Origin of the sequence: Microcoleus sp. Z1_A1, from assembly GCF_036700305.1 — a bacterium.
GTDB lineage: Bacteria > Cyanobacteriota > Cyanobacteriia > Cyanobacteriales > Microcoleaceae > Microcoleus.
This window is the reverse complement of record NZ_JAUBOR010000015.1, coordinates 1-57,671: the sequence shown is the minus strand read 5'-3', so window position 1 is coordinate 57,671 and position 57,671 is coordinate 1. Positions and strand designations below refer to the sequence as shown.

General features: G+C 45.1%; 44 protein-coding genes and 1 pseudogene (1 of these 45 running past the window's edge). 19 read left to right on the top strand and 26 right to left on the bottom strand.

Annotated features, from left to right (window positions below; all coding sequences use genetic code 11):
* From modB to speB, 4 genes are all read right to left on the bottom strand, one after another.
* Window positions 1-1,243 carry the 5' portion of a molybdate ABC transporter permease subunit gene (modB, locus tag QT973_RS12505; RefSeq protein ID WP_333391432.1) on the bottom strand. Its footprint begins 575 nt before the window's first position, so 1,243 of the gene's 1,818 nt are visible here — the first part of the coding sequence; it begins with the start codon at window positions 1,241-1,243; its stop codon lies off the left edge, out of view.
* A 421-nt stretch (window positions 1,244-1,664) separates the two neighbouring features.
* Window positions 1,665-2,489, bottom strand: a complete 825-nt coding sequence (gene modA / locus QT973_RS12500; RefSeq protein ID WP_333056534.1) for a molybdate ABC transporter substrate-binding protein — start codon at window positions 2,487-2,489, stop codon at window positions 1,665-1,667.
* Between the two features lie 179 nt (window positions 2,490-2,668).
* Window positions 2,669-3,226 carry a thioredoxin family protein gene (locus tag QT973_RS12495; protein WP_333056533.1) on the bottom strand — a complete coding sequence of 186 codons (558 nt, stop codon included), beginning with the start codon at window positions 3,224-3,226 and terminating at the stop codon, window positions 2,669-2,671.
* A gap of 133 nt (window positions 3,227-3,359) precedes the next feature.
* Complete coding sequence (speB, locus tag QT973_RS12490; RefSeq protein ID WP_333206464.1) at window positions 3,360-4,289, bottom strand: agmatinase; 930 nt, start codon at window positions 4,287-4,289, stop codon at window positions 3,360-3,362.
* A gap of 190 nt (window positions 4,290-4,479) precedes the next feature.
* Between speB and QT973_RS12485 the strand changes: the two genes are divergently transcribed.
* The gene (locus QT973_RS12485; RefSeq protein ID WP_333056531.1) at window positions 4,480-5,403 is read left to right on the top strand and encodes an alpha/beta fold hydrolase; all 924 of its coding nucleotides are present in this window, start codon (window positions 4,480-4,482) and stop codon (window positions 5,401-5,403) included.
* A gap of 42 nt (window positions 5,404-5,445) precedes the next feature.
* Here the strand turns inward: QT973_RS12485 and QT973_RS12480 are convergent, their stop codons facing one another.
* The 3 genes from QT973_RS12480 to QT973_RS12470 form a co-directional block, all read right to left on the bottom strand.
* Window positions 5,446-5,874 (bottom strand): DUF202 domain-containing protein, encoded by a 429-nt coding sequence (locus QT973_RS12480; protein WP_333209163.1) that lies wholly within the window; start codon window positions 5,872-5,874, stop codon window positions 5,446-5,448.
* A 220-nt stretch (window positions 5,875-6,094) separates the two neighbouring features.
* A complete protein-coding gene (locus QT973_RS12475; protein WP_333056529.1) occupies window positions 6,095-7,510 on the bottom strand; it encodes an LCP family protein in 1,416 nt (471 codons plus the stop codon).
* A 104-nt stretch (window positions 7,511-7,614) separates the two neighbouring features.
* The gene (locus QT973_RS12470) at window positions 7,615-7,989 is read right to left on the bottom strand and encodes a hypothetical protein (RefSeq protein ID WP_333269899.1); all 375 of its coding nucleotides are present in this window, start codon (window positions 7,987-7,989) and stop codon (window positions 7,615-7,617) included.
* 613 nt (window positions 7,990-8,602) lie between these two features.
* Between QT973_RS12470 and rpe the strand changes: the two genes are divergently transcribed.
* Window positions 8,603-9,304 carry a ribulose-phosphate 3-epimerase gene (gene rpe / locus QT973_RS12465; protein ID WP_006632078.1) on the top strand — a complete coding sequence of 234 codons (702 nt, stop codon included), beginning with the start codon at window positions 8,603-8,605 and terminating at the stop codon, window positions 9,302-9,304.
* A 96-nt stretch (window positions 9,305-9,400) separates the two neighbouring features.
* On the opposite strand, the gene QT973_RS12460 is transcribed toward rpe, so the two are convergent.
* The 5 genes from QT973_RS12460 to QT973_RS12440 form a co-directional block, all read right to left on the bottom strand.
* Window positions 9,401-10,183, bottom strand: coding sequence for a DsbA family protein (locus QT973_RS12460; protein WP_333209168.1), 783 nt, complete (start codon window positions 10,181-10,183; stop codon window positions 9,401-9,403).
* Window positions 10,184-10,746: 563 nt separating this feature from the next.
* A complete protein-coding gene (locus QT973_RS12455; protein WP_333237131.1) occupies window positions 10,747-11,259 on the bottom strand; it encodes a hypothetical protein in 513 nt (170 codons plus the stop codon).
* 116 nt (window positions 11,260-11,375) lie between these two features.
* Entirely contained in the window at window positions 11,376-11,819 is a 444-nt protein-coding gene (locus QT973_RS12450) for a hypothetical protein (protein WP_333056525.1), read from the bottom strand.
* 77 nt (window positions 11,820-11,896) lie between these two features.
* Window positions 11,897-12,079, bottom strand: a complete 183-nt coding sequence (locus QT973_RS12445; protein ID WP_333056523.1) for a CsbD family protein — start codon at window positions 12,077-12,079, stop codon at window positions 11,897-11,899.
* 391 nt (window positions 12,080-12,470) lie between these two features.
* Window positions 12,471-12,677, bottom strand: coding sequence for a hypothetical protein (locus tag QT973_RS12440; RefSeq protein WP_333056522.1), 207 nt, complete (start codon window positions 12,675-12,677; stop codon window positions 12,471-12,473).
* Between the two features lie 550 nt (window positions 12,678-13,227).
* On the opposite strand from QT973_RS12440, the gene urtA reads away from it, so the two are divergent.
* A complete protein-coding gene (urtA, locus tag QT973_RS12435; RefSeq protein ID WP_333056521.1) occupies window positions 13,228-16,152 on the top strand; it encodes an urea ABC transporter substrate-binding protein in 2,925 nt (974 codons plus the stop codon).
* Window positions 16,153-16,476: 324 nt separating this feature from the next.
* On the opposite strand, the gene QT973_RS12430 is transcribed toward urtA, so the two are convergent.
* A complete protein-coding gene (locus QT973_RS12430; RefSeq protein WP_333056520.1) occupies window positions 16,477-16,959 on the bottom strand; it encodes a hypothetical protein in 483 nt (160 codons plus the stop codon).
* A 178-nt stretch (window positions 16,960-17,137) separates the two neighbouring features.
* On the opposite strand from QT973_RS12430, the gene QT973_RS12425 reads away from it, so the two are divergent.
* From QT973_RS12425 to QT973_RS12405, 5 genes are all read left to right on the top strand, one after another.
* Complete coding sequence (locus QT973_RS12425; protein WP_445243084.1) at window positions 17,138-18,319, top strand: RNA-guided endonuclease InsQ/TnpB family protein; 1,182 nt, start codon at window positions 17,138-17,140, stop codon at window positions 18,317-18,319.
* Window positions 18,320-18,446: 127 nt separating this feature from the next.
* Window positions 18,447-20,459: an excinuclease ABC subunit UvrB gene (gene uvrB, locus QT973_RS12420; protein ID WP_333391429.1), complete on the top strand. Its 2,013-nt coding sequence runs from the start codon at window positions 18,447-18,449 to the stop codon at window positions 20,457-20,459.
* Between the two features lie 16 nt (window positions 20,460-20,475).
* Entirely contained in the window at window positions 20,476-20,679 is a 204-nt protein-coding gene (locus QT973_RS12415; protein WP_333209175.1) for a DUF433 domain-containing protein, read from the top strand.
* Window positions 20,676-21,020: a DUF6883 domain-containing protein gene (locus QT973_RS12410; RefSeq protein WP_333209177.1), complete on the top strand. Its 345-nt coding sequence runs from the start codon at window positions 20,676-20,678 to the stop codon at window positions 21,018-21,020. Before QT973_RS12415 ends, QT973_RS12410 begins: the two co-directional genes overlap by 4 nt.
* Window positions 21,017-21,415: a DUF2281 domain-containing protein gene (locus tag QT973_RS12405; RefSeq protein ID WP_333391427.1), complete on the top strand. Its 399-nt coding sequence runs from the start codon at window positions 21,017-21,019 to the stop codon at window positions 21,413-21,415. Before QT973_RS12410 ends, QT973_RS12405 begins: the two co-directional genes overlap by 4 nt.
* Before the next feature lie 141 nt (window positions 21,416-21,556).
* Here the strand turns inward: QT973_RS12405 and QT973_RS27040 are convergent, their stop codons facing one another.
* The 4 genes from QT973_RS27040 to QT973_RS12390 all read right to left on the bottom strand — a co-directional run bounded on the left by QT973_RS27040 (window position 21,557) and on the right by QT973_RS12390 (window position 24,748).
* Window positions 21,557-21,832, bottom strand: a complete 276-nt coding sequence (locus QT973_RS27040; RefSeq protein ID WP_445305693.1) for an HNH endonuclease — start codon at window positions 21,830-21,832, stop codon at window positions 21,557-21,559.
* 18 nt (window positions 21,833-21,850) lie between these two features.
* Window positions 21,851-23,155 carry a DUF262 domain-containing protein gene (locus QT973_RS12400; protein ID WP_333391425.1) on the bottom strand — a complete coding sequence of 435 codons (1,305 nt, stop codon included), beginning with the start codon at window positions 23,153-23,155 and terminating at the stop codon, window positions 21,851-21,853.
* Between the two features lie 161 nt (window positions 23,156-23,316).
* Complete coding sequence (locus QT973_RS12395) at window positions 23,317-23,529, bottom strand: hypothetical protein (protein ID WP_333391424.1); 213 nt, start codon at window positions 23,527-23,529, stop codon at window positions 23,317-23,319.
* Window positions 23,530-23,710: 181 nt separating this feature from the next.
* Window positions 23,711-24,748 (bottom strand): NADP(H)-dependent aldo-keto reductase, encoded by a 1,038-nt coding sequence (locus QT973_RS12390; protein ID WP_333391422.1) that lies wholly within the window; start codon window positions 24,746-24,748, stop codon window positions 23,711-23,713.
* A 187-nt stretch (window positions 24,749-24,935) separates the two neighbouring features.
* Here QT973_RS12390 and QT973_RS12385 point away from each other — a divergent pair, with 187 nt between their 5' ends.
* From QT973_RS12385 to QT973_RS12365, 5 genes are all read left to right on the top strand, one after another.
* Complete coding sequence (locus QT973_RS12385; RefSeq protein ID WP_333391421.1) at window positions 24,936-26,075, top strand: DegT/DnrJ/EryC1/StrS family aminotransferase; 1,140 nt, start codon at window positions 24,936-24,938, stop codon at window positions 26,073-26,075.
* A 289-nt stretch (window positions 26,076-26,364) separates the two neighbouring features.
* Window positions 26,365-27,240, top strand: a complete 876-nt coding sequence (crtB, locus tag QT973_RS12380; protein ID WP_333056500.1) for a cyanoexosortase B — start codon at window positions 26,365-26,367, stop codon at window positions 27,238-27,240.
* Window positions 27,240-27,956, top strand: a complete 717-nt coding sequence (locus tag QT973_RS12375; RefSeq protein ID WP_333391419.1) for a cyanoexosortase B system-associated protein — start codon at window positions 27,240-27,242, stop codon at window positions 27,954-27,956. Before crtB ends, QT973_RS12375 begins: the two co-directional genes overlap by 1 nt.
* A gap of 131 nt (window positions 27,957-28,087) precedes the next feature.
* The gene (locus QT973_RS12370; protein ID WP_333233570.1) at window positions 28,088-29,665 is read left to right on the top strand and encodes a polysaccharide biosynthesis/export family protein; all 1,578 of its coding nucleotides are present in this window, start codon (window positions 28,088-28,090) and stop codon (window positions 29,663-29,665) included.
* Window positions 29,666-29,852: 187 nt separating this feature from the next.
* On the top strand, window positions 29,853-32,135 hold the full coding sequence (locus tag QT973_RS12365) for an AAA family ATPase (RefSeq protein ID WP_333209192.1): 2,283 nt from the start codon (window positions 29,853-29,855) through the stop codon (window positions 32,133-32,135).
* A gap of 613 nt (window positions 32,136-32,748) precedes the next feature.
* Here the strand turns inward: QT973_RS12365 and QT973_RS12360 are convergent.
* Entirely contained in the window at window positions 32,749-33,039 is a 291-nt protein-coding gene (locus QT973_RS12360; protein WP_333056496.1) for a hypothetical protein, read from the bottom strand.
* A 433-nt stretch (window positions 33,040-33,472) separates the two neighbouring features.
* Here QT973_RS12360 and lpdA point away from each other — a divergent pair, with 433 nt between their 5' ends.
* The gene (gene lpdA / locus QT973_RS12355) at window positions 33,473-34,909 is read left to right on the top strand and encodes a dihydrolipoyl dehydrogenase (RefSeq protein WP_333056495.1); all 1,437 of its coding nucleotides are present in this window, start codon (window positions 33,473-33,475) and stop codon (window positions 34,907-34,909) included.
* 575 nt (window positions 34,910-35,484) lie between these two features.
* Here lpdA and QT973_RS12350 read toward each other — a convergent pair.
* The 5 genes from QT973_RS12350 to QT973_RS12330 form a co-directional block, all read right to left on the bottom strand.
* Window positions 35,485-37,386, bottom strand: a complete 1,902-nt coding sequence (locus QT973_RS12350; RefSeq protein WP_333056494.1) for a tetratricopeptide repeat protein — start codon at window positions 37,384-37,386, stop codon at window positions 35,485-35,487.
* Window positions 37,379-41,572, bottom strand: coding sequence for a tetratricopeptide repeat protein (locus QT973_RS12345; protein ID WP_333391416.1), 4,194 nt, complete (start codon window positions 41,570-41,572; stop codon window positions 37,379-37,381). The genes QT973_RS12350 and QT973_RS12345 overlap by 8 nt, the downstream gene beginning before the upstream one ends.
* A gap of 24 nt (window positions 41,573-41,596) precedes the next feature.
* Complete coding sequence (locus tag QT973_RS12340; protein WP_333391414.1) at window positions 41,597-44,428, bottom strand: tetratricopeptide repeat protein; 2,832 nt, start codon at window positions 44,426-44,428, stop codon at window positions 41,597-41,599.
* A 278-nt stretch (window positions 44,429-44,706) separates the two neighbouring features.
* On the bottom strand, window positions 44,707-45,570 hold the full coding sequence (locus QT973_RS12335; protein WP_333056491.1) for a calcium-binding protein: 864 nt from the start codon (window positions 45,568-45,570) through the stop codon (window positions 44,707-44,709).
* A gap of 1,373 nt (window positions 45,571-46,943) precedes the next feature.
* Window positions 46,944-47,129, bottom strand: coding sequence for a hypothetical protein (locus QT973_RS12330; RefSeq protein WP_333056490.1), 186 nt, complete (start codon window positions 47,127-47,129; stop codon window positions 46,944-46,946).
* Window positions 47,130-48,951: 1,822 nt separating this feature from the next.
* Between QT973_RS12330 and QT973_RS12325 the strand changes: the two genes are divergently transcribed.
* Both QT973_RS12325 and QT973_RS12320 read left to right on the top strand, forming a co-directional pair.
* Window positions 48,952-49,149 carry a hypothetical protein gene (locus QT973_RS12325; RefSeq protein ID WP_333056488.1) on the top strand — a complete coding sequence of 66 codons (198 nt, stop codon included), beginning with the start codon at window positions 48,952-48,954 and terminating at the stop codon, window positions 49,147-49,149.
* 838 nt (window positions 49,150-49,987) lie between these two features.
* The gene (locus QT973_RS12320) at window positions 49,988-50,188 is read left to right on the top strand and encodes a hypothetical protein (RefSeq protein WP_333056545.1); all 201 of its coding nucleotides are present in this window, start codon (window positions 49,988-49,990) and stop codon (window positions 50,186-50,188) included.
* A gap of 148 nt (window positions 50,189-50,336) precedes the next feature.
* On the opposite strand, the gene QT973_RS12315 is transcribed toward QT973_RS12320, so the two are convergent.
* Window positions 50,337-51,086, bottom strand: a complete 750-nt coding sequence (locus QT973_RS12315; RefSeq protein WP_333056487.1) for a pentapeptide repeat-containing protein — start codon at window positions 51,084-51,086, stop codon at window positions 50,337-50,339.
* 54 nt (window positions 51,087-51,140) lie between these two features.
* Between QT973_RS12315 and QT973_RS12310 the strand changes: the two genes are divergently transcribed.
* The gene (locus QT973_RS12310) at window positions 51,141-51,653 is read left to right on the top strand and encodes a phosphoribosyltransferase family protein (protein WP_333056486.1); all 513 of its coding nucleotides are present in this window, start codon (window positions 51,141-51,143) and stop codon (window positions 51,651-51,653) included.
* Window positions 51,654-52,011: 358 nt separating this feature from the next.
* Here the strand turns inward: QT973_RS12310 and dxr are convergent, their stop codons facing one another.
* Complete coding sequence (gene dxr / locus QT973_RS12305; RefSeq protein WP_333209211.1) at window positions 52,012-53,202, bottom strand: 1-deoxy-D-xylulose-5-phosphate reductoisomerase; 1,191 nt, start codon at window positions 53,200-53,202, stop codon at window positions 52,012-52,014.
* A 268-nt stretch (window positions 53,203-53,470) separates the two neighbouring features.
* On the opposite strand from dxr, the gene QT973_RS12300 reads away from it, so the two are divergent.
* Both QT973_RS12300 and QT973_RS12295 read left to right on the top strand, forming a co-directional pair.
* Window positions 53,471-55,054, top strand: coding sequence for a DUF2079 domain-containing protein (locus tag QT973_RS12300; RefSeq protein WP_333391412.1), 1,584 nt, complete (start codon window positions 53,471-53,473; stop codon window positions 55,052-55,054).
* A gap of 8 nt (window positions 55,055-55,062) precedes the next feature.
* Entirely contained in the window at window positions 55,063-56,520 is a 1,458-nt protein-coding gene (locus tag QT973_RS12295) for a DUF2079 domain-containing protein (protein ID WP_333209213.1), read from the top strand.
* A gap of 144 nt (window positions 56,521-56,664) precedes the next feature.
* Here QT973_RS12295 and cas6 read toward each other — a convergent pair.
* Window positions 56,665-57,453: pseudogene (cas6, locus tag QT973_RS12290) on the bottom strand (CRISPR system precrRNA processing endoribonuclease RAMP protein Cas6).
* Window positions 57,454-57,671: the final 218 nt, after the last annotated feature.

The following is a 57,671-nucleotide window of genomic DNA, read 5'->3' as shown; positions in this document are numbered from 1 at the left end:
TATCCAAAGCAGAAAACGGTTCGTCTAACAGTAGCAATTCTGGAGAAGGGGCGATCGCCCTAGCCAAAGCCACCCGCTGCTGTTGGCCCCCCGAAAGTTCGTGCGGGTAGCGATTTTCCATTCCCGACATTTGCACCGAAATTAGTTGTTCTTTTACCCGAAGTTCTTGCTCGCTTTCAGATAAATGCTGCAAACCAAACGCAATATTTTGAGCAACAGTCAGGTGAGGAAATAAAGCATAGTTTTGAAACAAAAAACCGATGCGGCGGTCTTTAGAAGCTACATTAATGCCCTGTGCGGAGTCAAATAAAACCCTGCCATTGACTGCAATTTTACCGCTCATTGGAGTTTCCAAACCAGCGATGCAGCGCAGAGTCATGCTTTTTCCCGAACCCGACGCGCCCAAAATTCCCAGCACTTCCGGGCCGATATCGAAGCCGACATCCAAGGCAAAGCTGGAGAGAGGTTTAAAAATGTTTAAAAAAAGTCCGTTTTTAGGTTGTTGTTGGGATTTTGTGGTAAAAACAGACGCGAATTTAGGAATATTTGATTGCAATCTATAACTCGAATTCGGTTTGGGCGATATCTTTTGTAAATCAGTCCAAAAGTTAACAGCAGTTAGCACGCTCAAAGAAATACTCAGAATAATCAAAACCCAAATAGCAGCTTGCCTCATATCCCCAGCTTCCACAGCAAAATAAATTGCCATCGGGATAGTTTGAGTTTGTCCGGGAATATTCCCCGCTAACATCAACGTCGCGCCGAATTCACCCAAAGCGCGGGCAAATGCGAGAATAGTTCCTGCTAAAATTCCCGGCCATGCTAGCGGCAACATAATCCGCCAAAAAACTTGCCACTCCGATGCTCCCAAAGTGCGGGCTGCATTGAGAAGATTGGCATCAATTTGCTCAAAAGCTCCCAAAGCAGTTTTGTACATGAGGGGAAATGATACAACTGTGGCAGTAATGGCGGCCGCTTGCCAAGTGAAAATTATAGTTAAGTCGAATTGTAGCAAAAATTGCCCGATCGCCCCATTTCTCCCAAACAGCAGCAGCAGCAAAAATCCCACTACTGTCGGCGGCAAAACTAAGGGAGAAATGAAAATCCCTTCAATTAAAGCTTTACCTCTGATGCGAGTTGAAAGCATCCACCGGGCGGCGGCTATTCCCAGGAAAAAGGTAATAAATGTCGCAATAGCGGAGGATTTTAGAGATATCCAGAAGGGAGAAATATCAAATTCCATAAATCCTAGGGACGGGTTTCACCAACAATAATTGCCTCAAACACATAATTTACTAAACCCGCTTCCACCCAAAGATAAATCAAAATGTATAATTTGGGGATTCGCTCCTAGGGGCGGGTTTTACCAACAATCTTCGGCTAATACAAATAATCCCGTAAACCCGCCCCCACTTGGGCGGCAAATCGAAATGTACCTCTTTGAATACACAAGGTTATCTGTTGTGTGAGGGCGGGTTTATATAGATTGTTGGCGGGAATTAGATATTGTTGGTGAACCCGCCCCTACAAAATTTGGTTGTATCTCACATCTTGCACCATTCTCAAGAACAGGCTTTCCGGCCTGTTCCACAAAGAGTGAATTTTCTTGTGGAACAGGCCGGAAAGCCTGTTGCTAAACAAGTAATTGAGAATAGTGCAACATCTCAGTTGTATGAGACTAATTGGCGAGCCATCCCAAATCCGTATTTCTGAAATACTATTTTAGCCCGATCGCCCCCCAAAAAGTCAACAAACCTTTTCGCAGCAGCCGGATTGCGGCTGTTTCTGATAACTGCCAGCGGATAAACAATGGGCGAATGCAAATTTTCGGCAGCCGTTAGCAGCACAGTTACTTTGTCGGAGGCTGTGGCGTCAGTCGCATAAACTATACCAGCATCAACGTTACCGCTTTCGACGAATGTCAGCACTTGGCGGACGTTATTTCCTAGCACTAATTTTGGCTGTATTTGCCCCCACAATCCAAGTTTATTTAACATTTCCTGAGCGTATTGTCCGACAGGTACGCTCTTGGCTTCGCCGATCGCAATTTTCTTGATTCTGGCATCTGTCAACTGTTTGAAATCGCTCAAAGCAACACCGTTTTTGGGAGTAATCAAAACCAGGCGATTTGTCAGCAAATTGCGGCGCGTGTCGTTAATTAGCAGGTTAGATTGCTGCAAAGCATCCATTGGGTTGGTGGCGGCGCTGAAAAATACATCTATCGGTGCTCCCTGCTGAATTTGCTGTTCTAGAGCACCGGAAGCACCAAAATTATAAGTAATAGTAAAATTCGGATTACTGCTTTGATAAACAGTTTTGATTTCCCCTAAAGCTTTCGAGAGACTGATAGCAGCGGATACGTTTAAGGAGGTGCGCTGCAACGTATCGACTGAGGAAAAGTTCTTAAATAAGTTCCAACTAATCAGCAGTGCTAGCAGGAAGGCGACTGCGAAAATTAAGTTGGGAATACGTCTACTTTTTAAGTTCACAGACAATTGTTTTGAATCTTTTTACTCCTTACCAGGCTCTGCCTAGTAAAGCAGATTCGGAGGCTGTATCTCCAATTTTCATCCAGTCTTTGACGAGGCAGAGCCTCTGGAGATAGGTTCCCAGGCACAGCCAGGGAACCAGTTAATAATTAGTGCGGGAACGTTAATTTTAAATCTGCCTACGATCGCCATTTGACGGAACAGCCTATTGCCTCTGTAGTTGAAGGCTCAACGGGTTGACTGTTGAGCAATTGGTCGATCGCACTCCGCAGATAAGAAACCTGCACCGCCGCCGGATCGTCAGCGTTGTCGTCAATTAAACCTTTATAGCGCAGTTTGCCGTCTTGGTCTAACAAAAAAACCTCCGGGGTTTTAGAAGCCCCAAAACTTTCAGCCACATCTTGAGCAACATCTCGGATATACGGGAAGTTGAGTTGATTGTTGGTGGCAAAAATTTTCATATTCTCAAAACTGTCGTCGGGATACTGGTTTGCATCATTAGCATTAATCCCGATTAAAGTAACATCTCGATCTTGAAAATCTGCTTGAAGTTCTTTCATGCGATTGAGATACAACTGCACGTAAGGGCAATGATTGCACATAAATATCACCGCGATCGCCCGAAATTTTTCTAAATATCGAGCTAAATGGTGAACTTCGTCGTCAACTCCCGGCAGTTCAAAATCGGGAGCGTAGCCGTTAATGGGAGTACCCGTTGTATCCATTAGTAAACTCATGTTTTCAGGAGGTGAAGAGGAGTATTTGCCAGCATGAAAGATGAAACTGTCAGCACGAATAAAATTGGCTGTTGTTTGGCTTTAGCTTAATTCTAGCCTTGCCAACAGCCTATTGTGATTCGTGCTTCGCGATTTATTCCTCGTCTGGCTTTAGCCAACCTTGAGCCAGAGCTTGGTATCCAATAAGTTTGTATGCTAATTTGGCGGCGGTAAATTCTGAGACTACAGAATCTACAATAGGTGCTAATTCCATAATGTCACACCCGATTACTTCGTAGGACTCGAAGACGCGGCGCAAAAATCCGGTGAGGGAATACCAATTTAACCCGCCCGGTTCCGGTGTTCCCACCCCTGGAATTAAAGTCGGATCGATGCCGTCTAAGTCGATCGTCAAAAATACTCGCTTAGTTGTTATGCTGGCAATTGCGCGATCGGCCCAATCCGGTTGAGTAGCAATTTCTCTGGCTCGAATCACGTTTAGCTGTTTGGCTTTAATCAAGTCGGCTTCTTCCTTGCAGATAGCGCGAATCCCGATTTGCAGTGTCGGTAAGCCCATATCGACAACACGTCGCATCACGCAGGCGTGGTTGTGAATCGAGCCTTCGTATTCGTGTCGCAAGTCGCCGTGGGCGTCAATTTGCACGACTGTGAAAGGTTCATCCGGGTATGCTTGGCGATAACCTTCGACAACGCCGGCAGTGATGCTGTGTTCGCCTCCGAGGGAGATGACAAATTTATTTTCGGTAACTAGCTGGTAGACTGCTGCTTGGGTTACTTGCAGCATTTCTGAGGATGAAACTGGTTGTCTGTTGCGGGTATCGGCGATCGGCTCTTTTGTATAAATTCCGACATCGTAGCAAACTTCGGCATCCAATTCTTCGTCGTAGCACTCGAGTTGATGAGAAGCTTCTAGAAGTTTGGCGGGCCCGTTTTCGCACCCCCGGCGGTAAGTGGTGGTAGCTTCGTAGGGAATTGGTAAGATTACTACTTTGGCGGTGTCGTAGTCGGGTACAATTTCAGACCCCAGAAATGGTACGACTGCTGTGGAAACGATCGTTGGCATAAGGGAAATTTTAATACAGCAAAGAAGTCAGCAGGTTTAATCGTGACATACTATCGGCTCTAACTGCAAAGTAGTCATTAGTCATTAGTCATTAGTCATTAGTCATTAGTCAGCAGTCAGCAGCTAACAATGCCCCATGCCCTATGCCCCATGCCCAATCTAAAATCTAAAATCTAAAATCTAAAATCGCATGACATCTTCTACTCCCGCTTCGTCAACACTTATTTCGCCTCAAACTTGGCTGTGGAAAGGCTTTCCGATTTGCTACCAGGCTGCGGGTTCCCAGGGGCCTGCGGTGGTGTTTGTCCACGGTTTTGGTGCGTCTTGGGGCCACTGGCGCAAGAATTTGCCGGCGCTGGCTGCTGATTGCCGCTGTTATGCGATCGACCTCATCGGTTTTGGCGGTTCTGCTAAACCCGCGCCCAAGCTTGAGATTGACTATACTTTTGAAACTTGGGGTCAGCTAATTGCTGATTTTTGTCGGGAAGTTGCGGGCGGGCCGGCTTTTTTGGTGGGAAATTCGATCGGCTGTGTGGCAATTATGCAAGCGGCTGTTGATTTTCCCGATATTGCTTCTGGCGTAATTTTACTCAATTGTTCCCTACGCTTGCTGCACGATCGCAAACGCGCCGAAATGCCTTGGTATCGCAGTTTTGGAGCGCCAATTGCACAAAAAGTTTTAAATGTCAAGTGGATAAGTCAATTATTTTTTAAACAATTAGCAACGCCAAAAACAGTAAAAAAAGTGCTTTTGCAAGCTTATCACCGTCCTGAAGCTGTCAGCGACGAACTGGTAAATATGCTGCTGGAACCTGCTAAAGACAGCGGCGCAGTTGAAGTATTTGTGGCCTTTATCAGTTATTCTCAAGGCCCGCTACCGGAGGATTTGTTGCCGCGTTTGAGCTGTCCGGCTTTGATTTTGTGGGGTACGGATGACCCTTGGGAGCCGATCGCCTTGGGGCGAGAATTGGCAAAGTTTCCGGCTGTTGAAAAGTTTATTCCTTTGGAGGGAGTGGGCCATTGTCCCCAGGATGAAGCGCCGGAATTGGTCAATCCTATTTTACTCGATTGGATTAAAGAGCGATCGAGATTTGCCGACAATCCTCCCCTTTAATCAACAAAGGAAGAGGCACTTTAGCTAAGCGATCGGGTTAACTTAGAATTGAGAGTTTTTAGGAGTTGAAGTGGGAGCTATATTTGCGCGATCGCGCCATAGCACCAACGGAATGCTTAACGTTCCTAAAATCATTACAACTCCAGTTAGAATCCAAACTAGCACACGATTTGGGCGATAATCACCTCGCTCAATTTGCCAGAATACTCGATTATAACGCCATGCTGCTAAGGCAATGACCGCAATCCCAAAAACGACCAGACTCAGCCCTAAAGTTTCGGAGTTGAAGAAGGGAGGGGAGGAAACTTCTTGCTGAGTCACTGTAGCTTGAAATTGACGGAGAAATAAACTGAACCGACTGATTGCAAACCCAAAACCAACTAAAGCCAGTGAAGTTCGTAACCATGCCAGAAAGGTGCGTTCATTTGCCTGATGTTCTCGCTGTCGGTCTATTTTATCACCCTTGTTCATCAACCCTACCTTGATAAAATATCTTAAGCTTTCCCTCGTTGATTATTGTTTCACTTGTGACTGCGGAGGGAAGTATCGGTATTGCGATCGTGATTCATCATCACCCAAAAATATACTATCAGTAAATAGACAAAAAAGCGATCGCCTCCATCTCTACCAACAGAAAATAAGAGGACACAGCAATGCTGTGTCCCTACAAATACCCCAGTTAAAATCCAGTTTAAAAAGACTTAGGCACACTGCCGGACTGAGCCTTTTTCTCCAACCAATCCTGACCCAATCTGATTGTGACATCCGAATTCAAAGAACCGGTACTCTCAACCAACACATCTCCAAAACCCAAAAACTGGCGAATCGCTTGAGCACCTTTAATATCGCCCTGTTGAGCTACTAGAGTAGTTACCTCCAGCGGTTCGGGCCAAGCTTTATAAACCTGAACATTCCGATAACCGGCTTGAGTCAAATTATTGACAAAATCTTCAACAGCCGATGGATCTCCGGTACTATCTTGAATCGCCACCTTCAGAAAAGTCGAATCAGCATTCTCAATTGTCCAAGTATTTTGGCCGAAGTCAAAATGTTCCGCCACCATAGTTTCGATGGCATATTGGTCGGGCAACCAAAAACTTGCTTTGTAGTCCTTAGAATCGCTAAATTTGCCGGGAACCATCAACATCTGCACGCCAGCGCGATCGGTTTGAGTAGCAAAACCAGCCAAAGCTACCAATTCTTCTATACTCAAATTCGTGTCAAGGTGAGACTGAATCACCGATAAAATCTTCGGTAGTCGAGACAGCAAACCTACATTTACTTCCTGTTCCACAAAAGCCCGCATCAACAATTGTTGGCGCTGCACCCGCCCGATGTCGCCCAAATCGTCGTGCCGATAAAGCAAATATTGCACGATTTGTTCGCCGTTGAGTTTCTGCTTGCCAGCCTTTAAATCTATATATAAATGCTGACTGTGATCGGTATATTTCATGTCTTTAGGGACATTAATAGTAATGCCACCCAGGGCATCGACCAAACTTTTTATGCCATGAATATTAACTGTGACGTAGCGGTCAATTCCCACACCGCCCAGGAGTCCGCTGACTGCCTTCGCTGACGAAGCCGGGCCACCGTGGTAATTAGCTTCGTTGATTTTCACCTCGCCCCTGCCTTCAACATAGGTGCGGGTGTCTCGCGGAATGGAAAGCACGCTTAACTTTTTATTTTGAGGGTCAAACCTCACCAACAGCATGGTATCGGTTAAGCCCTTAAATGAGTTTTCCCAAACCTCGTGTCCGACATCTTTGTTGACACTTCCTTCGATGTCAGAGGTCAGAACTTTAAGCCCTAAAACTAAAATATTAACTGGCCGAGTCAGCTCCGGCATCTTCATGTTGAGCTTTGCCATGTCGCCTTGAGAAAATACGGCTGCTTCTTCAGGGCTCAACTTTTGTTGCTGAAGCGGCGTTGTAGAAAGGGAGACGGCTAGCAATGCTCCGGCTGTGGCTGAGAGCATGGCTACTCCAGCCAAACCAAAACCAAAACCCAGCCAGCGGCCTCGATGGGGCTGGGAAGCTTTTTTGGTTGCAGGTTGAGCAGTTGATTGTTGGATAGGGTCTTGATTAGGAATTTTTTGAGCTGGCACTGGCTTCCTCACACACAACAAAAATAAAAAAGATAATGGCAATATGTAGTATCAAGCTGAAGACGCACTCAATCAATAGGGTAGGGGCTTAAAAAAACCCTAAATTATGATAAATGTTTGCCTACTACTTGCTCGGCTAAGCGACTAATTCCAGGCAACCATAGCGGTTGACGCTTCCAGAGGCGAACCATCAGTCCCAGAGCAACGATGAAATAGCTGGTTGTTAGCAGGCTACTCATTAATAACATGGGAAGTGTCGGAGATTCCGCAGAAATCGCTCCAGCTTCTAAAAGAATATGTCCTAAGAGCCAACTAAAAGCAAGGGCAATTGCCAAGCGGCTGACGGCTTTGCGTTCGGGACTACCCTGACGGCGGTAAAGAGTCCACAGGGCGGGGAAAAAGCCGATGACTGGGATCATTAATACAAACAGACTGGCACGATCGAGTTCAGGATTTTCTAAGGGATCTGTATTTTTCATAAAAAAACTCGGTAAGTGGGAAACTCAGCGACTTCAGTCCTGAGAGGAAAACGACTCGGCGATTTCAATCGCCTTGAATCTTTCCCCTGTCGGGTTGGAGGGGTATGGTTGCCCCTCCGATGAGGTATGGTTGCCTCAGTCTCCCTTGCGGGGTAATGTTCGTGCAGACCTGGTTATAAAGGCTTGTTAGACCTGCGACACTGTTTCAGTGACTTTAAAACTGTTTAATCGCAGGTGACAGAGCGGAAAACTGGCGTCGCATTCGCCGGTGTCGTGACCTAAATAACGTCTCCTCTTGCGAGGGGTCTGGTCAGCATAGCTTGCTCGATTTCTCCTACAAGCTCAGTGGCTTTAGCCCTGAGTTACTGACAATTCGGTACTCAAAATTTGCAGAAGGTGAGATTTTGCACACAAGTTATTTGTTAGAGGGAAAATTTATATCCTAAACCAAAATTCCGAGAGCAGGGCTGGGGATATCGCCAAAATTGTCTGTCACAGGCCAAATTTTTCTGCCCTCCCAATCTCGCGACCGATCGTTGGCAACTTTTCGACCCGGAGACCCGTATTTTGATAAACTGGATACAGCACAGCAGTCAGGAGAACAGACTTAGCCATGACCCAATCCCAAAAACCCATCGTTATTGCTCCATCCATATTATCAGCCGATTTTAGCCGTCTTGGAGAAGAGATTCAGGCTGTCGATCGAGCTGGGGCTGACTGGATTCACGTAGATGTGATGGACGGTCGCTTTGTTCCTAATATTACTATCGGGCCGCTGATTGTTGAGGCAATTCGCCCTGTTACTACCAAGGTAATCGATGTCCACTTGATGATTGTGGAGCCGGAGAAGTACGTCGAGGACTTCGCTAAGGCTGGTGCTGACATTATTTCGGTTCACGCGGAACACAATGCTTCGCCTCACTTGCACCGCACCCTCGGCCAAATTCGGGAATTGGGGAAAATGGCTGGTGTGGTTCTGAATCCTTCGACGCCTTTGGAGTTGATCGAGTACGTGCTGGAACTTTGCGATTTGGTGCTGATTATGAGCGTCAATCCGGGCTTCGGCGGTCAAAGTTTTATCCCGGCTGTTTTGCCGAAAATTCGCCAGTTGCGTAAAATGTGCGACGACAAGGGCCTCGATCCTTGGATTGAGGTAGATGGCGGTTTGAAGGGGAACAATACTTGGCAGGTTCTGGAAGCGGGCGCAAATGCGATCGTTGCTGGTTCTGCTGTGTTTAAGGCGAATGATTACGCAGCGGCGATCGAGGGTATCCGCCACAGCAAGCGCCCGACTCCTGAGTTGGCTGCGGTTTAATCAAAGATTTTTCGAGTTTTTCGGGTTTTTCTCGTTCCCAGCCTGCTTTGGCTGGGAACGCATTTTTATACTCGGTTTCCAAGAGTCAGGAATTACTTATTTCGAGACAGAGGCGAGAATGCTTTCCATCTCAGAAAGCTCGACCGCCCCGGAGAAAGTTTCGCCGTTCATAATAAAAAACGGAGTGCCTTCAATGCCTAGTTGTTGAGCAAGTTGCACGTCTTTGGCAATGGCGGCTTCTGCAGCGGGGCTGTTGCGATCGGTGTTGAATTTATCTAATTTTAGATTGAGCTTTTGGGCGATCGATGGGTACAATGGATCGCCTAAATCTTTCTGCCCTTCAAACAAAGCGCTGTAATATTCCCAGAATTTGCCCTGCTGCCCCGCCGCCCAAGCTGCTTTAGCTGCCGGTAGCGCTTGAGGGTGAATAGAAGTTAAGGGAAAATGCTTGTAAGCTAAAGTAACTTTGTCCTGGTGTTTTGCCATAAACTGCTTGACAGTATCGTGAGCGCGCGCGCAAAACGGACATTGAAAGTCAGAGAATTCTAAAAGTACAATTTGCTGGGAAGGTGAGCCCGTAGTGGGAGAATCCCCGATCGCCGATTTGGGATTAGTTTTCATCTCCTGCAAAAATGATTCCTGCGCTGCTTTGAGAGACTGCTGCTGCTGTTGCTGGTACGCTTGTACAGACTCTAAAATTACTTGCGGGTTTTCGCGGATCACCTGCAAGACTTGCTCTTTGAACTTGGGATCGACTGAATTGCCAGCCGTTGACTGTGCGGGGGAACAACCGATAAATACCAGGCAACCTGCGAGGATTGCAGCCAAGCAGAAGGCTTGCTGGCTGCGGAGTTTTCGCCAAATAGTGGATATGTTCATCTTTTTTTTCTGATTCACGACAACACTTAATCCTACATTTAATTTTGCGGAGTGTCAGGTATACCGCTGTTGACTGCGGTGCAGTTATTTTTAGCTTTAAGCAATAATTAGTAATTCGTAATCAGTAATTGGCAAGTTTTTTTACTTACCGGAACCGCTAGGAACCCCATAATTAAGATTTAAACAATCGGGATTTAGTATTATAATCTTATGTTTCCTCGAACGACCGCCATCAAAGATGTTTGTACTGAGGACTAAATTTTGAGTGAGTTTTATGATGACTAAAATCCTCCATAAAAACGCGATCGCGGTTATTTTACTACCGGACTAGATATAACATCTAGTCCGATCGATTGACCCTAATATCCCGGCCGGGCGGGTTTTTGAGATTGTCAATTATTGGCAGATATGGTTCGTGAACCCGCCCCTACCTGATTTCGGGTAAAGCGAAGCGGAGGGAATTGACCGGACGAGATATAAAATATAAAAGGACGATCGCCCAGGCGATCGTCCTTTTATTTGCGGCAGGTATTATCAGTTTTTAGGCTTGTCTGAATCCAAGATTATTTGCGGTTGTTGAGCCATTTAGCAGCAACTATTCCCAAAATACCTGCAACAACTGGATTTCCCAAAAACTTCATCAAACTTGGCTGTTCGGCCAGCACTTCTTGGAAAATATCCGGGTGATTGTGATAGGTAAACGAGGCCAACTTGGTAACATCGTCAGCATTCATGCGGCTGGCGTGGTGGGTAGAAAGTCCTAGCTGCTTTTCCAATTTGCGATCGTCCAATCCTCTCTTGCCCAAATGCTTGAAGAATTCCCGCGCTACATCGTCGCGTTCATTTGGCTTAATTTGGGCGATCGCCTTTTGCAATTCCGGTTCCAACTGAGCCGGCGGGAGCGAGTCGTGATTCAGGGAACGCCCGAATAATTGTTTGCGCTGAGCCGGCGAAGTTCTCTGAGCAAAATCGTCAAAGTTTTCGTAATCTTCACCCGTTGTCTCCGGCATCATTTCTCGATCGCCCTGGGCTAAATCGTTCATGATTTGACGCTTGTAATTATCGCTGCTACTCATGGTAACTCTCTTCCAATCTACACAACATTTCAGTCTTAAATTGAGATGGCTTCGCAATCAAAAAACTGCCGAATATTAAACCGCCTCGCGGCTATCATTTAAGCTTGCTAACTCGGTCAAGACTTGTATTCAATTTGATTTGATTGCTGGTCGTACTTAGCAGTCAAAATCAGTTTTTTGTCAGGAGCGTAAACCAAAACACTTACATCTTGATTTGGAAAATTGCGGTGAAAACCTTGTGCTAAAGATTTGGCCAAATCTTTCACTTCAGTCGGGCGGACTTGCGGAGTAATTACAACTCCCAACTTGTTATTGTCGCGCACGTAAGCATCCTGAACAAGACCCTGAGCCGTCTTTGTTACCCATTTACCAAAATCTTGACCTGCGGCGGTATTGCCACGTTCTAGTTGCGCGTAATAACCCTGACTGCCACCAATTGCTACAGGTACATCACTCGGTTTTTGGGCTGAAACGCTGGGCGCGCACGCAGTCGTAATAGCCAGCATTAATACCAAGAGTACGCCCGCAATTATTTTGCGACTCTGCTGCAATAAACTCACCTTTTTTCCTCCCTTCTGAAAACAACTTGAATACTTGAAAGGGTCAGGTTGCTCGACCCTCTCAATTAGTATTAGGCTTAGTCTAGTTTCTTTTTGAGCTCATCTTTTACATCTTCGATGGCGTGACCAGCTTCAGCTTTTGCCTGCTTGGCTTTGCCTTCTGCTTTATCCTTCGGGTCGCCAGTAATATTACCTAGGGCTTCTTGAGCTTTGCCTGCGATGTTGTTGCCAGTTGCCTCTGCTCTATCTTTAGTGGTCATGGGTTTCTCCCTATCTGTATTTAATTTGACATTTTTTACTTAAACTCATCATAGGTAACTATGAGCTGCGTTGCACTCTACCTCTAGGAAGAAAGAATGAATAACAAATGGAATAGGGAATAGGGAATAGGGAATGTGGAAAAATTATTTTAAAATTTTAGACGGACTGCCACTTTCATACTTGCCGCATTTTTTTTACCGCTTCTACTGGCTGCAATTAAGTATTTATTTTTGTAAAAAAATGCTGGATGGTCGCCCGTGCGTCCAAGAGTATTTTTTTAAACCCAAAAGAATTTATAATTTTAAAATTATCTTTAATTCTGCCTTAAAAAGGCGGGTGTCGGCAAGACTGTATCTTACCCACACCCGAAAAAATTCCGTATTAGTAGTTTTAATCTACCTTGTGATGACATTCTTCATCAATTTTGTGCTGAAGTTCTTCTTTAAACTGTTCGACAGCGTGCATAGTTTGAGCATCTTCTTTTTTTTGCTGGCCGAGGGCTTTTTCTGTTTCCTCGCCGAGCAAGGTTTCCTTTGATTTTGGTAGCGTGACTTGATTTTCGCTGCCAGTGTGGGTCGCGTTTTCTTGACTATTCATTAGTTTTTCCCCTATTGTTTGCAAAATTTATTTTTAACAAGGGTACTTAGAAGTTAACCTTATATTTATCATAAGGGAAATCACGAGGGCTTCCCTCTGTCTGAAGGGAGATAGGGGCTGGTGAAGAGTTTTGAGTTTTATAGTTAAGATAAATTACGGAAAATTGCATTAGCCCGAAAGGAGATAGGGGAAGGGGAATAGTGCGTGAGATTGCTTGGTGAGTAGCAAGGCGCGGGCTGTGAATGAGTTGGGGAACGGCGAGGAGGGGGGAGAATTGTTCTGCAGCGCGCGCGATGGCATTAAGTGTCGAATGTTGTTGTATGAGGCTCTTTGGACATCGGTAAAAGATGAAGAGAGAAATGGGAGGCTGTTTAGTCCAGACTTAGGTCTATGCTGAGAGTTTGACAGTTAAAATCAACAGGGTGCAGCAATTTCCACGTTTGGTGGCGATCGGGTTAAATAATCTGCTAAACAAGATTTAGCCTCAAGGCTAACTTCGTGCAGGATCGAACTAAAATTTCTGTTATTAGTAAAAATTATCTAAAACCCTATGGGAGCAAGGAGCAGTAACCCCCTCGCAGCAGCAGGCTCGACTCGTGAGCCGATCAAAATAGGCGTTTTGCATTCGCTGACGGGCACGATGTCCATCAGCGAAATTTCTGTTAAAGATGCGACGCTGTTGGCTGTTGAGGAAATTAATGCGGCGGGAGGGGTGCTCGGACGCCCCTTGGAAGCGGTTATAGAGGATGGAGCCAGCGATTTGCAAACTTTTGCTCAAAAAGCTAAGCAATTGCTCCTAGAAGCGCAGGTGGCGGTGGTATTTGGCTGTTGGACTTCGGCGAGCCGCAAAGCTGTACAGCCGGTTTTTGAACACGGCAGCGGTTTGCTGTTCTATCCGGTGCAGTATGAAGGGCTAGAAAAGTGTCCGAATATTTTCTACACTGGTGCTGCCCCAAACCAACAGATTGTGCCTGGGGTGAATTACTTGCTGGCACAGGGGAAGCGGAAAATTTTCCTGTTGGGTTCGGATTATATCTTTCCCCGCACGGCAAATCGGATTGTGAAAGTTCAACTGGCGGCACTGGGGGGAGAGTTGGCGGGGGAAGTGTATCTGCCGCTGGGTTCGAGGGAAGTGGGCGAGGCGATCGCACATATCTTAGCAGTGAAACCGGATGCGATTCTCAACACTCTCAACGGGGACAGCAATGTGGCTTTTTTCCAAAAGTTGCGGGAAGCTGGCGTGAAACCCGATGATTTGCCGGTGATGTCGGTTAGCGTAGCAGAAGAGGAAGTGCGGGCGATCGGGCCGTCCAATATTGCTGGACATTTGGTGGTTTGGAACTATTTTCAAACGGTGGATACACCGGAAAATCGTAAATTTGTCAAGGCTTATAAAGCCCGATACGGGGAAAATCGAGTCACGGATGACCCGATCGAAGCAGCTTATTTGGGCGTTTACCTGTGGAAGCAAGCAGTAGAAAAAGCTGGTTCGACAAATGTGGTTAAAGTCAGGGCGGCTGCTAAAAATATTGAGTTTGCAGCGCCTTCGGGGAAGGTAAAAATAGATGCCCAAACTCAGCATATTTGGAAAACAGTGCGGATTGGCAAGGTGAGGCTGGACGGTCAAATTGAGGAGATTTGGAATTCCGGCGCACCGGTTCGGCCCGATCCTTTTCTCAAGGGCTATCCTTGGGCGGCGGCACTTGCTACGAGGGGGATTTCTCTGGGAACTCGGGCGTCTTTGAGCGGGCTGTTTGTCATCTTGGTACTGATAACTTGGATGGCGGTGGGAGTCGGGTGGATGGGTTCTGTGGAGATGAAGAACTATTTGCTGGCAATAGAGGCGGCCTCAGCTCCTGCGGGGGTTTCTGAGGCCGCAATGGCGGTGTTGGTGCAGCAAACTCTGTTTGTGGCGAGCCGCACTCAGCACTGGCTGATGGGGGCTTTGGCTTTGAGTTTGATCGCGGGAATAGGGGGTTTTGTGTCGGTGTCGGCAATTATTCGGAATCTCGGCTTGCTGCGGGAAACTGCCGAACAGATGGCTAGCGGTGATTTGACGGCTCGATCGCCGGTGGTTTCTAATGACGCGATCGGGGTGCTATCTTCTACTCTCAATACAATGGCTCAGCAAATTAGCAGTTTGCTCAACGGTTTGGAGGTGCGGCAGCAGCAGCTAGAGGAACGATCGGAGGAATTGGAAGTCGCTAAGAATGCTGCGGAAGCTGCCAACCGGGCAAAAAGCACTTTTTTGGCAAATATGACTCACGAGTTGCGGACGCCCTTGAATGCGATTATCGGCTACAGCGAGCTGCTGCAAGAAGAGGCTCTGGAACTCGGCGAAGAAGAGTTTGTGATGGATTTGGCAAGCATTAATATGGCTGGCAAGCAGTTACTCTACATTATTAGTGACATCCTGGATATTTCTAAAATTGAAGCAGGAAAGATGACTCTTTTCTTGGAGACTTTTGAGGTGTGGGATTTGATCGAGCAAGTTGTCACTACTGTTCAACCGACGCTAGGGAAAAATGGCAATACTTTGATCGTCAATTGCGATCGCAATATTGGCACGATCTACTCGGATTCGTCGAAGCTGCGACAAGCGCTGTTGAATTTGGTGAGCAATGCTGCTAAGTTTACCGATCGAGGCAAAATTACGATTAATGTTTGGAAGGAAGAAGGGGAGGTTTTGTCGGTCGGCAATTCCGAAGAACTCTCGGCAGATCCTTCTCGGTGTCAACAGCCGTCGATCGTGTTTCAAGTCACCGATAGTGGCATCGGCATGACTGAGGATCAGGTGTCGAGGCTGTTCGGAGCTTTCGCTCAAGCGGACGATTCTACTACCCGCAAATACGGTGGCACCGGTTTGGGGCTGACAATTAGCCGGAAGTTTTGCCAGATGATGGGCGGAGACATTACCGTTGAGAGTGAGTTTGGCTGCGGTTCTAGTTTTACGATCCGGTTGCCGATTGCGGTTAAAAACCCAAAAGAAGCGCAGGAAGATCGAGAAATTGAAGAAATGCAGCCGAAGTATGGCGAGGAGTTGGAAACGAGTGTAGCGGCGACTGAAGCGAAGCAAAAAGAAGTGCGATCGCAACCGCTGGATCTGCCCGATGCTGCTACGGTGCTGGTGATTGATGACGATCCAGATGCGCGGGATTTGATGACTCGCTGCTTGTCGAAACAGGGCTTTCGGGTGCGATCGTCGGCTAGCGGTGAAGGGGGGCTGCTGTTGGCGAAGGAGTTGCTGCCCGACGCGATTATTCTGGACGTGATGATGCCAAGTATGGACGGCTGGGCGGTGCTGTCTGCGCTGAAAGCCGATCGAGATTTGGTTGATATTCCAGTGATTATGATAACTTTTTTGGACGACCAAAATCAGGGTTTGGAATTTGGAGCGGCGGAGTATGTGAGGAAGCCTGTGGATTACAAGCGCTTTGCTGCTTTATTGAGTAAATATCAGGGTATCGGGAAGTAGTTAGTTGACTGTTGACTGTTGACTGTAATTATTACTGTTCTGGACGCCACAAATTGTTAGATCCGCTATTGATAAGGGTAAGGTGCGTCGCCCGGAAAAATCTGCAAGTTTCATTTCTCATCTGAGGGCGACGCACCCTACAGATTAGCATTTCACTTCAAGAGAAAACCGCTATACATCCCTCTCGATTACCAATTACCAGACGTACTTCATTAAACCCAGAAGTGCTATGGTTATTGCTTATTAGTAGCAGGTAACCAATAAGAAATAACAACAGTCAACTGACAACTGACAACTGACAACGGTCAACTAACAATTGACTAATTAATCTAAGAAGCCCATTAATGTCGAGCTATCGTCAATTTCGTTTGAGGCAATAGGGCGGTTTCCTCCCATTGTGGAGTAAACTTCATCAATGTGAAGAGTGCTGATTGCAATAGGGCGAGCACCGGACATACTGAACATTTCACTGACTTGCATGGCGCTGGAACCGATCGGGCGATTGCCGAGTGTAGCAACCACTTCAAAGTCGCTGGATTCGATCGGGCGATTGCCTACAATGCCGTAGGTTTCGCTGATATGCAGGGTGCTAGTGCCGATCGGGCGGTTCCCCGATATCGAGACGGTCTCGCTGATGGTAAAATCGTCGGGGCCGACGGGGCGGTTGTCATGCATGAGTTGCGGCCGATAAAGTTGAATTCCTGTTGCTTTGGCATCCGTGGGTTCTGTCGGTTGGCTTTTGGAACTGCCTTTGCCGCGGCGGGCGAGTGCTTTGCCTTTGCCTGTACCTGTGCTCCTCGTATCCATAATTCTTTTCCTCGCTTATTACTGTTGATTGCTGGGTTCGGACAACTGCTTTTGTGGGCTTTCTGCTTTCTATTTGGGCCGATGATTAAAATAATATTACCAAAAACTTGGGTTTAAAGCCCCGTCCTTATAGGACGGCTTTGTGTTAGACTTTTAACGTAGCGAGTTCTCACGTAAAATGTTCGTTTTAGAATTCAAGGCTAAAGGCAAACCAAATCAGTACGCAGCAATAGACGAGGCAATCAGAACTGCTCAATTCGTTCGGAACAAGTGCATCCGATTTTGGATAGACAACCGAGGAGTAGGGCAAAAAGACTTGTATCGGCACATCACTGCGCTCAGAGAAGAGTTTGCCTTTGTCAAAGATTTGAATTCTAGTGCTTGCCAAGCTTCTGTGGAAAGGGCTTATTCTGCGATTGCTCGGTTCTACGACAACTGCAAGAAAGCCGTTCCCGGAAAGAAATGCTATCCGACTTTCAAGAAAAACAGTCGGTCTGTTGAGTACAAAGTCAGCGGTTGGAAACTTTCAGAAACTCGGAAGCAAATCACATTCACTGACAAAAAGGGAATTGGCAAGCTCAAACTAAAAGGGACGTGGGATCTTAACTTCTACCAAATCGATCAGATCAAGCGAGTTCGCTTAATATGTCGCGCTGACGGCTACTACGTTCAGTTGGCAATCAGTGCTGATCGCAATGTAGATACAACGCCAGCAGGTAAAACAGTTGGATTGGACGTGGGCTTGAAAGAGTTTTATACAGACTCCGACGGTCACACTGAACCAAATCCCAAGTTTTACCGAACAAGCGAGAAACGGTTGAAGTTTCGACAGCGACGTGTCTCTCGCACAAAGAAAGGCTCTGCCAACCGAAAGAAAGCAATTAATCGATTAGGGCGAGCACACCTCAAAATAAGTAGGCAACGTGAAGAACACGCTAAGAGACTGGCGCGTTACGTAATCCAATCTAACGATTTGGTCGCCTACGAAGATTTGAGGATTAAGAATCTTGCAAAGAATCACTGTCTGGCTAAATCGATTAACGATGCTGGTTGGTATCAATTCAGGAAGTGGTTGGAATATTTTGGCGTAAAGTTTGGCAGGGTAACGGTTGCTGTCAATCCTGCTTATACTTCGCAAAAATGTTCTAACTGCGGTGCAATCGTCAAAAAATCCCTATCCGTAAGAACCCACGTTTGTGAATGTGGATTTGTTATGGATAGGGATTGGAACGCCGCGATTAACATTCTGAAATTAGCCTTGAGTACGGTAGGGCATACCGGAACTTGGGTCAAAGACCCGAACGCTTTGGGAGATTCGACCTCTACTTTGGCTGGAGAAATCCAGTCGCAAGCAAGTTGAGTCTGTGAACAAAGAATCCCCTCGCCTTGATAGCTGGGGAGTGTCAAAAAGTCTAACTATTTTCTTAGAGAAATTGCAGAATCTCTGCATTTTTGTTAAGATTTATGGGTAATAGCTACATTTTCCTATGGTAACTGCGGCAGCATCTTTTCAATTGCAAGCGCCCTTCCAGCCCACAGGCGACCAACCGCTAGCGATCGAGCAACTTGTCAAAGGCATCGAAGCGGGCGATCGATTTCAAACCTTACTCGGTGCCACAGGTACGGGCAAAACCTTCTCCATTGCCTCGGTGATTGAAAAAGTCGGCAGACCCACCTTAGTCCTAGCACACAACAAAACCCTGGCTGCTCAACTGTGCAACGAACTGCGAAATTTTTTCCCGAACAATGCAGTCGAATACTTTGTCAGTTATTACGACTACTACCAACCTGAAGCATACATTGCCGTCACCGATACTTTCATTGAGAAAACGGCCGCAATTAATGACGAGATCGATATGTTGCGACACTCAGCCACGCGATCGCTCTTTGAACGCCGCGACGTGATTGTAGTTGCTTCAATTAGCTGCATCTACGGTTTGGGAATGCCCGCAGAATACCTGAAAGCTGCTATTCCTTTGCGAGTAGGAATGGAAGTCAACCAGCGGCAAGTTTTGCGCGATTTAGTTAACGTCCAATACAGCCGCAACGATATAGATTTAGGCAGAGGGAAATTTCGCGTTAAAGGCGATGTTTTGGAAATCGGCCCTGCTTACGAAGATAGAATTATTCGCGTTGAATTCTTCGGCGACGAAATCGATGCCATTCGCTACGTTGACCCCGTAACAGGTAAAATCCTGCAAAGTTCAACGGCTTTAAATATCTATCCAGCGCGCCACTTTGTCACGGCGGAAGATAAATTAGAGGCAGCTTGCCAAGGAATAGAACTCGAATTAGAAGACCGACTGGCAGAATTTGAAAAAGAGGGTAAACTATTAGAAGCTCAGCGGTTGGAACAGCGCACTCGCTACGATTTGGAAATGCTGCGCGAGGTAGGTTACTGCAACGGAGTCGAGAATTATTCGCGGCATTTAGCAGGGAGAAATGCCGGGGAACCGCCGGAATGTTTGATTGATTATTTCCCGAAAGATTGGATGTTGGTGATAGATGAATCTCACGTCACAGTGCCGCAAATTCGGGGGATGTACAACGGCGACCAAGCGCGGAAAAAAGTATTGATAGAACACGGTTTTCGCTTGCCCAGCGCTGCCGATAACCGCCCTTTAAAAGCAGAGGAATTCTGGGCAAAAGAGAATCAGTGCATCTTTGTTTCTGCTACGCCTGGGGATTGGGAAATGGAAATATCTGAAGGCAGAGTTGCAGAGCAAGTAATTCGCCCTACCGGAGTAATAGATCCGACTATTTTCGTGCGCCCGACGGAAGGACAAATTGATGATTTGTTGGGGGAAATTAAGGAGAGAGTAAGTCGGGACGAGCGAGTTTTGGTGACGACTTTAACCAAGCGGATGGCGGAAGATTTAACGGAATATTTGCAGGAAAGGGCTATTAAAGTCCGGTATTTGCACTCGGAAATCCAGTCGATTCAACGCATCGAAATTATCCAAGATTTACAGGATGGTAAGTTTGATGTATTGATTGGTGTTAACTTGCTGCGGGAAGGTTTGGATTTGCCGGAAGTTTCGCTGGTGGTAATTTTGGATGCGGATAAAGAGGGGTTTTTGCGATCGGGACGTTCGTTGATTCAAACGATTGGAAGGGCGGCGCGGCACGTTCAGGGACAGGCTATTTTATACGCGGATAATTTGACTGACAGTATGGTTAAGGCGATCGACGAAACGGATCGACGCCGGGGGATTCAGCTAGCGTACAATAAGATGCACGGGATTACGCCGCAGCCGATCGCGAAAAAGCGATCGAGTAATGCGATTTTGGCATTTTTGGATGTGTCGCGCAAGCTGAATTCTCAGCAGTTGGAGGAGGTTTACGAACAGGTAAACGAGTTATCTTTGGATGAGATTCCTCAGTTAATCGGGCGGTTGGAAGCGCAGATGAAGGCGGCGGCTAAGAAGTTGGAGTTTGAGGAGGCGGGTAAATTGCGCGATCGGATCAAGCATTTGCGGGATAAGCTATTGGGACATTAAGGAAGAGTGGGAGGATATGATGTTCGATCGCATTACCTTCGATCCAAAAATTATGGGAGGAAGAGCTTGCATTCGAGGAATGCGAATTACTGTTTCTTTGGTAGTGAGTTTAGTAGCAAATGGGATGAGTGTAGAGGAAATTTTGGCAGCTTATCCTTATTTGGAAGCTGAGGATATTAAAGCTACCCTCCAGTATCAACTCTCAACCTCAATGCTATGAATGCACCCACTCGTTTAGAGTTTCCCATTGCTAAGGCGCAATATCTCTTCAGCAGGGCCACGGAAGCAGGAGTAGGCGGAGATAAGCAGAAATTCTGGCGGGAGGTGATGGGGTTTGAGTCACCGGAGGCGATTCGAGACGCAATTATAGCCCAAATCTCGCTAGAATTGTTACAGCCAGCCGGACAGAATGACTATGGAGAACGCTACCAAGCTATTATTTTAGTTACAGGGCGATCGGAAGTATCTTGGCAAATCCGTACAGGTTGGATTGTTTTATTTGGTGAAGATATTGCTAGATTTGTTACCGCATTTCCTCAACGCTTTGGGAGACAGGAATGAGCAAATTTCAGTTATTGGATGCAGTGACTTTAACCGAAGCAGTCGCCCTCGCTGATGGCGAGATTGCACCGCCACAAACAGCCGGGACAATTGTTGAGGTTTTAAAGAACGGTGAAGCTTATTTAGTAGAATTATTTGGCGGATGGGTTAAAGCAGAAGTTGGCGGGGATTTTGTGCCTGCAACTCAGGATGAACCGGGCGCATTTATGGAAACGATTGGTGTTGAAACAGTTTATCCGCATCAGTTGCAATTAATAAAATCTGCCGACGAAATGATGGGGATTCGAGAGCATTTACTGTCGGTTTTAAATAATTTACCTGACGAGTTAGTGGCTGAAGTCTGCGACTTTGCGGAGTTTTTGCAGGAAAAACAGCAAAAAGTGCGATCGTATTAAGCATTGAGGTGAAGTGCGATCGCCTTTTACCATTGTCTTATTTTTTGGATGGGAAGGGCGATCGCGACACAGCAGATGCAGCGATCGCATTCTTGAGCAAGATTAGATTATTAAATTTCTTAATGTCGTGTCCTATTTGGTCTAGAGCTTATTACTTTTGTGACCATTGCATTTAAAGCAGAGAAGTTGTAGATTATTCCAACTGGTTAATCCCCCTTTACTAAAAGGGTGAATATGATCGGCTTTAAGTTCTTTAAAACCTTTGGGGCCTCGAAACACTCTTGTGCAGAGAGGGCAAACATAACCTTTTAACTCGTTACTAAAGTGTAACCTAAAGTAAGCTTCTTTCCAGGATATAGGAAAGGCTCTGCTTCTAGGGTCGCATGACTGTAGCCCTGCTGGAAGATCAAACAGCATTTAATATTTATTACTTCATCAAAACTTCAAAATGGTTCTTGCTATTTCAGCAGCAGCATCACACTGTTCTTTTTGTCCTCTTTTCCCACCCCAACTTCCTTTAGCTTCAGGATATCCATCATCATGTGCTAGTATTTTTTTCCCTGTTTCTCTGGGTTTACGGATAAAGTTGTTAATTAAATTCCATTGTCTATCTGACACTTTGACTGGACTTATCTTTAATTCGACCGCTCCTGCAATAAATAAAGCAATCTGTTTATATTTGTCCACCCCTACACCAGCCATTGCTCTACCTAAGATAATTTCCATCCACTCAGCAAATTTTTGAAAATAATCAACACTTATAAGGTCTAAATTGGCAATTATGTTCGTTTGCAACTTTCCTTCAAATTCTTGATATTGAAGCTGATTGCAATAAATATCTAACGCATTCTCTGTCTGCCCTCCAAATAGCAATTTTAAATGTGAACCTCTTTTTAAAAGATTGTCAAGTGAAAGACGTTCAAGACAGACTAAATACCATAAGAACATCAAAGAAGGGGTTTGCCCTTTTGCCTTTTCTTTTCCTTCCCACCATTGATACCACATATCTTTCGCATCAGGATACTTATCCCAAGGATTTGAAAGCCCTTTATTTTGAGCTAACTCAAGCATCCGCTGTGATGGCTTCTTAATAGTCTCAATCTCCTCATTATCCTCCAATACTGTTTCATCTATTTCATTAGGGTCATCATGTATTCCGACTAAACGAATAAAAGTAACAGCTTTAGACTGGCTATAATATGCCAAGCGAATATCTTGACCAGAAAGAGGAGTTCCTCCCTCATTGATTCTTCGGAATATTTCCAGTTTTGTCTGTAAAGGTATACTTTTAGGAATATAAATTATTGTTAGTGGATAAGTATTAAATAGAGTTTTTAATTTTTGACTTAATTGGCTAAACTTCTTTCCAGCATATAAAGCAGATAAAGGAGCTAAATATTCGATTGATGAATTATTGCTAATCGTGAATTTATCATCGGCAAATTGCCAAATGGTGTTCAGCCTTTGTTGCCCATCGATAACCTCGTTATTTCCCTCTTCATCTTCACCAAAAAAGAAAGCAGGAATCGTTAAATTATTCAAAAGAGACTCGATAAATAAAGATTTCTTTCGAGAGTCCCATTGCTCCGCATCTCTCTGATAGTCTGGGATGTATACTAGCCCATTTTTTAATCCTAAAACAACGGTTTGTATGCTTTCACTTTGGGTTCTTGTCTTATCTTGTACCAGGGGGGAAAATATTTTTTCACTCATAGAGTTACAAATCCCTAAATTAGTCATTGTTTCCCAGAATTATCTCGCTTTTGCTCACTTAATGTATAAAAATGTAATAAATTGTAACACCTAAGAGGTAGAGCGATGGCTACCGTCTTAACTCATGTACTCGTTGCCACTCTTGGGCTGTAACGCCGATCGCCCGCCCAAAACACCACCCAAACCAACTACTTGCTCAATACCGCAGCATCCGTACTGCTAGCAAAAGCCGGACTGATAAACTCCTCCTTCTCTTCCAACGTGATGTAACCCTTATCTACAGCTAGCTGCATCACTTCCTGAAGAAAACCTCTGAGTGTATTTAATACGTGAGTGCGATCGCATTCAAAAACCTTTTCCCAACCAGAAGTTTCAAACTTCCTCAAATAGGAGTTACGCATGAGAACTCAGAAACCGGGTTTTTTGCGAGAAAACTTCGTTAGAGCCCGCAGATGCAGTAAAAAACCCGGTTTCTTTGGCGGAGTGCGTAAGTTCTGTTTATGTAATTTTCGCATATTAAAGTAGTAAGTTGGGCGAAGTGAAACGTAGGGTTCGTTAGCTCAACCCAACCTACTAATAAACTTACGGTGTCGGATTCGGATACTTAACGTGCACCGCATTGATTTCCGCTATGATATCCTTATCCAAATTCACATCCAAACTACCGATATTTTCCTCCAACTGTTCCAGACTGGTTGCACCGATAATAGTGCTAGTTACAAACCAGCGCGATCGCACATACGCCAAAGCCATCTGCGCCGGACTTATCCCATGTTTCCCGGCAATCTCAACATACGCTTTCACCGCATCATTCAGATTAGTTTTATCGTAACGCTGACCAAATCCAGCGAATAAAGCCAACCTAGAATTTTCGGGAATTCCATTCAAGTATTTACCCGTTAACAGCCCAAATCCCAAAGGACTGTAAGCCAGCAATCCCACATTCTTAAAACGGCAAGTTTCGGCTAAATTCAAGTGAAATGTCCGATTGCTCAAACTGAAAGCATTCTGAATCGAAACAACCTTCGGCAAACCGTGTTTTTCAGCCAACGTGCAAAACTCGCAAACTCCCCAAGGCGTCTCGTTACTCAAACCTAAATAGCGGATTTTGCCAGCTTTAATCAAGTCAGCAAATACCTCTAACTGTTCCAAAATTGGTACTGTTTCGTGTTCTTGGGCGCTGTCGTAATCCGGCGCGCCAAATAAGGGCACGTAGCGATCGGGCCAGTGGATCTGATACAGGTCGATGTAGTCAGTTTGCAAGCGCTTCAGGCTGTCATTCAGGGCTTTTTCGACATTTGGGCGATCGATCTGATTTTTCCCTTCCCGAATCCACTTTAATCGAGTGCTTCTGCCCGCCACTTTAGTCGCTATAATGACCTTATCCCGCTGCTGTTTCGCCAACCAATCGCCGATATATTCCTCTGTTTTTCCCTGAGTTTCCGGCTTTCCAGGGACAGGATACATTTCCGCCGTATCGATAAAGTTGATGCCTCTATCGATCGCAAAATCGAGCTGTTGGGCCGCTTCTGCAACGGTGTTCTGCTGGCCATAAGTCATCGTACCCAAACAGATTTCAGATACTGATAAATCGCTGTCGCCTAGTTTTTTGTATTCCATGAGTTTGATTGCGGGAAAAATATCTGATTCTATATTACAGAAAAACCTTGATTTAATTGAAAGCTCCAGAAAAGTGCGCGAGGCTTTCTCCTCTCTTCCTCTGTGCTCTCTGCGCCCTCTGCGGTTAAAAAAATAAAAAATATCCGCACTTAAATGTTAATATAAATAATTCGTATTCCTCTGATGTATGAGTAGTCGCCCGCCCAAAGTTCCGTTTGTAAACTTTTCCTTGCAACACCAACCAATCCAATCGCAAATAACAGCAGAAATTGGAAAAATTATCGAGCAAGGAGACTTTATTTTAGGTCAAGCACTCGCCGAATTTGAAACAGCATTTGCAGCAGCTTCAGGAGTAAAATACGGCGTAGGAGTGGCTTGTGGAACAGATGCGATCGCTCTGGGACTCCAAGCTTGCGGCATTAATCCGGGCGACGAAATTATCATACCCGCTAACACTTTTATCGCCACCGCGATCGCCGTCCTCCAAGCCAAAGCTATACCTATTCTTGTAGATTGCGACCCGGAAACCGCCCTGATTGACCTCACAGCAGCAGCAACAGCAGTTACCTCGAAAACTAAAGCAATTATCCCAGTACACCTCTACGGTCAAATGGTATCGCCCCGGCAGCTTTTAGATTTTGCGAATCGCCACGATTTAATCATATTTGAAGATGCGGCCCAAGCGCACTTAGCCGAAAGAGAAGGATACCGCGCGGGTTCCATTGGAAAAGCAGCAGCATTCAGCTTTTATCCCAGCAAAAACCTCGGTTCTTTTGGCGACGGCGGGATGTTAATTACTAACGATGCAGAGCTCGCAGAAAAAATGCGAACTCTCCGCAATTACGGAGCACCCAGCAAATATTTGCACACCGAAATCGGCAGCAACAGCCGCCTCGACAATTTGCAAGCCGCCGTGCTCAATGTTAAATTGCCTTACTTAGAAAAATGGAATCGCGATCGCGCCGCCGCCGCCCAACACTACAATAGTCTATTAGAACCCCTGAAACGCAAAGGCATTGTACCCATCGCCAACCACAGCAGCAGCGGTCACATTTATCACCTCTATGTTATCCAAATTACGGAGAAAAGCTCGCTCAACCGCAACACCCTTCAGGAAAAACTCGCCCAACACGGCATTCAAACAGGTATACACTATCCCGTACCTTGTCACCTGCAACCCGCCTACCAAAACTTAGGCAATCCGGGCGACTTCCCCCACGCAGAAACCCTGTGCCAACAAATTTTATCATTGCCAATGTATCCCGGATTGAGCAATACTCAGATCGAGCAAGTTGTTCGGGCGATCGTACTATCATTGAATTGCTAATTGTTCATAAAAGTTATGCGGAACCTGTTTCCAGCAGTAGAGTGCAGTTATAAAAGCATTTAAGTTCCGAATTAACTCACATCAGGCACCCATATCAAAAACCCGTAGGGGCGGGTTCACCAATAGCTTTAAAGGGTGCAGACAGGTTAAATAAACCCGCCCCCACCCTGCGCGAGAGTCCTTTATTGATATTGATGCCTGATGTCGGGAATTAACAAATCTTTAACTCACACTTTAAAACCCCAAAGCGTTGCGAATCCAGCGCGGCAATCTTAAAACTTCTCAAACCATGCAAATCCAGCGCAAAATTCGCATTGTTTTCAAGCGATACCTCCTGGGGGAAGGTATCACGGCGCTCCTAGTGCTGCTGTACGCCCCCTTGCTAGTACACTGGTACGACGGCTGGTTCAACAAAACCATCAGCCTCGAACACGAATATTTCAGCCACGGACTAATTGGTTTACCCTACGCAGCTTATATTGCTTGGATGAACCGAAAGTGCTGGCGCAACTTGCCCAATTCACCGCATCCTTTGGGAGGCTTTTTGCTGGTACTAGCCACGCTTTTTTATCTGAGTCGCTTGAGCGATTTAGTAAATTTATCCCTTCCCATAATGCTGGCCAGCATTTGCTTATCTTTAAAAGGAATTCCCGGCTTAAAATTGCAGGCGATGCCGCTTTTATTCGTATTTCTGGCCTCGCCAAACCACATTCCTTACCTCATAGAACCCTACGCCTTGCCCTTACAGCAATTCATTGCTGAAACATCAGGCTGGATATTAATTAAGGTTGGTATCAACGTGAGAGTGGAAGAAATTTATCTGTACGTGAACGATCGCATTGTAGAAGTTGCTCCACACTGTGCAGGCTTGAAAATGCTGTTTACCAGTCTTTACGTTAGCTTAATTCTGCTGGATTGGACGGGAGTTTGGAACTCGGGCAAAAAAAGTCTTTTGTTTTTAGTGATTACATCCATTATTAGCATCACTTCCAACATTTTTCGCAATACTTTGCTAACTTACTTTCACGGAACCGACAGAGAGGCGCTTTTTACTTGGCTACACGCCGGATGGGGCGGAGATTTGTATTCTGCTTGTATACTAGGGTTATTGGTACTTCTCCTCAACGGGATGGAAAAGTATTTCCCAAGTCAGTCTGGCAATTAATGAAACAGATGATTTCAGCACAGAAACTACTGCAGCGGTATCAATTATCTAAAATTATGGTACTGGTGTTTTTGCTGGTATTAGTTGGGGCAGTAGCAATTCCCGGCTACGCGACGGGAAGGTGGCCTTGGACAAACCCGCCAACCCTTGCCAACCTCAAGCAATTAAGAAGTGTACGCCAAAACGGGATAAAAATTCCTGGGTGGCAGGTTATAGCCGTTCAGAATAACGTCCAAATTGGCACTCACAGATGGTTAGTTCAAGAAATTAAAAAGGATAAAACAATTGCCATTTTATTGCTGTTGCCTCAAAATTACCCCAAAAACCAGCCCCAAGTAGAATGGCTAGATATCGATGGATTTCACCGATGGCAAACCGATTCTCATCGCACTTTGAGGTTTACAGTTAAATTAGCACCAATACCCGGCCAGCCACCGCCTACTGTCGAGGCGAGGTTTTTCCGAAGCTGGACTCGCCAACAAACTTTTGCTGTCGTGCAGTGGTACGCTTGGCCTAACGGGGGTTCTCCAACAACCAGTCGCTGGTTTTGGGAAGACAGCATTGCTAGACTCTCGAACCGCCGCGCCTCTTGGGTTGCTATCAGTATCATCCTTCCCATTCAACCCCAGGGCGACATTAAGATAGCTCAACCATTGCTGGAATCTCTTGCCGAAAGTGTCCAGGCTAAATTAATTACAGAAACTTTTCGGTTTTAGTAAGCAGGTAGGTGCAAATAAATCAGCCTAGGGCGTGGGCGAGTTTTGCCAAAATCTACTGCTTCCTAGTCAATATTCTAGTTCAACCCGCACGAAAATATCTTATTGTTTTTTGTCGTCGCTATATTTAGATGAAACTTACAAATCAGGTCATTATTCAAAATATTACTTTTTTAAATCCTCTGAAAATGCGGCAAAAATCCACTATTAAAAATCGCCTCGCTTTTTACTTGGCAGGCCTGCATTCCACTGTTTGGACTCTATCTTTTGCTGCTGTATTCTGGGGTTTTAATAGCAAAAATTTTTCGGAAACGGCTTTAGCTCAATCTGTTGTTCCCAGAGACGAGCGACTCGTGGCGCCACCGCCACCGCCTGTACCGCCACCGCCGCCTGCCAATTTCAACCGGGATATTAACCCAGCTTTTCGGAATCGGCCCTACCGCCTGGGGCCGGGAGACCAGATTTCTGTTCAAGTTCAGCGCTTCCCTGAGCTAGGTTTTACAGGTGCAATCAGCCCTGAAGGGGTAATTGTACTGCCGCTAATCGGAACAGTAAATGTGCGCGGTCTTACTGTCGAAGAATCACAGCAGCGCCTCCGGGAGCGCTTTGGTCAATTTATCAAAAATCCTCAAGTCTCGGCTGCTTTGCTGGTTCAGCGCCCCGTAGTGGTGACGGTGACGGGGGAAGTTGCCAGACCGGGTTTTTATCCGCTGCAAACTCCCCAGCTTCCTGCGGCTTTGGCGGCGGCTGCTGGGACTAATCCTACGGCGGAACTGCGAGGGGTGCGGGTGCGGCGGACTCTGCCTTCCGGTGCTGTGGCGGAGCAAGTTGTTGATATTTTGACACCGTTGCAAACTGGTATTGCTCCACCGGATTTGCGTTTGGAAGATGGAGATGCGATCGTCGTACCGTATAAACAGGTTACGCCCGATCGCAACTCCGATCGAGATTTGGCGTCCAGGTACAGCCTCGCTGCTGCTGCTGTCCCCGTCCAAATCACTGTCACCGGAGAAGTCAGCAAACCGGGTTTTTACACGCTTCCTGCGGGTTCTGGTCGAATTTCGGCTGCTTTGGCGATTGCGGGGGGAGTCACGGGAAAAGCCGATTTGCGGGAGGTGCGAGTGCGGCGGACGCTGATGGACGGCTCCTCGGTGGAGGAACCAATCGACCTCTACACTCCCCTAGCAAACGGTAACGATTTGTTCGATTTTCCTTTGGCATCGGGAGATGTGATTGTCATCCCGGAATTGGACGCTAGTACCAAAAACCTAGACTACGATAAAGCTCTGGTTTCGCGGTCTACTTTGATTAAGCCCAGGATCTACGTTCGAGTTTTGAGTTACGCTAGTGGTGGTTTGACCTCGTTCTATGTTGAAAATGGCAGTCGGTTTTTGGATGCTCTCAACAACTTGCCTGTTAATCTTGCTGACTTGCGAAAAATAGCCCTGATTCGGTTCGACGAAAAGCAAGGTAGAGCAATCAACCGTTCGATAGATGCTAAAGCTGCTTTGGAGGGCAATGTTTCTCAGAACCCGATGCTCGAAGATAATGATGTGATTGTGATTGGTAGGAATTTGGTAGAGCGCATTGGTTATGTAATCAATACTTTTACTCGACCATTCCGGGATACTTTGGGATTTATTCTGTTCTTTGAGCAGTTGAGAAATGGGGTAACAGATTTGTTTGGCCCATCACGTAATGAGAGGTAGTCATACCATTTTAGATTTAAGATTTAAGATTTAAGATTTAAGATGGAGAATGACTTAGGCGATATGGGTTTTAATCACCGACCGAAAGTTCTAAGGTTTTTGGGGGATTTGTAGAATTAGTCCGCAATCATTAGTTATCGTTAACACTTAGCAATCTAAAATCTAAAATCTAAAATCTAAAATCGTCATGACTTTATCAGTTGTTAAACGTTATTTAATTGCTTTCGACCAATACAAGTGGGTGGGACTGGCTACTCTCGCGGTGACTGTGGGGGTGTCGGGGGTAGTTGCCATGCAGCCAAAGCCTGCGCCAGTTTACGTTGCAATAGGTACGCTTGCTTACGACAGACCGAGCGTGATTTTTTCATCTACTACTACTAAAATCCAACAGGAAGGACAAGAAATAACTAAAGATATGCTGCTGGATACAAGGGTGGTTGAACCAGCAGCGAAAAAACTCATCAAACCCGAAGGAAAATTAAACAAAGAAGAAGCGGAAAAAGTAGAAGCTTTGGCTAAAAAGCTGGGAAAAGATGTGCAGATAAAAATGCCCAGTAAGAATAATGACCCCAGCGCTTTGATTCAAGTATTGTATAAAAATGCCGATCGCAAAAAAGCAGAAGCGGTAGTAAAGACGCTGATGTACGAAATGGTGGAACACAGCAAAAGTATTAATACTTCTAGACTGCGTGAGACGATCGCCCAAATTAACAAGCGTTTGCCGACAGTAACTCAGGAACTCAGAGAGACGGAAGCAAAACTTGAAGCCTACGAAAAACGAGAAGGAACTTCAATTTTAGCAGCTCAGAGCGGTGCACTGCCGCAAGCGATTACCAGCAGCCAACAGCAGCAGCGGCAACTCCGCGTGCAGTTGGGAGGAATTGAAGCTCAAATTAACAGTTTGCAGGATCGCTTGGGATTGAATGTGGAGCAAGCTTACGTCGCTCAAGCACTCTCTGCCGATCCAATTATTGCCCAACTGCGAGTGCAATTGTTTTCGATCGAATCTCAGCTCAAAATTCTCCGCAGCGACTTGCAGGAGGAACACCCGAAAATTGTGGAATTGCTTAAACAAAAACTTGCTTTTGAGCAGCAGTTGCAGCAGCGGCAGTCTGAGGTACTAGGCGGTAACGGGGTGGCGGCTCCGCTCAGAAGTGCCGATCGAATTCGGGTAGACTCTTCTTTAGATCCGGCTAGACAGCAGTTAGCTCAAACTTTGATTGCTTTGCAAACGCAGCGGGATACGGTGCAACAGCAACTCCAAGGAATCGAGAAAACTGAACAAGAATTGCGTCGGGAACACGCGACAATCCCCAACAAGCAGTTAGAACAAGCGCGGTTAGCCCAGCAAGTGGCGTTCAAAAAAGCTCTCTACGACAAGATGCAGTCGGCTTTGGTAGATGCTGAGGCGGCGGTAGCTGAGACAACGGGGAGTTTGAGAATCGCCCAATTGCCGCAAACTGATGACGTTGAGTCAAACAAGAGAGGTTTGCCCGTGATGCTGGCGGTGGGCGGCTTTGTGGGATTGCTGTTGGGCGGGGGGTTGATATTTTTGTTGGGGATGCTCAACGGCAAGTTTTACAGTTGGGAAGAAGTGCGGGCGGCTTTGGTGGAAAAAGAGGTGCCGATACTGGCAGTTTTGCCTGAAGTGACGGTGTTTGATTCCTACGGCGATGAAATAATGCCGCTCGCCTTGGAGGCAAATTCTCCCTATTTGGAGTTTTACGAGCGGTTGCGTACTAATTTGCGCCGGATCGGGAACAAACCGGTGAAGGTGGTGTTGCTGACTTCGGCGGCGCCTTTGGAGGGGAAAAGTTTTAGTGCTTACAATTTGGCAATTGCATCGGCTCGATCGGGTAAACGGACTTTGCTAATTGAAGCAGATTTGCGATCGGCTTCTAACGTTGAATCTTTGAAAATTGCTGCTGATCCTCTGGCGACTGTGGAACCTTTGCACTATTACGGCAATATTAGCGAGTGCGTCCTTTTGGTTCCAGAGGTAGAGAACCTATACGTTGTGCCGAGTCCCGGCTTTTTGCGGCAAGCCTCCGCCGTACTAGAATCCAGCGAAATGCGGAGATTGTTTGAGGATGTTCGCAACCGCTTTGATTTTGTGGTTGTGGATTCTCCGGCTTTGAGCGAGTGCAACGACGCGCTGACGCTGGAACCGTACACGGATGGTATGATTTTGGTGGCGCGGCCTGGTTACACTTTGTCTAGTATGTTGTCTGAGGCTGCAGATCAGTTGCTGGAATCTGAGGATGACGAGTCGCATAAATCTGGGCCGCGGCTGTTGGGAGCGATTATTAACGGTGCTGATATTCCGGTGAAGTTCCGCAATGATCTTGATATTGATGAATGGGAGTTGCCTGTGAGTGCGATCGGCGATCGGGCGATCGAAGTGCGATCGAGGCAATTACCGCAGCACTCAAAGCCTAAAAATAAGGCTATTAATAGTAAATTTAGATAATTTATCAGGCTTGATTATTGTAAAGCCATCCTCAAGCAAATGTGAATGTTTTGTAGGTGCAACCTAAGCAGGTTAAGCCGAAAGCACCGTTAACAGCCAGTCGATTTTAGATTTGGAATTGATATAAATTCCGGTGGCATTTGGAATGATTAAACCGCAGAGGACACAGAGAACACAGAGTCAGAGAACAGAGAGATGAATCATTTCTATTCTATGAGATTTGAGATTTGAGATTTGAGATTGATATCAATTCTGGTTGCTTTGGAATGATTAAACCGCAGAGGACACAGAGATCACAGAGTCAGAGAGCAGAGAGATGAATGATTCCTATGCTGCCGAATTTGACATTAAAAATTGACTCCACAGATTCATCTGGGATCGTGAACATTAATCTAAAATTTTTCGCTTGTCAACAGTCAACAGTCAATCGATTTTAGATTTTAGATTTTAGATTTTAGATTTTAGATTGACTTGCGCGAGATAAATGCTCTTTCTTGAGGATTTTAGATTTGAGATTTTGGATTGATTCCACGGATCAATCACGTGGCGGGTACCACCTTTGAAATTCGCTTGTCAACAGTCAACAGTCATTACTTGAAAATGTGTCATCGTCCTATTGATTGGATTCCGGGCGTTTGGAGTGTTTACTCTGGATAAACTGTTCCAAATCGGCGATCGCATCTTCAAAATCCGACAAATTAATTTTCGCAGGTCTAGTCTTCTTCGGCAAACTCGAAGACTGACTCGAAGGTTTAGCCGGAGGCGGTGGAGATTTCGGTTGTGCAGCTTGCGTGCTGTTCGATTCTATAGAATCGAACAATTCATCCAGGGACTCAAAAAATGATTGAGCCGAGGCCCGGCGTAAATCTTTCTGGTCGTCGTCATCCGTCATAAGCCACTCCATAGGGTCTAAAATTTGCCAACAAACTCTGTCCGCCCCGGCGCGTGCAGATATTAGACATGAAAACCGACTAAAACAAGCAGGAGGACAGAATTTAACCGGGCGATGGGAATGCCTGTGGCTGAACTTGCTGCCCCATATAAAACCTGCTGCGGGCATTGTCAGCCTTCAAACTATATTTAACTCTACACCCGCTTACTGAGTGATTTGAGACTTGGTGCAGACCCAGCTCAAAATCATTGACCCTGAAAAAATCTCAGTTAGGGCTCTTTCGTTGTCTAATTAACCCTAGTCTAGTCGAGAATAAGGAGACAGGACTTATGCAACTATTACCGCTGTTCAAGGGTTGCGATGGCAACGCGCCACCCCGAAAGGACGGAAATACGGTGTTTTTTGCTTGAGTCCTAAGATTTCAAAGGCATTAGGAGATTTTAAGGTGACTCAGGGATTTGATTACGATTTAGCAATTATCGGCGCTGGCGTGGGCGGACACGGGGCTGCCATACACGCGGTTAGCTGCGGGCTGAAAGTGGCAATTATCGAAGCAGGGGACATGGGGGGGACTTGCGTCAACCGGGGCTGCATTCCCTCGAAGGCGCTGTTGGCGGCTTCCGGGCGGGTGCGAGATTTGCGGAATGCCCACCACCTAAAGACTTTGGGTATTCAATTGGGCAGTGTGGATTTCGATCGCGGGGCGATCGCCAATCACGCTAATACTATTGTTAGCAAACTTCGTGGCGACTTGACTAACAGCCTCAAACGTTTGAACGTCGATGTCATCCAAGGTTGGGGCAAAATTGCCAGTGCTCAAAAAATTACCGTCGAAACCGATAAAGGCGAGAAAACTATTACCGCCAAGGATATTATTCTCGCTCCCGGTTCGGTTCCCTTCGTCCCCCCTGGGATAGAAATTGATGGCAAAACTGTATTTACCAGCGATGATGCTGTCAGGTTGGAATCGCTACCGAAGTGGATTGCAATTATTGGTAGCGGCTATATCGGTTTGGAGTTTTCGGATATTTACACGGCCCTGGGCTGCGAAATTACGATGATTGAAGCTTTAGACCAATTGATGCCGACTTTTGACCCGGATATTGCTAAGTTGGCAGAACGAGTGTTAATTGCACCCCGCGATATTGAAACAAAAGTGGGTGTTTTGGCGAAGAAGATTACTCCTGGTTCGCCGGTAATTATTGAATTAGCTGATTTCAAAACTAAGGAAGTTGTCGAAGTTTTGGAAGTTGATGCTTGTTTGGTAGCAACTGGTCGGGTTCCTGTGAGTAAGAATTTGGGGTTAGAAACTGTTGGCGTGGAAACGATGCGCGGTTATATCCCAGTTAACGATAAGATGCAGGTTTTGGCGGCGGGAGAACCGGTGCAAAATTTGTGGGCGATCGGCGATGTTAATGGCAAGATGATGTTAGCGCATTCTGCGTCTGCTCAGGGAATTGCTGCAGTGGAAAATATTTGCGATCGTGCCCGCGAAGTTGACTATTTGAGTATCCCGGCGGCGGCGTTTACTCACCCGGAAATTAGCTATGTGGGGATGACTGAACCTGCGGCGAAGGAGTTAGGAAAAACTGAAGGGTTTGAGGTCGGTTCTGTCAAGAGTTATTTTAAGGGAAATTCTAAGGCTATTGCGGAGGGTGAAACTGACGGTATGGCTAAGGTGATTTACCGGAAAGATACTGGGGAGTTGTTGGGAGTTCACATTTTCGGTTTGCACGCTGCGGATTTGATTCAGGAGGCGGCAAATGCGATCGCCCAGCGCGATTCTGTTAATACTTTAGCATTCCGAGTTCACACTCACCCGACGCTTTCGGAAGTGCTTGATGAGGCGTTTAAACGGGCGGCTGGAGCGGGTAGTCATTAATTTGTAGGGGCAGTTTTATTGTTTTAAATCCCCGGCTTCTTGAAGAAGTCGGGGATTTAAGTATTCTGTTTTAGGGCGGTGGTAGAGCAAGTTAAAGGAGATGAAAGTGCTCGCAATTGCATCTTTTAGCATTCTCGCTTAACAGGCTTTCCTGCCTGTTCCACAAAGAGTAAGTTTTTTTGTGGGGAGTAGGGTTTGGGCTTTAATTCTTTAATTCCTTGTATATTCAGAAGCTCTGTTAGAACTTTAGTACCTTTTTTGTGGTGATGACTATAATTCGCTCCCCCAAACTAAGAGTGACTATTTATAGTTAACAATCAAACTCGCTTAAATGTCAAGCCTGAGAAGGACTTGATTGGCATTTTGACATATTTGTTCAATTGATTTTACTGATTTAACTATTGATTTAGCATAGTAAGGAATGAGAATTAAATAACTTCCACTCTTGAAAGTGGGATGGGCGTCCCGCCCGTCATGAGTGGACGGGCGGGACGCCCATCTCACAATAACAATTAAAATTGTAAGTTATTTAATTCGCGATTTTAAGTAACGAAGAAGCTAATTTTAGCTCAAATTTATTCCCAATCAAACTGCCTCCCAAAATATTGCTCTAATTCCTGATTGTAAGGTCGGAAATAATCGCTCAACCTGTCGCGAACCGATCGATCGATCGGCTGGTAAGAACCGGGATTAGCATTTTGGTATTGAGACAATTGATATTCCGGCAAATCTAAGAATTCTAAAACTTGCTTGACGGTTGTCGCCGCACCTGCATAAAAATCTTCGCTTTTCAAAATTAACAACTGTTCTTGGGGAAAGAAAGTCCGCCAGTTTTTGATAAATTCTATGTACCTACCGCGAGCTAAATAATTCCCCGGTTCCTCGCCGATGATGTATTCTGGATTTTGATTCAACCGTTCAATTTCATCGCTAATTACTCGATCGAGCGATCGCGCTTCCCAATTTAAGTCAGTCAAGCGGTAGAATTGAGAAATCGCCCGATCGACCGGATTTCGCAAAAGTACAATCAGCTTAGCCTCTGGAAACGCGGTGTAGAGACGTTCCGGTGCTTCCCGATAGTCAAAATAGCTCGGACTTGCTTCGCCCGTCAAAAATTCCTCTCCCGAAGGCATTGGGGGAAAATGAGCCAAATACCAATCAATCCCTCTGTCAAAGTGCCACGAAAAAAAATCCATCTCCTTTTTAATCGGAGTCAAAATTTGCGGGTGTTGAGCTAAATAAGTATACAGAGAAGTCGTCCCGCACCGCTGAGAACCAATAATTATAAAGTTAGGAACTTTAACGGCTTTTAAGTTCCAATTTTGTGGAACAAGCATCTTGCCTGTATCTGCTTGTGGAACAGGCATCTTGCCTGTCTCTGCTTGTGGAACAAGCATCTTGCCTGTATCTGCTTGTGGAACAGGCATCTTGCCTGTTCTCTTACTGAGAATAGATGCCAAACTTTGTTTGTAACTGACAGTTCGATAAAAATCAATCGCCTCAGCAATTTTACCTTGCCTCGTCAAAGCTTCGCCCAAATTCAGATAAGGCCAAAAAGCCTCCGGTTTAGCTGCAACAACTTCGCGGCACAAATTTTCAACTTCATCTAACTTGTCTTGCTTAACAAAAACTTCCCACAAATTGTAATAAAACCACCAAGGAAGATCGGGATTTATTTCTATTGCTTGGAAAAATGCCGCCGCCGCTTCCTCCCAATATTTTTGGTGGCTCAGAACAGCACCTAAATTATAATAAGACCAGCAATCATCTGGTTTTTGGGCGACAGTTGCGCGAGATGACGCTAATGCGCGATCATACTTTTCTTGCTGCTGCAACAACTCCTCCAATTCCGCTGACAGACTTGCACAAATAGGCAATTTTGTCAAGAGCTTTTGGTAAAAAATAATTGCACTTTTTGGGCGATCGTACTTGGCTAAATTCTCTCCTAACTGCAAATAAAACTCCCAATTTTCCGGTGTAATTTGCAATTGATATTGTTCTAAAACCAACTTTAAATCCGACTCAGTTTGTCTGAGAGCATATCCCAACTTCTCGTAACTTCCCGGCAAATCTCCGTCAATTTCAATAGCTTTTAAATACGTAGCGATAGCTTCATCCCACTGTTTGAGTTTAGTTAAAGCGTCGCCTAAATTGCAAAAAGACCAAGCAAAATCAGATTTGAGTGCAATCTCGCAGCGGTAAGCAACAGCAGCTTCTTCCCATTGCCTAAGTTTCAGCAAAGCATCGCCCAAATTGTGATAAGACCAGGAAAAATATGGATTTAACTCAACAGCTTTTTTGTAAGCAGCGACAGCTTCCTCCCATTTTTCAAGTTTCAGCAAAACATCGCCCAAACTGTGATAAGACCAAGAAAAATTAGGATTTAATTCAATAGCTTTTTTGTAAGCAGCAACAGCCTCATCAAACCGACCGCTTTCTTGCAGGGAATTACCCAAATTGTGGTAGTTATTATCCATGCAAAACTCCTGCAAGACTCAGTAATTTTTCCAGCGAGTTCAAATCCACCCGCATATCTTTATGTCCCGGACATTTCTGAATTTTGTCATCCACCAATTCGCCAAGTAAATAGTAATGTTCCAGGCCGCACAAATTGCTAATCATCCAATAACAATGCGGCACGTAAAGGGGAGAAAAAAGCTCAATTACCTTGGTTCCCGGACTGCAAAAAACTAGATTAGTCAACCCCCCTCCGTGAGGTGCGATAACTACTTTAGCAGCAGCTAAACATGATGCTTGTTCCCCTACCGACATCGTTTCTAACTTGACACTGCGAAACCCAATTTTTTCTAAGTATTTAATTACCTCTTCCTCGTTGACGAGTCGCCGATAAGATGCTTGTTTACGGGTGATATAAATTCGCTCTGAATAGTCTGTGTTTAGTGGCTGTTTTTCATTTAAAAATGTCTGTTTTAGATATTCACACTTCCATTTTGAAACTGCCCCAGATCCGTCATAAGATATTGAAGGAACTATTAATTTATCAGCGGTAATGTGTAAATTGCAGCGACTTTCTAAAATTTTAGCTTGAGGAATTCCTAAAATCTCTAAAGTTTCTGCTTGATAGGAAGAATCCGAGGCATTGACAACAAACTTATCTATAGTTTCTATCAATCCGCTCCGCTGCAAAAGGTCAAATCGCGTAATCACATCAAACATCCAATGAAAATAAGCGGCTCCACCCCAGCGAGCAGATAAAAAAGCCACATTTCCATCGACGTGTTCAGCGGGAGGCAATTTGTCGGAAGTGATTACCAATTCAGCACAACCCATTGAAATATCAGTAACAAGTTTATTGTTTGAAGTAATCACGGCGGTAGTCACCACATCTGCCCAAGCTCGTCCGTTTGGCAATACGGCAACAAAAGCTTTTCTGGAATGACTTTGATGCTCCCAAAATCTGTGGCTGCTGTCGATTGTTTTGGAATCAGATAAATTAATTTGACTCGCAGGATGGATGTCAATGCAGGTGAGGTGCGGATTCGATTCTGCTGCAACGATCAAATCTTCTGTAAACCCACAGTATTTTTTGAGAATTCTTAAGGGTAAGATTTGATTGCTGTATTCTCCCCGCTCGCTCTCATCGACTTCTCCTTTTTGTTCCAGAGCATAACCTATGTTATCGTAAACTTCAAACAAATCGGGTTTAATTTGCAGGGCTTGAACTAAATTAGCGATTGCAGGTTCCCACTGCTGTTTAGCCATTAAACTCAAACCCAATCCTTCGTAACACCAACAGGATTTTGGATCGAGATTGATACCTTTTTCGTAAATTGCGATCGCCCTTTCCAATTCCCCTTGATTCCGCAGTGCATCACCCAACTTTTTGTACAGCCAACTATGATCGGATTCTAGCTCAATAGCACCACCAAAAGCCACTGCTGCTTCGGGCCAATTTTCTTGGAATTCCAGAACTTCCCCCAAACAATTGTACAACCAACAATCATCGGGATTTAATTCAATAGCTTTGCGGTAAGCCGCCGCCGCTTCTTCCCAGTTTTCCAATGCAATCAAAGCCTTACCTAATCTGTCGTAAGACCAACAAAAATCGGGATTGAGTTCCACTAACTTGCGGTAAGCAAGGGCAGCTTCTCCCCAATTTTCCAGTGCAACCAAAGCCTTACCTAATCTGTCGTAAGACCAACAAAAATCGGGATTTAGTTCAACTAACTTGCGGTAAGCAACAGCAGCTTCCTCCCACTCAGAAAGCTCCATCAGCACATCGCCTAAATTGTTGTAAGTCCAACAAAAATTGGGATTTAACTCAATAGCTTTGCGGTAAGCAGCAGCGGCTTCCTCGTGTTCCTCAATCGCCTGCAAAGTTTCCCCCAAAAAGTGGTAAGACCAACTAAAATTAGGGTTGAGTGCGATCGCCCCTTGGTAAGCTGCCCGAGCTTCCTCAAACAGTTCTTTCTCTTGCAGAGCTTTACCCAACTTGTGGTAAGTTAAGTAGTTGCCCGACTTAATTTTAATAGCTGTTTGATAGCGGGCGATCGCCTCATCCAAATAACCCGCATTTGCCGCAATATCCCCCAACTTTTCCCAACCAAGAGACAACAAAGTTTGCTCGGCGCCCAAACTTTGATTGCCGATTTTTTGGACAATCAGTTGATAGCCTTTGTGTACTACTTCTAACTGACTTCCAAACATCTCCAAAAAAACATCTATCCCAATTTTAGTATCTTGCTCCGGGCTGTCGGGAAACGTAAACTCGTAATCATCAAAAATCATCAAGCCCCCAACTTTCACCAACCTCCAAGATAAAATCGCATCTTGCAGAGCACTTGTGGGTTTGTGACAGCCGTCAATGTAAGCAACATCGTAATATTCCGAATTTAAATTCACTAACAAATCTTGAGAGTAACCTTCTAATTCAATTACCCGATCGGCTGCTCCCGTTTTAACAATATTGCCCTTAAAATGTTGTTGAAAATACAAATCAATACAAGTAATCTTTGCCGTCGGATGAGTTAAAATATTATCCAGCAGCCAGCAAGCCGACATTCCCTGAAAACTGCCGATTTCCACAACTTGAAAATCCGTAATCCCGGTAAATTCCTGCAAATGCCGTTTCCAAATAGGAATATTGTGGGTAAACCAATCTTGGGTAAATTGATAATCTTTCGCCGCACACTCAGGCCAACTCCTCAATTCTGCCGCTTTTTGGTGGCAAATAATTGCTTCTTCCAATTCCCCTAATTGGGGTAAAATATTTCCTAAATCGTTGTAAGGGTTAGAATTGCTCGGATCGATTTCTATTTGGCGACGGTAAGTGGCAATTTGTGCGTATAACTCCTGTTGTTTCGCCCGAACCTCCTGGAGTTTTGCAACAACTTCCGCAGCATTGGGTTCAATTTTCAGTGCCATGCTATAAAATACGATCGCACCTTCCAACAGCTTTTGTTTCGCTAAAATATTGCCTAAATTTATATAAAACTCTGCTCCATCTAACTCAATTCCCAGCAATTTGTGGTAAATTTTCCCGCTGGCAAGTACCTCGATACCTTGACAATAAGTTGCGATTGTGCTGTCTAAACCCGATTCGCTGCGCTTCCGCAAAACATATCCCAACCTCTGATTGATTCCCGTCAAATTCGGCTCAATCTGAACCGCGTGCAGGTAAGCAGCCACAGCTTGATCCCAGGATTGTTCACTGGTTAATGCAATTCCCAAATTGACATAAAACCAAGGAATATTGGGATTTAATTCAATAGCTTTGCGGTAGCAAATAATAGCTTCTGGCCACAGTTGTTTTTGAGCCAAAGCTTCCCCTAAACAATTGTATGCCCAGTAGGAATTATCATTAATTTCAAGAGCCTGACGGTAACATTTAATAGCTTCATCCAACTCGCGCTTCTGCACCAAAACATTACCTAAACCCACGTAAGCACGAGCATAATTTGGATTGAGTTCGATGCTTTTGCGGTAACAGGCGATCGCCCGATCTAATTCTCCTCGCTCCGCCCAAGTCTTACCCAAACTGTGGTAAGATTCAAACGAATTTGGATTGATGGCAATGGCTTGTCGGTAATTGGCGATCGCCTCATCCCACCGTTTTTGGCCAATCAGCATTTCCCCCAAATTGTGATAAGCTGTTGCCAGTTGCGGGTTTAACCCAATTGCCCGGGAATAACATTCAATAGCGCGATCGAACTTTCCCAATTCAACCAAACTATTTCCCAGAGTGACGTGCTCCTCAGCAGTTGCCCAATTCGGCTCAATATTAAAAGCTTGATACCAACAGTCTGCCGCCTCTTCTCGCTTCTCCAACTGCGTCCAAATTCTCGCCAACTGCCGATAAACAGCAGCAAAATTCGGCGCTAGCGAAATCGCTTTTTCACAATTGGCGATCGCCTTTTCCCACTGTTTCCCCTGAGAATACAAAATGCCGAGATTAGCATAAACTTCCGGCAAATTTGGATTGCGATCGATCGCCGCTTCATACCACTGCTTAGCTTGCTCGATTTCACCTCGAACCTGCATCACCTTTCCCAGCGTCTGACAAGCTGCCGCCAAATTCGGTTCAATTTTCAACGCTGACTCGCAAGCAGCAACTGCCTCATTTAACCTTCCTTCGGCTAAATAAACTTCTGCTTGCCGACTCAAATCAACCGCTGCCTTTTCCATCTTCTCAATCGAGGGCATAATTAAACTTGCTCCAGACACCAACTAACTCAAACCCACCACCTCAACCATCCTTTTCAGCGAACTCAAGTTCACTAAAATATCCTCAGTCAGCGAATTCTGATACATCAACTGTCTAATAGGATAGCATTCAAAAGCCTCGCCCGTTAAAAAGTAATGTTCCAACTGCAAATATTGACTGATTCCCCAGTAATAATGGCTGATATAGTGAGGCGACACCAACTCAATTACTTTAGTTCCCTTGCCACAAAAAATTGTATTTGTCAATCCGCTGCCGTGGGCTGCAACTATTACCTCAGCGTGGGAAAAATGAGCAATTTGCTCTGCCAAAGACATCGACTCAGGAAAAATTGAAACAAACCCAAAGTTCTCCAAAACCTCAACCGCATCTTCCTCGTTCAAAACTCGTCGATATCTTGCTTTGCTGCGGCTGATGTAAATGCGTTTGGGATAGCTCGAACTAGGTATAATTTCCTTGAGAAACTCGCGCCTCAAAAAATCCATCGCCCACCCAGAAGGCCAGCCCAAATATCCCGCAAAAGACGGCACAATCAACTCGGTTGCTTGAATGTGAGGCACGCGATCGCTCTCCAAGACTTTCTCTTCTGGAATGCCCAGAATTCTTAGACTTTCCCGCTGAAATTGGTGCTGACAACTATTCACCAAAAACCAATCAATCTCCGCCAAATCCCTACCGCTGTGCCGCAGCAATTCTATCCGTGGCAAAACATCAACCATCCAGTGAAAATAGACATTTCCAGACAAACCCGAAAGCACCGCCACGCTACCGTCAATTTGCTTTAAACCTGGAAAGGATTCTAACTGAAAAACGCTGTGTTTCCTCACATCATGCTTTTCGCATCCCGGCAAAAATCCCGGATAATCTCTCGACACATCAGCCAACAAATAATTGTCAGGAGTAATTACAGCGATCGCCTTGCAAATCAGCCAATAATTTTCCTGCGGCACAATCCAAACTCGCCCGTTGGGAATTGCCGCCACAAAAGTCTTGGGCGACTCCACAGGTAGCGGTTGCGAGTTGGACAAACGGCAAATTCCCCAACCCAAATGCACCGGATCGAACCACTTAGAAAGTCGCTGCAAACACAGCCCGCAAGTTAACCCCGCACAATCGGAATTTGCCAATTGGGAATTGGATCTCGCAAATTGGGAATTCGGAATATTTTCTGCACTTGCTTCGGGTGCAGGTTGCCAAAATATTTCCACATAATTGTCAGCCTCCAACTTAGCATTAACCAGCCAATCCCAACTCGATAAATAAATACCGTCAGGAGGTTTGATAGAAGTGCTATCTGGCAAGATAAAACTCAGTTTTTTCCACTCTTTCTGCTCCCCATACCCGTGCAATTGCAACTCTAAAACTTTTTGATAATAATCGAGCGCCCGTTCCCAGCGCCCCTGTTTTTCCAGCAGTTTTGCCAACTCAAAATAAACCTGCGGTAAAGCAGGTTGAATCGTCAAAGCCATGCGGTAAACGGCAATTGCTGCAATGAACCGCTTTTGCTGGGCTAAGGAATTTCCCACCCGCCAGTAAATCTCTGCATTTTGTGGCTGAATTTGCAAAGCTTTTTGATAATAAGCGGTGGCAGATTCATGCCCGCCGTACTCTGTTAAAGCATTTCCTAAATGCAAGTAAATTTCGGCTAAATTATCGCAAATTTCAGCAACAGGTAATTCGCAAGCTGCACTTGACAAATATCTAGCCACACCATCTTTTTTATTTACTTTTAAATCTGTTAAATCCGTGACATCCGTGACATCCGTGACATCCGTGACATCCGCTACAAAATCCGTTGCCGAACTTCCCATCAATGCTGTGAGAAATCGATCGCACGCAGCGATCGCCCTGGACAATTCATCATCTTCTACCGCCGCAACTCTGCGCCTGTCTCCTAAGCGGCAGTAGGCTTCAACAAAATCAGGCTTCAGAGCTATTGCCCGCTCAAAATAAGGCATGGCTTCAGCAATTTTGCCCAAAACCATCAAAGAAAACCCGGCGTCTGTATAGCCTGAAATATAGTCGGAATTGAGCTCGATCGCGCGATCGAAACAAGCAAGCGCCGCCGAATGTTCCCCCTGCAATTGCCACGCTTTCCCCAGATTGTAGTGAGCCAAAACCATGTCCGGCTCCAACTCAATAGCTGTGAGGTAAGATGCGATCGCCCGATCGGGACTTTTGTCCAGCAAGGCTTGACCCAAATTATTGTGCAGCGTCGCCCAATCCGGCTTAATCTCGATCGCCCGTTGGTAAACTTCGATCGCCTCAGCAGCCCGATCGTCCTTGAGCAAAATCACACCCAGATTGCTGTAAGCTTCCACGTAATCCGGCTTTAGAGCGATCGCCTGTCGGTAGGTATCCATTGCCGCTTCGAGCTGACTATTTTCACCTAAAACCACAGCCAGATTGTATAAAGCATCGAGATAATCCGGTTTTTGGGCGATCGCCTTTCGGTAACAGTCGATCGCCCCCAACAAATTACCCTGCTTGTGAAAAATATTTCCCAAGTTATAATGAACTTGGGCCCAATCTGGTTTCAAATCCAGAGCTTGTCGGTAGTGAAAAACCGCCTCATCCAGCCACGCATAGTCGCTGTAAAGTTGACCCAAATAAGCATGAGCCAGAAAAAACTGGGGCGAAATCTCCAAAGCTTGCACAAAAGCGTCTCTTGCCGCCGTCGGATCGCCTTGAGCTTCGAGAATTTCCCCTAAAGTCGTGTAAGCCGAGGGCGAAAACGGTTGAAGTTCGATCGCCTTGTTGCAAAACTCGATCGCCTCAGTTAACTTCCCCCGGTTCAAATAAATTTGGGCTTGCCGGATATATTCTTCAGTGCTCATTGCTAGCGGTGCAGTTGCGGTTTCTTTACCGCTTCAGTAAAACCTAGAAATTCTAATTTAAAAACTTTCTATTTATATTTTGCCCGATCGGGCGATCGGTTAATTTTATCAATAACTGTCGATCGATTTTTTTTAACTGCCCCTGCTTCAGTTCCTGCATTGAAGATTTCAACCTCACCCCGCTTGTAGCAGAGTGAGGTTGAAATCCTTTAAAACTACCGGCTTTGTGAGAACAGCCCCGAATCTTATCCGGTGCTGCCCCACAACTGCCAGTTGTTTTAGAACAACTCGAAGTTGTTCGAGGTAATAGTCAGGCCAGGCTGCAATTGAGCAACAGTTAGCACTCCGCTGGCGCCGTTGAAGAACAACTTACCGCTTGTTGGGTCGTAGACCAACTTGTTCGTCGTGGCTGTTCCTGGAGTAGCTTCGTTGAAATTAGAAACGACGACAAACTCGCTTGCCTCGAAGCTGCTGCCCAAGCCAGCGAACACACCGCCCTGTTTCAAGCGGATCTTATCTTCGCCTGGGGTAAAGTCAGTGATCGTGTCTACGCCGAAATCGCCACCAGCACTCGCGAAGTAGAACGTATCGCTGCCAGCACCGCCGATCAGGACATCGCTGCCTCTGTCGCCAGAGATCAAGTCATTGCCAGCGCCACCATCGACAGTATCGTTTTCTTTACCGCCGTAGAGAGTGTCGTTGCCATCGCCACCGCTGACAAGATCGTTGCCTTGGCCACCAAAGACTGTATCGCTGCCACTTCCGCCAAGTACAGTGTCGTTGCCTCTGTCGCCAGAAACCAAGTCGTTGCCATCGCCACCGTCTACCAGGTCATTCCCTTTACCGCCAAAGATTAAGTCATCGCCGCTAACGCCAGCGACCACATCGTTGCCGCTGCCTGAAATGACGGTATCGTTGCCGTCGCCGCCGCCGACACTATCATTGTTGCCACCCGATATAATCAGGTCGTTGCCAGTGCCACCAGCGATGACATCAGCGGCCTCAAAAGTCAGAATGATATCGCTGCCGGGGCTGCCGTTCAACCTGTTAGCGCCTACGGGGGTGCCAATAATGGTTGAGCCACCGCCACCGACACCGCCTGGTTGTGTAGTTGGTGTTGTTGGATTTGTTACCTGTGTCATTTACACTCCTCCTAAAAGATCAATCATTTTTCTACAATACACTTTTCCCTCCAAAGGGATTCAATAAATGAAACCGGACATCGGTTGAGACCCTAATTGACCCGGCTGCTATAAGCTGTCATGTAATTTAAATTGTCAGCAGCGAGCCTGGGAGCGCGAGTTGAATCCTGTATTCGTTGAGCAGCAAATCTCGGTTGTTTCCTGCTTTTGACTCTCGACTCCACCACTGCCTCCTCTAACACGAAAATATTCCACTTAAACGTTTGCGAGTTTACCATAATGACCATCGATATGGCTAGTCATTATTAAAACAATACCCGGAAGATACACAGAGACCATTTTTAATGGAAGTATGCTCTCAAGATTGAGAAGTTGCACCGGGCCCGCGGGCCCTGTCATCGCCGGAGAGTTCGATCGCCCGCAATGAGGCTGGAACTGAGCTGCGATTTTTTTAAGTACACTGTACTTGACCAGACTTTTGATTTTCGCCAATAGTTCCCCAGAAATCAAAAGTTTGTAACTCGCTTTGAAAGCAAGCCCACGCACGCTGGAGGCCGGATTCAATCAAAAGTGGCTCCCAATACAGTCCCGGACGAACTTTTGAGCCTCATCGCCTTGATGTTTCCAGCCAAATCCCTCACGCTCAATATAGAATTTTGGCTAAAAACCCAGTTTTTCAACCCCCATCCGTCATTTCAACCACGATCCGCATCCATCCGCACAATCAGACAATGTAGCGCGATCGTCTTTTGGTCAAAAGTTGGGATCAACGGTGGGCCGGTAGATTTGTGAGGGTAATGTCACTAGATTTTAGATTTTAGATTTTAGATTTTAGATTTAGTCCACAGATGAATCTGGGAACTGGAACTAGGATATAAATTTTTGGGCTGCTGGCGAATCCTGCCCCAGTTATGGGTTAGCCCCATTGTAGTTATGAATAATTTACCTGTTTATCATGAATGCTGAAGCCGTCAATTTTTTGATGGCATCTATCAAAGCCAATGTAAAATTCTTACCTCGATACTCGCCGGATTTATCTCCCATCGAGCTGTAGTGGGCAAAAATCCAAGCGATTTTCCCTTTTGAAGCATATCCACCTTCAAATGTTCTTGATGAAGCGATTACTAAAGCTCTTAAGGCTCTTACTGATGAAAATGCTTGGCCATCCTTTCATCACTCTGGTCTATTTTGAGAACAAATTAAATAGTTAATTTTTGCGGTACATTCGATGGCTAATACCTGTGAGTGAAAATATTGAGTTTTTAGCAAAGACTTTTTTACTAATGGTTGTTAACTTCGAGCCGATCATTAACGATTAGCCAATTCCCCGAAATTTGAGCCGGCAGTCATTCAGAGAAAATCTCTACTTATTCCTAGCGGTGTGCTTCTAGTTGCGCTGGTGAGGCGTTATAATTGCTCTGGCTGTCGTACTTGTAGATGTGAGCGTGAGAGTCACTCTCGAAAATATAATTGATGGAAGTAGCTCCATAGTATGCCAGCGCTAGCAGCGACAATAGATGAAGAACTCTATAAATTGGTTTCTCAGATACTTCGTTCATTTTGACTCCTACTTTTTATGCAAATAACTAATTTGGATACCGTGACGGCACTTTTTTTTTGAAGTTCCCAAACATCTCGTACTTCCAAAAATTTAGCTGGCTCGCGTTATACACTCCTGATGCCCGATCGCCAAAAATAAGTCGTACTTGAGACTTGAAACAGTTTTGGTTGCCTATTTCATATTGCAGTCTCTGCCTTGAATTGTCTATCTAACTGCGGTAAGAGTTAGGGATTTTGGGCGCAAACGAACTCTACAATTTCCTGCTTAGAGCTGCTACGATTTGAATAAAGGGATCCCGAAAAGCTTAAATGGCAAAGAGTCTAGCTGTTTTTCCACGCCTCGCCAGGATTTTCCCACCTTCGATTAATGGTACGCAGTGGTCGGAAGTAATGAAAATTCTTAAGTTGGTCAGCGACCGACGAAAATATGTCTGAAGTTATATTTTTGCAAGCAACAGGCCATGTTACATTACATATTTATTTTGAGCTTGGTTGATGTGGCAGATAATTTTTTAGTAAAAAAAAATTGCGGTCGTTGTTCGACAATGTGAGTCTGACAATTTTGCCGGAACAATTTTAACTGAAAGCATCCAGGATACCCGCCACGTGATTCATTCCGAAAGCAGACTCAGTACCCAGAAATAAAAAACCTGTATCCGATAAAGGAACCCCCGAATTTATCTCGCGCAAGTCAATGCTTCAAATCTAAAATCTAAAATCTAAAATCTAAAATCTAAAATCGCGCAATCGATTGACTGAGCCGCACCGTTAATTCACGATGTGACAGAAGAAAATTAGGCATCAGTCAATTGGAGACTTTGGCGTGATACGTGGGCTAGGGCGTGCGTCAATCTCGCTTAGTTCAACGATTGGAGATTTGAGATTTATGCCACAGATGAATCGGAGAGCTTGAACAAGATCCTAAAATTTAGGGCAGCAGCCGACTCCTGTCGGAAACTTGTATCCGTTTTTGGGCTGGATCAAAAAGCAGAAGGCAGAATTTGATAGCGGTAAAAAAATACTGTTTTAGGATTCAGAATTTTTATTTGATTCTACCTTCTAGCTGCATTTTTTTAGTATGAAACAAGATAAATTACTCGCTGCCAAAAGCGATGCACGCCGAATAATTTAGGAAGAGATAAGCGAGTGTGTTGAAGCCAGTTACTTCCAAAAGTTATTATATTTTTTGCTCGCATTGAGCTGTTTGTACAACAGACTTTTTGCTAGTAATTTGCAAAAGGGATAGGGGCAGAACAACAGGCCAAAACAGAGGGCCGATTATTAAGGCTATCCAAGATATCACGTCTTTTTTAGATGTCGCAGTATCATTCCAAAAACTTTTGAACCAAACAAGAAAAACGATTAAGGCAATAGAAAAGTAGCTAATCATTATCATTTTTTGACCTCCCTGTCTATAGATGGGATAGAAGTATTTATAATTATTGTATCTCAGGCGGTGGCTCGCCGATCGCAACTTTATGCCCTGAGCCACAAGCTGCAAGTGTCTTAAACCAAAAGTTTCACAGCTATGCAAGTCCATAGCCTGCAATGTTGAGCGGAATTACTCCTGCTGCGCGGCGGTATTGGAAACTTAAAGCCTTGCGTTCAGGGCTTTTCGAGGTTTTGTCAAACCTGGAGGCTACCACCCCAATCATAGCTTATGCGATCGAGGTATTGGGTTTGCTGTGATTTAAATCACGTATACTGGTAGACTTCGGTCACAAATCGAGCCAAGAACGATCGCACAGCTTAGCCGACTGCAATCACCCTACTCTTTTGTCAAATGCTCGATATTATAATAGTCGAGTTCAACGAGATTTCATGCAAGCTCTGACTTTAAAATCCGATCGGGCGATCGCTGAACTGTTCTATCAAGTCACCAATTCAGGCAATCTGACTCGCACTCAAAGCCACGGATTGCGCGAACTCTGCCAAAGCGCTCTCAGCGAAGATGCCAGAGATGCAGTCAACCGCCTGCTGCACGCCATCCGCCGCGGATGGGTCAGGATTTCCGATTAGTCTCCTCACACAAAAAGTTGAGATGAGTATTTTTACTTTCTCTCCTGTCAAGCTTTGCCAACAATAAGATTGAAGTGAGTAGGTCGATCCATTAACCCTCTCCAAAAAAAAATTGTAGTGCGATCGAAAAACTCGAACCGGTTTCTTGAAGAAGCCGGGATTTTTGATTGGAAGCAGCCAGTCGATTTTAGATTTTAGATTTTAGATTTTAGATTTTAGATTGACTTCACATATGAATCTGGGAGCTTGAACTAGAGCTTAAAATTTTGGATCGATGCCCACTCCTATCGGAAACTTGTATCTGTCTTTGGGCGGGTTATTAAGTATATCCACGGAACAAAGACCACACCAAGAAACTAGGTAAATGTAGGTAAAAGCGGGTTCCTAAACAGGCTAAAAGTTGTACCTTCAATTAAGCCATGCGATTTAGCTAGCAGTCATTAGTAATCTCTTAGGATCGCGAATTAAATAACTTACAATTTTAATTGTTATTGTGGGATGGGCGTCCTGCCCGTCATGAGTGGACGGGCGGGACGCCCATCCCACTTTCAAGAGTGGAAGTTATTTAATTCTCATTCCTTAATAGATAAATCTTAATTTATTTGTCACCGTTTCTTAACCAAAAGTAGAGATTTCGGAGTTGCCAAAAGCGAGAAATCGGGACGGGGTTTGTGTTTACAGTGCCAGGGCTATCGAGGAAATATCCGATCCCCTAGTCCGGCTGACACAAATCACTCATCAAGAGCCAATCGATCACATTTACTCCCGTAGTTGAATCACATAAATTTTGGAAAAATTAGTTAATACTGTCAAAAGTGAGTTCAAAAAAAAACACATGATGACAACCCAAACGCTGTTACCTCAATTTACTATTGCAGAGCTAGTCTTTCAGGTATATCACTCCGGTCTGCTGACTCCCACTCACCGACAACAGCTCAAGACAGCGCTGTTAAATGACTGTCTTACCGAAGAAGATCAAACAGCCATCAACCGCTTGCTCCACGCAGTTCGCCGGGGCTGGCTGAAAGTTGTAGATTAAACTCGGTGCTAAATTTTTTGCCACTACTCTTTAAATGCACTGTCACTTGAAGGCAGAATTAAATCCCCTTAAAAAAATTAGGCATTAGCCTAAATGTAGGGTGCGCCATAGGCACCCTGCCGTTTTAACTTCTATTTTCTCAGCTTATTTAGTCACAGATTGTGCCGTCAGGCATCATGGCCTCTCTCAGATTCGCTTCATCCAAATTAGTCCCACGCAAAGAAGCTTGATGCAAGTTTGCTCCCCGGAGATTTGCTCCCTTAAGGGAAACTCCGCTCAAATCTGCTTGATGGAGATTTGCACAGCTCAAGTTAGCTCCACTCAAATCGGCTCCCTTCAAATCAGCTTTTTCCAGATTTGCTTCCGTCAAATTAGCCCAACTCAGATTTGCTTGAGTTAGGTTAGCACGGCTGAGGTCAGCTTGTGTTAAGTTTGCATCGGTTAAATTTGCTTTGCTCAGGTTGATTCCGCAAAGCTTTACTTCTGTCAAGTTGGCACCTTGCAAGTTAGCGTTAACTGCATAAACTTGAATCAAAATTGCCCCCTGAAGGTTTGCATCTCTCATGTCTGCACCCCTGAGACTCGCCCCCGTTAAATCGGCTCCACTGAAGACGACACTCCGCAAGATGGCTCCGCTCAAGTTCGCTCCCACCGCCTCGCATTCGCCAAAATTAGCGGACATGAGGTTGGCTTGGGAGAGGTTGGCTTGACTGATATCTGCTTGATACAGATTAGCTCTGTATAGGGTGAGACCGATCGAATTTGCACCTTTTAAATTAGCGTGACTCAGGTCAATATCGCGCAAATTTGTCCTTGACATATTGGCACCGCTCAGGTCTACTTTGTGAAAAACCCGTTCTCCGGCTGCATACCGTCTGAGAAGTTCATCTGCATCCATGTCATTTTCCCCAAAATATTTAATAATACCTTTGATATTTAAATAATATTAGGAATGAGTGACCTTTACGTTTCTTGGGCTGAGTACCATCGGAAAATTGAGGATTTGGCTGTAAAAATTGAGGAATCTCAGTGGAAATTCGATCGAATTGTCTGTCTGGCGAGGGGAGGGCTGCGGGTTGGAGATACTCTGTCGCGGATTTTCGACAAACCTCTGGCGATTTTAGCGGCCTCGTCCTATGGTGGGGCCGAGGGAAATGTCCGGGGCGCGATCGAGTTTGCCCGCGATTTGACAATGGTGGGCGATAATTTGGGCAGCAGCATTCTCCTGGTTGACGATTTGGTGGATTCGGGAATTAGTTTAGAGCAAGGTATCGCTTGGCTCAAGAATCGCTACGGCGAGGATATTCAGGAAATTCGGACTGCTGTACTCTGGTACAAGGCTTGTTCTGTTGCAAAGCCGGATTATTATGTAGATTATTTGGCGGACAATCCTTGGATTCACCAACCTTTTGAAATGTACGAAAAGATGAGTGCGGCTGATTTTGCGGCACAAGTTGGGAGTTAGTCAATAAAAAACTAAAATCAGGTCAAGCTTTAATATGGTTTTGCCGATATTTTGCACTTTTTGGCATAGTCCGTCAGGGGTTGAAACCCCTGTCTCATAGCTAAAGTCCTCTGAAGAGGACTGGATATTTATCAAGGTTCGGCAGTCTGTTTCAACTCTGATATTGCACCAGTATCAGCAACAGGCAAGATGCCTGTTCCACAAAGAGTGAATTTTCTTGTGGAACAGGCATCTTGCCTGTTCCTAAAAGGCTTATTGAGAATGGTGCAAGATATAAGTTTCAACCGACTGTCTTCTATGAGACGAGGAATTAATGCACTCCTAGGGCTTGTGGGTAAGTGCAAGTCGGCTGATAGAATTAGCGAACCGAAAGAATACGATCGCCCAATTCCATACTATCTGCCAAAACTTCCTGCCGCGCCCACCTATCCGCAGCCAAAATATCGTCTAAACCAGGACTTTCACAGTTATCGGCTTGATGTTTGTCGCACGCCTTCTCAATCAACTTCGGAATATCCAAAAACTGAATCTTCTCCTGCAAAAATAGCGCTACCGCCTGTTCGTTTGCCGCATTCAGCACCGCAGGCATCGAACCGCCCGCACGTCCCGCCGCATAAGCCAACTGCATACAAGGATACTTTTCGTGGTCTGGTTCTCGGAAAGTTAAATCCCCAGCTTTTACCAAATCGAGCCGTTCCCAATCTGTATGAATTCGCTCCGGCCAAGACAAAGCGTAAAGCAGCGGCAAACGCATATCCGGCCATCCCAATTGCGCCAAAACCGAGGTATCTTGCAACTCAATTAACGAGTGAATTATGCTCTGAGGATGGATGACAATATCAATGTCGTCATAATCCATTCCGAATAAGTAATGAGCCTCGATGACTTCTAATCCTTTATTCATCAAAGTAGCAGAATCGATCGTGATTTTCTGCCCCATCGACCAATTTGGATGTTTCAAAGCATCGGCTACTGTTACTCCTGCTAATTTGTCGATCGGCAAATCTCGAAAAGAACCCCCCGAAGCAGTGAGAATAATTCGCCGCAACCCGCCAACCATAACACCTTGGAGGCACTGAAAAATTGCCGAATGTTCCGAGTCAGCAGGTAATATTTTAACGCCGTATTTTTCGATTAAGGGGTTGACAACCGGGCCCCCAGCGATTAATGTTTCTTTATTGGCTAAGGCGATATCTTTGCCTGCTTTGATAGCCGCAATTGTTGGCAGCAAACCGGCACAGCCAACTATGCCAGTGACGACGGCTTGAGCGTCACCGTATTGGGCAACTTCGACAACGCCTGACTCGCCAGCAAGTAAAATAGGTTGAGGGTCGATGTCTGCGATCGCCTCCTTCAATTCCAGTAATTGATCTTCGTCGCAAATCGCGACAATTTCCGGTCGAAACTGGCGAATTTGCTGGGCCAGCAACGTTACATTTCGTCCGGCGGTTAACCCGACAATCCGAAATTGATCGGGGTATTGAGCTACAATATCCAGAGTCTGAGTGCCGATCGAGCCTGTGGATCCGAGAAGAGTTATTGCTTTCACAATTTTTTAAGGTTTTGTGGATTATTCTAATATTACGATTGCGGGGATAAAAATTAGTGGTTAACTATTGCGTGGAAAGCACATTCGATGGAATCATATTTTGAGTGACCGAAAGCATCCAGGATACCCGCCACGTGATTCATCCGTCCAGAAATAAAAAACCTGTATCCGATAAAGGAGCCCCCGAATTTATCCGTGGGGTCAATGCTTCGATCTAAAATCTAAGATCTAAAATCTAAAATCGATTGACCACAAGGTGCCAGATTTCATGCAGAATAGGGAAAATTTTGCTGATGACCGTGAGGACATCAGTGTCTCGATCGCCGAAAATATAGATGAAGGTCGATCCCAGCTACCGTCGAGTTTGGTTTGGGCGATCGCGACTGCTGCGGCAATTTTCTTGTTGTGTAGCAGTTTACGCCACGCTTTATTCCAATCAACTGCTTTCGATTTGGGAATTTTTGACCAAGCAATTTACTTAATCAGCCAAAACCAAACGCCTTTTTCTTCTTTAATGGGGATTCATATTTTGGGCGATCACGCAGCGGTAATCTATTATCCGCTAGCTTTGCTGTACAAAATTTACCCAGATGTGCATTGGCTGCTGTTGGTACAAGCAGTTGCATTATCCCTGGGGGCTTGGCCTACCTGGAGTTTAGCGCGTTTGGCAGGTTTGAATCAAGAACAATCCCGTGCGATCGCATTGATTTATTTGCTCTATCCGGTGGTATTTAACATCAATTTATTTGATTTTCACCCGGAAGTAATCGCTTTACCCGCACTTTTTGCCGCAATTTTGGCAGCGCGTTTAAATAAAATTGTGTGGTTTTGTACCGCTATTGTGTTAGTTCTCAGTTGCAAGGCGGTTTTGTCCATAACCGTTGCTGCTATGGGTTTATGGCTGTTTTTTTGCGAAAAAAAGCAACGGTACGGGGCGATCGCACTTTTGCTAGGTGCAGCTTGGTTTTTGATAGCTTCCCAGAAAATAATCCCCTTCTTTAGCGGCAGCGAAGTCGCTGGAGTCGGGCGCTACAGCTATTTAGGAAAATCCGTACTAGAAATTATCATCAATCTCATATTAAAACCACAGTTAGTATTAGGAAAAATTCTTTCCTTCGATACATTCAAATATTTATTTCTCCTCACCTTACCTGTGATTTGGCTGCTATTGCCATTTTCGGGCAAACTACGGATACAATATCTAACAGCGCTAATTCCTGCCCTCCCTACCCTCCTGATCAATATCCTCTCTGACTTGCCATTTCAACGCAGCTTAGCCTATCAGTATTCAGTACCTGTAATTCCCTTTTTATTTTTAGCAGTAATCGCGAAGGAAGAAACCAGGAAGAGGGAAGAAATAAAAGGCAACAAGGAAGAATATCAAGCAAATAAGCAACAGTTTTTAACAGGGGTGAATCTGCCACAAATTAAAAACTTCCGAATTTCTCAACTTTGGCGGGGAATTCAATTGCCGAGAATCATGATAATTTGGTCATTACTAATTTTCCTATGTCTGGGCGAATATAAAGATTTTTATCTGTACCTAAATAGACTAGATACCTGGCAAGCTACACGCGAAGCAGTCGCACAAGTCCAACCCCAAAGCAGTATTTTAACCGATAATAGACTTGCCCCTCACTTTGCCCATCGCCCAATAGTAAAATTGCTTTCACAAATTTCGCCCCAAACAAATTTAGCTGAATTTCAATACATATTATTAAACCTGCGCCATCCCTGGCCTGATACTGAAAAACTTGGTGATACCTTAGCAAAGCAACTGAAAAAGTCTCCCGATTTTAAATTAACTTATCAAAAAAACGAAGTTATGCTATTTAAACGAATCGCTGATTAAATAATAAAATGCGAACTTTAAAATTCCTAAAAACTCATCCAGTATTTTTAATGATTGTCGTGACAACGATAGTCTTATTTACCGCCAGCAGCGCGCGGCACGCTTTGTTTCAGTCAACTGCATTCGACTTAGCAATTTTTGACCAAGCAATTTATTTAATCTCCCAAAATCAAACGCCATTTTCCTCTTTAATGGCAATCAATATTTGGGGCGACCACGCCGCTTTTATTTTCTATCCACTAGCTTTACTTTACAAAATATATCCAGATGTTCACTGGCTTTTTTTAGTACAAGCTGTTTCCCTAGCTTTAGGCGCTTGGCCGAGTTGGAGTTTGGCACGTCAAGCCGGATTAAACGAACAAAAAGCAATTGCAATTTCAGCCGTATATCTGCTTTATCCCGCAGTATTTAATGTCAACCTCTTCGACTTCCACCCAGAAGTAATTGCTTTACCAGCATTGCTAGCAGCAATCTTAGCCGCGAGGCTGAATAAAACCTTGTGGTTTTGTGCTGCTATTGTATTAGTTTTGAGCTGCAAAGCCGTGCTATCTTTAACTGTGGCTGCGATGGGTTTGTGGCTGTTGTGTTTTGACAAAAAACGCAATTGTGGGCTCATAGCTCTCTTTCTAGGCGCGGGTTGGTTTCTGGTAGTTACTCAGGCAGTTATACCGTATTTTAATCAGGGAAGAGAACACGCGGGTATCGGGCGATATCAATATTTGGGAAATTCTGTTTTTGAAATTGCTATTAATTTAATAGTGAAACCAAATCTAGTTTTAGGGCGTTTGTTTTCTTTAGATACTTTTGGATATTTAGCGTTATTGCTATTACCTATAATTTGGTGGCTGTCCCCGCGTCATCTGTCATCTTTAATTAGTGCTGTGCCGATGTTGGCGATGAATATTCTTTCCGATATCCCCGCTCAGCGGGATTTAATTCATCAATATTCTGTGCCGATATTGCCGTTTTTGTTGGTAGCCGTAATTTCCAGTTTGGCAGCTACCAATCAGCAAAAGGGAAAAACAATATTTGAGAGATTGCCACTTCCTAATTATCCCTTGCCTAGAGTCATTGTAATTTGGTCGTTGATTGCTTTCTTAGCTTTAGCGAAATACGGCTATTTTTGGACTATTTATTTAAAGGGGATCGACACTTTGCCGGCTACCAAAGAGGCAATTTCTCTTGTGGAAACCAAAGGCAGTGTTTTAACAAATGCTCAGATTGCTCCGCACTTAGCGCACCGCCCTGTGGTAAAATTAACTCAGGCTAACGCGCCACCTGCAAATCTCGCAGAATTTGATTATGTATTGCTGAACCTCAGATATCCTGGCTGGATGAGCGATCGAGCTTTTGTTAAAAACTTAGTAACTCAACTAAAAAACACCCCTCAATTTCAACTAAAATATCAGCGAGACGACATATATCTATTCACTAAGGATCGCGAATTAAATAACTTACAATTTTAATTGTTATTGTGGGATGGGCGTCCCGCCCGTCCCACTTTCAAGAGTGGAAGTTATTTAATTCTCATTCCTAAGAGTCATTAGTCAGCAGTCATCAGTCAGTAGTCAACAGTCAACAGTCAACAGTCAACAGTCAACAAATTCGCGCTAATCCTCCACTTTCACAGCCCTTCTTGCCAACTTCACGTAAGTTTTCACAGTTTCATAAGGCATTTCCAAATCAGCAGCAATATCCAGCAAAGATTCCCCCAATTCCCGGCGCGCCAAAATCGTTGCCCAAGTTTCCGCAATCTCAGCAGCGCGACTTCCACCTTTACGTTTTCTGTGCGCCATAAACTTCTGTGTCAATTCCTCTATTCGCGCCGCCAATACGCTTTGTATCGACACTTCAGGTAGGGCTTCTGTCAACCATTGCGATCGCGTTTGTCCCAATCCAAAAGTTGTTTTGTAGCCGATGCCGCAGTAAGGCGCTAACCGCCCCAAAGCATAAAATAACTGTACAAAATCAGGGCGATTGTGAGCCGATCGCCCTAGCCCAAATTCCACCGCCCCAGTGAATCCCGTTACCATACCTTTTTTGCCCGCCGCTACCTTTTGCGACTCCAATTCGTGGCGGCTAATAATTGCATTTTTATCAATCCAGTTCAAAAATTATGCTTGGTAAAAATTTACCACCTAAAAGTTATTCCAGCGGCGCAAATAGCTGTGAAAAACATTTTCGGTAACTGGCAAAGGGAAGTGATTGCCTTTGCTACGAAAGCTTGTAGGAGTCACAAAAATAAGTTTGATGGTGGGCAAAAATGGGCGTTCGGCTGTTAATAATTGCTGGTAATTTGTGGGAGAAAAAGCAATATCCCAAGAGCGAATTAGCAGCGGAGCATTTCGCAAATCTATCTCTTCGGGCAAATTTTGCAGCCACTGACTCAGCCACTGCACTACGGGCTTTGAAAGTCCTGTTACGTACCAGCGATAAATGCGATCGCCCAAAAGCTGAAATTCTTTGCCGCCGAGGAGCAAATCACCTTCCAATCCCGAAAGAGTAAAGGCTTTTTCTGACAAGCGAATTTCTTCATGTGATACCCGCCACGTGATTTATCCGTGGAATCAATCCCAAATCGAAAATCGAAAATCCTCAAGAAAGAGCATTTATCCGT

Excerpts from the sequence above, each read along its gene's own strand:
- QT973_RS12460 (WP_333209168.1), bottom strand. The coding sequence starts at position 10,183 with ATGAACATATCCACTATTTGGCGAAAACTCCGCAGCCAGCAAGCCTTC.
- urtA (WP_333056521.1), top strand. The coding sequence starts at position 13,228 with ATGGGAGCAAGGAGCAGTAACCCCCTCGCAGCAGCAGGCTCGACTCGT.
- QT973_RS12405 (WP_333391427.1), top strand. The coding sequence starts at position 21,017 with ATGAGCAAATTTCAGTTATTGGATGCAGTGACTTTAACCGAAGCAGTC.
- QT973_RS12360 (WP_333056496.1), bottom strand. The coding sequence starts at position 33,039 with ATGGAGTGGCTTATGACGGATGACGACGACCAGAAAGATTTACGCCGG.
- uvrB (WP_333391429.1), top strand. The coding sequence starts at position 18,447 with ATGGTAACTGCGGCAGCATCTTTTCAATTGCAAGCGCCCTTCCAGCCC.
- rpe (WP_006632078.1), top strand. The coding sequence starts at position 8,603 with ATGACCCAATCCCAAAAACCCATCGTTATTGCTCCATCCATATTATCA.
- QT973_RS12400 (WP_333391425.1), bottom strand. The coding sequence starts at position 23,155 with ATGACTAATTTAGGGATTTGTAACTCTATGAGTGAAAAAATATTTTCC.
- QT973_RS12485 (WP_333056531.1), top strand. The coding sequence starts at position 4,480 with ATGACATCTTCTACTCCCGCTTCGTCAACACTTATTTCGCCTCAAACT.
- QT973_RS12345 (WP_333391416.1), bottom strand. The coding sequence starts at position 41,572 with ATGCCCTCGATTGAGAAGATGGAAAAGGCAGCGGTTGATTTGAGTCGG.
- QT973_RS12335 (WP_333056491.1), bottom strand. The coding sequence starts at position 45,570 with ATGACACAGGTAACAAATCCAACAACACCAACTACACAACCAGGCGGT.
- QT973_RS12440 (WP_333056522.1), bottom strand. The coding sequence starts at position 12,677 with ATGAATAGTCAAGAAAACGCGACCCACACTGGCAGCGAAAATCAAGTC.
- QT973_RS12430 (WP_333056520.1), bottom strand. The coding sequence starts at position 16,959 with ATGGATACGAGGAGCACAGGTACAGGCAAAGGCAAAGCACTCGCCCGC.
- QT973_RS12375 (WP_333391419.1), top strand. The coding sequence starts at position 27,240 with ATGAAACAGATGATTTCAGCACAGAAACTACTGCAGCGGTATCAATTA.
- QT973_RS12415 (WP_333209175.1), top strand. The coding sequence starts at position 20,476 with ATGATGTTCGATCGCATTACCTTCGATCCAAAAATTATGGGAGGAAGA.
- QT973_RS12445 (WP_333056523.1), bottom strand. The coding sequence starts at position 12,079 with ATGACCACTAAAGATAGAGCAGAGGCAACTGGCAACAACATCGCAGGC.
- QT973_RS12455 (WP_333237131.1), bottom strand. The coding sequence starts at position 11,259 with ATGAGTAGCAGCGATAATTACAAGCGTCAAATCATGAACGATTTAGCC.
- QT973_RS12310 (WP_333056486.1), top strand. The coding sequence starts at position 51,141 with ATGAGTGACCTTTACGTTTCTTGGGCTGAGTACCATCGGAAAATTGAG.
- QT973_RS12390 (WP_333391422.1), bottom strand. The coding sequence starts at position 24,748 with ATGGAATACAAAAAACTAGGCGACAGCGATTTATCAGTATCTGAAATC.
- QT973_RS12295 (WP_333209213.1), top strand. The coding sequence starts at position 55,063 with ATGCGAACTTTAAAATTCCTAAAAACTCATCCAGTATTTTTAATGATT.
- speB (WP_333206464.1), bottom strand. The coding sequence starts at position 4,289 with ATGCCAACGATCGTTTCCACAGCAGTCGTACCATTTCTGGGGTCTGAA.
- QT973_RS27040 (WP_445305693.1), bottom strand. The coding sequence starts at position 21,832 with ATGCTGTTTGATCTTCCAGCAGGGCTACAGTCATGCGACCCTAGAAGC.
- QT973_RS12365 (WP_333209192.1), top strand. The coding sequence starts at position 29,853 with ATGACTTTATCAGTTGTTAAACGTTATTTAATTGCTTTCGACCAATAC.
- QT973_RS12320 (WP_333056545.1), top strand. The coding sequence starts at position 49,988 with ATGACAACCCAAACGCTGTTACCTCAATTTACTATTGCAGAGCTAGTC.
- QT973_RS12350 (WP_333056494.1), bottom strand. The coding sequence starts at position 37,386 with ATGGATAATAACTACCACAATTTGGGTAATTCCCTGCAAGAAAGCGGT.
- crtB (WP_333056500.1), top strand. The coding sequence starts at position 26,365 with ATGCAAATCCAGCGCAAAATTCGCATTGTTTTCAAGCGATACCTCCTG.
- QT973_RS12395 (WP_333391424.1), bottom strand. The coding sequence starts at position 23,529 with ATGCGTAACTCCTATTTGAGGAAGTTTGAAACTTCTGGTTGGGAAAAG.
- QT973_RS12330 (WP_333056490.1), bottom strand. The coding sequence starts at position 47,129 with ATGAACGAAGTATCTGAGAAACCAATTTATAGAGTTCTTCATCTATTG.
- QT973_RS12300 (WP_333391412.1), top strand. The coding sequence starts at position 53,471 with ATGCAGAATAGGGAAAATTTTGCTGATGACCGTGAGGACATCAGTGTC.
- QT973_RS12340 (WP_333391414.1), bottom strand. The coding sequence starts at position 44,428 with ATGAGCACTGAAGAATATATCCGGCAAGCCCAAATTTATTTGAACCGG.
- QT973_RS12480 (WP_333209163.1), bottom strand. The coding sequence starts at position 5,874 with ATGAACAAGGGTGATAAAATAGACCGACAGCGAGAACATCAGGCAAAT.
- QT973_RS12325 (WP_333056488.1), top strand. The coding sequence starts at position 48,952 with ATGCAAGCTCTGACTTTAAAATCCGATCGGGCGATCGCTGAACTGTTC.
- QT973_RS12425 (WP_445243084.1), top strand. The coding sequence starts at position 17,138 with ATGTTCGTTTTAGAATTCAAGGCTAAAGGCAAACCAAATCAGTACGCA.
- QT973_RS12495 (WP_333056533.1), bottom strand. The coding sequence starts at position 3,226 with ATGAGTTTACTAATGGATACAACGGGTACTCCCATTAACGGCTACGCT.
- QT973_RS12315 (WP_333056487.1), bottom strand. The coding sequence starts at position 51,086 with ATGGATGCAGATGAACTTCTCAGACGGTATGCAGCCGGAGAACGGGTT.
- QT973_RS12370 (WP_333233570.1), top strand. The coding sequence starts at position 28,088 with ATGAAACTTACAAATCAGGTCATTATTCAAAATATTACTTTTTTAAAT.
- QT973_RS12470 (WP_333269899.1), bottom strand. The coding sequence starts at position 7,989 with ATGAAAAATACAGATCCCTTAGAAAATCCTGAACTCGATCGTGCCAGT.
- QT973_RS12410 (WP_333209177.1), top strand. The coding sequence starts at position 20,676 with ATGAATGCACCCACTCGTTTAGAGTTTCCCATTGCTAAGGCGCAATAT.
- QT973_RS12385 (WP_333391421.1), top strand. The coding sequence starts at position 24,936 with ATGAGTAGTCGCCCGCCCAAAGTTCCGTTTGTAAACTTTTCCTTGCAA.